The sequence below is a fragment of the Pectobacterium sp. S5 genome (assembly GCF_051707265.1).
Classification (GTDB): Bacteria; Pseudomonadota; Gammaproteobacteria; order Enterobacterales; family Enterobacteriaceae; genus Pectobacterium; species Pectobacterium polare.
On the sequence record NZ_JAULSZ010000001.1, the window covers coordinates 173,015 to 230,685 of the forward strand.

General features: G+C 49.4%; 54 protein-coding genes, 2 pseudogenes and 1 other annotated feature (2 of these 57 running past the window's edge). Of the genes and pseudogenes, 29 read left to right on the forward strand and 27 right to left on the reverse strand.

Going from position 1 to position 57,671, the window contains the following annotated elements; genetic code table 11:
* Both QWJ20_RS00830 and QWJ20_RS00835 read left to right on the forward strand, forming a co-directional pair.
* Positions 1-285: the 3' portion of a CoA pyrophosphatase gene (locus tag QWJ20_RS00830; RefSeq protein WP_433991643.1), read on the forward strand. 309 nt of this gene lie to the left of the window's left edge; 285 of the gene's 594 nt are visible here — the last part of the coding sequence; the start codon falls outside the window, past its left edge; the stop codon is at positions 283-285.
* Positions 286-680: 395 nt separating this feature from the next.
* Positions 681-2,045: an L-serine ammonia-lyase gene (locus QWJ20_RS00835; RefSeq protein ID WP_095699373.1), complete on the forward strand. Its 1,365-nt coding sequence runs from the start codon at positions 681-683 to the stop codon at positions 2,043-2,045.
* A 127-nt stretch (positions 2,046-2,172) separates the two neighbouring features.
* On the opposite strand, the gene QWJ20_RS00840 is transcribed toward QWJ20_RS00835, so the two are convergent.
* Complete coding sequence (locus tag QWJ20_RS00840) at positions 2,173-3,729, reverse strand: TerC family protein (RefSeq protein ID WP_039480599.1); 1,557 nt, start codon at positions 3,727-3,729, stop codon at positions 2,173-2,175.
* Between the two features lie 569 nt (positions 3,730-4,298).
* Here QWJ20_RS00840 and manX point away from each other — a divergent pair.
* The 5 genes from manX (at position 4,299) to mntP (ending at position 8,625) form a co-directional block, all read left to right on the forward strand.
* Positions 4,299-5,261, forward strand: a complete 963-nt coding sequence (gene manX, locus QWJ20_RS00845) for a PTS mannose transporter subunit IIAB (RefSeq protein WP_095699372.1) — start codon at positions 4,299-4,301, stop codon at positions 5,259-5,261.
* 176 nt (positions 5,262-5,437) lie between these two features.
* Positions 5,438-6,235, forward strand: coding sequence for a PTS mannose/fructose/sorbose transporter subunit IIC (locus QWJ20_RS00850; RefSeq protein WP_039300201.1), 798 nt, complete (start codon positions 5,438-5,440; stop codon positions 6,233-6,235).
* A 14-nt stretch (positions 6,236-6,249) separates the two neighbouring features.
* Complete coding sequence (locus QWJ20_RS00855) at positions 6,250-7,092, forward strand: PTS mannose transporter subunit IID (RefSeq protein WP_433991644.1); 843 nt, start codon at positions 6,250-6,252, stop codon at positions 7,090-7,092.
* 78 nt (positions 7,093-7,170) lie between these two features.
* The gene (locus QWJ20_RS00860) at positions 7,171-7,629 is read left to right on the forward strand and encodes a DUF986 family protein (protein ID WP_433991645.1); all 459 of its coding nucleotides are present in this window, start codon (positions 7,171-7,173) and stop codon (positions 7,627-7,629) included.
* 423 nt (positions 7,630-8,052) lie between these two features.
* Entirely contained in the window at positions 8,053-8,625 is a 573-nt protein-coding gene (mntP, locus tag QWJ20_RS00865) for a manganese efflux pump MntP (RefSeq protein ID WP_433991646.1), read from the forward strand.
* 63 nt (positions 8,626-8,688) lie between these two features.
* Here the strand turns inward: mntP and rlmA are convergent, their stop codons facing one another.
* From rlmA to QWJ20_RS00880, 3 genes are all read right to left on the reverse strand, one after another.
* Positions 8,689-9,522, reverse strand: coding sequence for a 23S rRNA (guanine(745)-N(1))-methyltransferase (rlmA, locus tag QWJ20_RS00870; protein ID WP_433991647.1), 834 nt, complete (start codon positions 9,520-9,522; stop codon positions 8,689-8,691).
* A 128-nt stretch (positions 9,523-9,650) separates the two neighbouring features.
* Entirely contained in the window at positions 9,651-9,860 is a 210-nt protein-coding gene (gene cspE, locus QWJ20_RS00875; protein WP_005968829.1) for a transcription antiterminator/RNA stability regulator CspE, read from the reverse strand.
* A gap of 41 nt (positions 9,861-9,901) precedes the next feature.
* Positions 9,902-10,018: a DUF2627 domain-containing protein gene (locus tag QWJ20_RS00880; RefSeq protein WP_085996916.1), complete on the reverse strand. Its 117-nt coding sequence runs from the start codon at positions 10,016-10,018 to the stop codon at positions 9,902-9,904.
* Between the two features lie 949 nt (positions 10,019-10,967).
* Between QWJ20_RS00880 and QWJ20_RS00885 the strand changes: the two genes are divergently transcribed.
* The 5 genes from QWJ20_RS00885 (at position 10,968) to QWJ20_RS00905 (ending at position 15,745) form a co-directional block, all read left to right on the forward strand.
* Complete coding sequence (locus QWJ20_RS00885) at positions 10,968-11,882, forward strand: metal ABC transporter substrate-binding protein (protein WP_109410959.1); 915 nt, start codon at positions 10,968-10,970, stop codon at positions 11,880-11,882.
* Positions 11,879-12,769 (forward strand): manganese/iron ABC transporter ATP-binding protein, encoded by an 891-nt coding sequence (locus QWJ20_RS00890; protein ID WP_095699366.1) that lies wholly within the window; start codon positions 11,879-11,881, stop codon positions 12,767-12,769. The genes QWJ20_RS00885 and QWJ20_RS00890 overlap by 4 nt, the downstream gene beginning before the upstream one ends.
* On the forward strand, positions 12,769-13,632 hold the full coding sequence (locus QWJ20_RS00895) for a metal ABC transporter permease (protein ID WP_433991648.1): 864 nt from the start codon (positions 12,769-12,771) through the stop codon (positions 13,630-13,632). Before QWJ20_RS00890 ends, QWJ20_RS00895 begins: the two co-directional genes overlap by 1 nt.
* On the forward strand, positions 13,629-14,486 hold the full coding sequence (locus tag QWJ20_RS00900; RefSeq protein ID WP_433991649.1) for a metal ABC transporter permease: 858 nt from the start codon (positions 13,629-13,631) through the stop codon (positions 14,484-14,486). Before QWJ20_RS00895 ends, QWJ20_RS00900 begins: the two co-directional genes overlap by 4 nt.
* A gap of 398 nt (positions 14,487-14,884) precedes the next feature.
* Positions 14,885-15,745, forward strand: a complete 861-nt coding sequence (locus QWJ20_RS00905) for a fructosamine kinase family protein (protein ID WP_174865672.1) — start codon at positions 14,885-14,887, stop codon at positions 15,743-15,745.
* A gap of 86 nt (positions 15,746-15,831) precedes the next feature.
* Here the strand turns inward: QWJ20_RS00905 and QWJ20_RS00910 are convergent, their stop codons facing one another.
* On the reverse strand, positions 15,832-16,380 hold the full coding sequence (locus QWJ20_RS00910; RefSeq protein WP_044207798.1) for a YniB family protein: 549 nt from the start codon (positions 16,378-16,380) through the stop codon (positions 15,832-15,834).
* A gap of 307 nt (positions 16,381-16,687) precedes the next feature.
* On the opposite strand from QWJ20_RS00910, the gene hxpB reads away from it, so the two are divergent.
* The gene (gene hxpB / locus QWJ20_RS00915; protein ID WP_095699362.1) at positions 16,688-17,353 is read left to right on the forward strand and encodes a hexitol phosphatase HxpB; all 666 of its coding nucleotides are present in this window, start codon (positions 16,688-16,690) and stop codon (positions 17,351-17,353) included.
* 108 nt (positions 17,354-17,461) lie between these two features.
* On the opposite strand, the gene QWJ20_RS00920 is transcribed toward hxpB, so the two are convergent.
* A complete protein-coding gene (locus QWJ20_RS00920) occupies positions 17,462-17,794 on the reverse strand; it encodes a cupin domain-containing protein (RefSeq protein WP_010275594.1) in 333 nt (110 codons plus the stop codon).
* Positions 17,795-18,106: 312 nt separating this feature from the next.
* On the opposite strand from QWJ20_RS00920, the pseudogene QWJ20_RS00925 reads away from it, so the two are divergent.
* The 11 genes and pseudogenes from QWJ20_RS00925 to QWJ20_RS00975 all read left to right on the forward strand — a co-directional run.
* Positions 18,107-18,315, forward strand: a pseudogene (locus tag QWJ20_RS00925) (5-dehydro-4-deoxy-D-glucuronate isomerase); the annotation flags it as partial.
* Positions 18,316-18,398: 83 nt separating this feature from the next.
* Positions 18,399-19,160: a 2-dehydro-3-deoxy-D-gluconate 5-dehydrogenase KduD gene (kduD, locus tag QWJ20_RS00930; protein WP_044207793.1), complete on the forward strand. Its 762-nt coding sequence runs from the start codon at positions 18,399-18,401 to the stop codon at positions 19,158-19,160.
* Positions 19,161-19,433: 273 nt separating this feature from the next.
* Positions 19,434-21,065, forward strand: a complete 1,632-nt coding sequence (gene pelW, locus QWJ20_RS00935; protein ID WP_433991650.1) for a pectate disaccharide-lyase PelW — start codon at positions 19,434-19,436, stop codon at positions 21,063-21,065.
* A 47-nt stretch (positions 21,066-21,112) separates the two neighbouring features.
* Positions 21,113-22,003, forward strand: coding sequence for a carbohydrate ABC transporter permease (locus QWJ20_RS00940; protein ID WP_039286676.1), 891 nt, complete (start codon positions 21,113-21,115; stop codon positions 22,001-22,003).
* On the forward strand, positions 21,996-22,901 hold the full coding sequence (locus QWJ20_RS00945) for a carbohydrate ABC transporter permease (protein ID WP_039480553.1): 906 nt from the start codon (positions 21,996-21,998) through the stop codon (positions 22,899-22,901). Before QWJ20_RS00940 ends, QWJ20_RS00945 begins: the two co-directional genes overlap by 8 nt.
* Positions 22,902-22,914: 13 nt before the next feature.
* Complete coding sequence (locus QWJ20_RS00950; RefSeq protein WP_039480550.1) at positions 22,915-24,042, forward strand: ABC transporter ATP-binding protein; 1,128 nt, start codon at positions 22,915-22,917, stop codon at positions 24,040-24,042.
* Positions 24,043-24,057: 15 nt separating this feature from the next.
* Entirely contained in the window at positions 24,058-25,347 is a 1,290-nt protein-coding gene (locus QWJ20_RS00955; RefSeq protein ID WP_095699360.1) for an ABC transporter substrate-binding protein, read from the forward strand.
* A 246-nt stretch (positions 25,348-25,593) separates the two neighbouring features.
* The gene (locus QWJ20_RS00960) at positions 25,594-26,316 is read left to right on the forward strand and encodes an oligogalacturonate-specific porin KdgM family protein (RefSeq protein ID WP_205557204.1); all 723 of its coding nucleotides are present in this window, start codon (positions 25,594-25,596) and stop codon (positions 26,314-26,316) included.
* Positions 26,317-26,664: 348 nt separating this feature from the next.
* The gene (gene paeX, locus QWJ20_RS00965) at positions 26,665-27,618 is read left to right on the forward strand and encodes a pectin acetylesterase PaeX (RefSeq protein ID WP_349719428.1); all 954 of its coding nucleotides are present in this window, start codon (positions 26,665-26,667) and stop codon (positions 27,616-27,618) included.
* Positions 27,619-27,698: 80 nt separating this feature from the next.
* Positions 27,699-28,205: pseudogene (locus QWJ20_RS00970) on the forward strand (metal-dependent hydrolase); the annotation flags it as partial.
* Positions 28,206-28,445: 240 nt separating this feature from the next.
* Entirely contained in the window at positions 28,446-29,840 is a 1,395-nt protein-coding gene (locus QWJ20_RS00975; protein ID WP_095699357.1) for an L-cystine transporter, read from the forward strand.
* A 144-nt stretch (positions 29,841-29,984) separates the two neighbouring features.
* On the opposite strand, the gene osmE is transcribed toward QWJ20_RS00975, so the two are convergent.
* Entirely contained in the window at positions 29,985-30,314 is a 330-nt protein-coding gene (gene osmE, locus QWJ20_RS00980; protein ID WP_095699356.1) for an osmotically-inducible lipoprotein OsmE, read from the reverse strand.
* A gap of 225 nt (positions 30,315-30,539) precedes the next feature.
* On the opposite strand from osmE, the gene nadE reads away from it, so the two are divergent.
* The 4 genes from nadE to QWJ20_RS01000 all read left to right on the forward strand — a co-directional run bounded on the left by nadE (position 30,540) and on the right by QWJ20_RS01000 (position 34,743).
* Positions 30,540-31,364 (forward strand): ammonia-dependent NAD(+) synthetase, encoded by an 825-nt coding sequence (gene nadE / locus QWJ20_RS00985; protein ID WP_433991651.1) that lies wholly within the window; start codon positions 30,540-30,542, stop codon positions 31,362-31,364.
* Between the two features lie 82 nt (positions 31,365-31,446).
* A complete protein-coding gene (yddG, locus tag QWJ20_RS00990; protein ID WP_349719429.1) occupies positions 31,447-32,334 on the forward strand; it encodes an aromatic amino acid DMT transporter YddG in 888 nt (295 codons plus the stop codon).
* Positions 32,335-32,463: 129 nt separating this feature from the next.
* A complete protein-coding gene (locus QWJ20_RS00995; protein WP_433991652.1) occupies positions 32,464-34,182 on the forward strand; it encodes an ABC transporter ATP-binding protein in 1,719 nt (572 codons plus the stop codon).
* A 135-nt stretch (positions 34,183-34,317) separates the two neighbouring features.
* A complete protein-coding gene (locus QWJ20_RS01000) occupies positions 34,318-34,743 on the forward strand; it encodes a nitrous oxide-stimulated promoter family protein (RefSeq protein ID WP_072012332.1) in 426 nt (141 codons plus the stop codon).
* Positions 34,744-34,804: 61 nt separating this feature from the next.
* Here the strand turns inward: QWJ20_RS01000 and ihfA are convergent, their stop codons facing one another.
* The 20 genes from ihfA to QWJ20_RS01100 form a co-directional block, all read right to left on the reverse strand.
* Complete coding sequence (ihfA, locus tag QWJ20_RS01005) at positions 34,805-35,101, reverse strand: integration host factor subunit alpha (protein ID WP_009112984.1); 297 nt, start codon at positions 35,099-35,101, stop codon at positions 34,805-34,807.
* A 4-nt stretch (positions 35,102-35,105) separates the two neighbouring features.
* Positions 35,106-37,493 (reverse strand): phenylalanine--tRNA ligase subunit beta, encoded by a 2,388-nt coding sequence (pheT, locus tag QWJ20_RS01010; protein WP_433991653.1) that lies wholly within the window; start codon positions 37,491-37,493, stop codon positions 35,106-35,108.
* Positions 37,494-37,507: 14 nt separating this feature from the next.
* Complete coding sequence (gene pheS, locus QWJ20_RS01015; RefSeq protein WP_014915263.1) at positions 37,508-38,491, reverse strand: phenylalanine--tRNA ligase subunit alpha; 984 nt, start codon at positions 38,489-38,491, stop codon at positions 37,508-37,510.
* 108 nt (positions 38,492-38,599) lie between these two features.
* Positions 38,600-38,723, reverse strand: a sequence feature (Phe leader region).
* Complete coding sequence (pheM, locus tag QWJ20_RS01020; protein ID WP_106120997.1) at positions 38,674-38,718, reverse strand: pheST operon leader peptide PheM; 45 nt, start codon at positions 38,716-38,718, stop codon at positions 38,674-38,676. Its footprint overlaps the feature before it by 45 nt.
* 84 nt (positions 38,724-38,807) lie before the next feature.
* On the reverse strand, positions 38,808-39,164 hold the full coding sequence (rplT, locus tag QWJ20_RS01025) for a 50S ribosomal protein L20 (protein ID WP_005968887.1): 357 nt from the start codon (positions 39,162-39,164) through the stop codon (positions 38,808-38,810).
* A gap of 43 nt (positions 39,165-39,207) precedes the next feature.
* A complete protein-coding gene (rpmI, locus tag QWJ20_RS01030; RefSeq protein WP_010275699.1) occupies positions 39,208-39,405 on the reverse strand; it encodes a 50S ribosomal protein L35 in 198 nt (65 codons plus the stop codon).
* Between the two features lie 95 nt (positions 39,406-39,500).
* A complete protein-coding gene (infC, locus tag QWJ20_RS01035; RefSeq protein WP_095699351.1) occupies positions 39,501-40,043 on the reverse strand; it encodes a translation initiation factor IF-3 in 543 nt (180 codons plus the stop codon).
* A 2-nt stretch (positions 40,044-40,045) separates the two neighbouring features.
* Positions 40,046-41,974, reverse strand: a complete 1,929-nt coding sequence (gene thrS / locus QWJ20_RS01040; protein ID WP_039480511.1) for a threonine--tRNA ligase — start codon at positions 41,972-41,974, stop codon at positions 40,046-40,048.
* A 258-nt stretch (positions 41,975-42,232) separates the two neighbouring features.
* Positions 42,233-43,633: an amino acid permease gene (locus tag QWJ20_RS01045; RefSeq protein WP_433991654.1), complete on the reverse strand. Its 1,401-nt coding sequence runs from the start codon at positions 43,631-43,633 to the stop codon at positions 42,233-42,235.
* A 126-nt stretch (positions 43,634-43,759) separates the two neighbouring features.
* On the reverse strand, positions 43,760-44,023 hold the full coding sequence (locus tag QWJ20_RS01050) for a YebO family protein (RefSeq protein ID WP_010275709.1): 264 nt from the start codon (positions 44,021-44,023) through the stop codon (positions 43,760-43,762).
* Positions 44,024-44,280: 257 nt separating this feature from the next.
* Positions 44,281-45,072, reverse strand: a complete 792-nt coding sequence (gene kdgR, locus QWJ20_RS01055; protein ID WP_095699348.1) for a DNA-binding transcriptional regulator KdgR — start codon at positions 45,070-45,072, stop codon at positions 44,281-44,283.
* Positions 45,073-45,285: 213 nt separating this feature from the next.
* Entirely contained in the window at positions 45,286-46,452 is a 1,167-nt protein-coding gene (gene ogl, locus QWJ20_RS01060; protein WP_010275714.1) for an oligogalacturonate lyase, read from the reverse strand.
* 354 nt (positions 46,453-46,806) lie between these two features.
* On the reverse strand, positions 46,807-47,688 hold the full coding sequence (gene htpX, locus QWJ20_RS01065; RefSeq protein ID WP_095699346.1) for a protease HtpX: 882 nt from the start codon (positions 47,686-47,688) through the stop codon (positions 46,807-46,809).
* Between the two features lie 163 nt (positions 47,689-47,851).
* Positions 47,852-48,700, reverse strand: a complete 849-nt coding sequence (locus QWJ20_RS01070; RefSeq protein ID WP_433991655.1) for a glycerophosphodiester phosphodiesterase family protein — start codon at positions 48,698-48,700, stop codon at positions 47,852-47,854.
* Between the two features lie 30 nt (positions 48,701-48,730).
* A complete protein-coding gene (ugpB, locus tag QWJ20_RS01075; RefSeq protein WP_052235270.1) occupies positions 48,731-50,068 on the reverse strand; it encodes a sn-glycerol-3-phosphate ABC transporter substrate-binding protein UgpB in 1,338 nt (445 codons plus the stop codon).
* A 259-nt stretch (positions 50,069-50,327) separates the two neighbouring features.
* A complete protein-coding gene (locus QWJ20_RS01080) occupies positions 50,328-51,551 on the reverse strand; it encodes an L-lactate MFS transporter (RefSeq protein ID WP_203470047.1) in 1,224 nt (407 codons plus the stop codon).
* A 183-nt stretch (positions 51,552-51,734) separates the two neighbouring features.
* Positions 51,735-52,484, reverse strand: coding sequence for a LytR/AlgR family response regulator transcription factor (locus QWJ20_RS01085; protein WP_433991656.1), 750 nt, complete (start codon positions 52,482-52,484; stop codon positions 51,735-51,737).
* Positions 52,481-54,226: a LytS/YhcK type 5TM receptor domain-containing protein gene (locus QWJ20_RS01090; RefSeq protein WP_433991657.1), complete on the reverse strand. Its 1,746-nt coding sequence runs from the start codon at positions 54,224-54,226 to the stop codon at positions 52,481-52,483. The genes QWJ20_RS01085 and QWJ20_RS01090 overlap by 4 nt, the downstream gene beginning before the upstream one ends.
* A gap of 162 nt (positions 54,227-54,388) precedes the next feature.
* Positions 54,389-56,557 carry a sensor domain-containing phosphodiesterase gene (locus tag QWJ20_RS01095; RefSeq protein ID WP_433991658.1) on the reverse strand — a complete coding sequence of 723 codons (2,169 nt, stop codon included), beginning with the start codon at positions 56,555-56,557 and terminating at the stop codon, positions 54,389-54,391.
* A gap of 393 nt (positions 56,558-56,950) precedes the next feature.
* On the reverse strand, positions 56,951-57,208 hold the full coding sequence (locus tag QWJ20_RS01100) for a hypothetical protein (protein ID WP_072013010.1): 258 nt from the start codon (positions 57,206-57,208) through the stop codon (positions 56,951-56,953).
* Positions 57,209-57,602: 394 nt separating this feature from the next.
* Between QWJ20_RS01100 and QWJ20_RS01105 the strand changes: the two genes are divergently transcribed.
* Positions 57,603-57,671, forward strand: partial view of an XRE family transcriptional regulator gene (locus QWJ20_RS01105; protein ID WP_039531333.1) — the start only. Its footprint extends 666 nt past the window's final position; the window shows 69 of its 735 coding nt (coding positions 1-69); its start codon is at positions 57,603-57,605; its stop codon lies beyond the right edge, outside the window.

The following is a 57,671-nucleotide window of genomic DNA, read 5'->3' on the forward strand; positions in this document are numbered from 1 at the left end:
GGCGTATTACCGCCGCTGGATAGCGTAAGCGGTTTTCAGGTCACACCGGTCGTCGGGCTGATCGCCCCACAGACTCGCTTTCATCCCAATGAAGACGAAGTCGCCGAACTGTTTGAAATGCCGCTGGACGAGGCCTTCGCATTGACGCGCTATTACCCACTGGATATCGAGCGCAAGCAGCAGCGACATCGGGTTTATCTTTCCTGGTATCAGCAGCAGTTTGTCTGGGGGCTAACCGCCGCCATCATCCACCAGCTCGCCTTACAGATTTCCGACAAGCCCTAAGCCCGAGGCCGCGTTCAGCGGCTTTTGGCTCACCACTTCTTTTCCCTCGCCAAATATCCTTATTTAAAAAGCGGCCTTTGCGATCAAAAAGCATCCACCCATAGCATTTACAATGACTTAGATCGTATTTAGGATAAGTTAAATTATGTGATGACATAAGTTTATTTCATGCGAAAAAGAAAGCCACACGACATATTCCACACTACAATAGCGCGATTTGACGAGTTTTATTCTAATCTTGGGGTATATATCCACTAAAATTCAGGTCATGTCTCGCTGGAACCGAAATCATCAGATAATTCGCAGCATAACTATCTGATTATGATGAAGGAACCGGATGCAGGCGATCAGATAACAAAGAGTGGATACGACCCTAAGTCTTTGAGGAGTTTCGCGTGATAAGCGTTTTCGACATGTTTAAGATCGGTATTGGCCCCTCTAGCTCTCATACGGTTGGACCGATGAAGGCCGGTAAGCAATTTGTCGATGAATTGATCAACCAGGATCGACTGACCGCAACCACGCGCATTGCCGTCGATGTGTATGGCTCGCTGTCGCTGACGGGTAAAGGCCACCATACGGATATCGCTATCATTATGGGTCTGGCGGGCAACATGCCAGATACCGTTGATATTGATGCCATTCCCGGTTTCATCCGCGATGTTGAGCAACGCGAACGCCTGCTGCTGGCTAACGGACAGCACGAGGTCGATTTCCCACGCGAAGGCGGTATGGTTTTCCGCAGTGAAAATCTGCCGCTGCACGAAAACGGCATGACGGTCACCGCCTTTGCCGGCAATAAAGAAATTTATAGCAAAACCTATTATTCCATCGGTGGTGGCTTCATCGTTGATGCAGAGAATTTTGGCAAAGACAGCGCCACTGATGTATCCGTTCCTTATACGTTCAATTCCGCCAAAGAGATGCTGGATCACTGCAAACAAAGTGGCCTGTCGCTTTCTGGGATGGTGATGCGTAACGAGCTGGCGCTGCACAGCCGTCAGGACATTGACGCCTACTTTGCCGATATCTGGCAGACAATGCGTGCCTGTATCGATCGCGGCATGAACACCGAAGGCGTATTGCCCGGCCCGCTGCGCGTACCACGTCGTGCCTCTGCGCTGCGCCGTATGCTGGTGTCTACCGATAAGCTGTCCAACGACCCGATGAACGTGGTGGACTGGGTCAATATGTTCGCGCTGGCGGTGAACGAAGAAAACGCCGCAGGTGGCCGAGTGGTTACCGCACCAACAAACGGTGCGTGCGGCATCGTCCCTGCCGTCCTCGCCTATTACGACCACTTCATCGAGCCCGTTAGTCCGACCATTTATATTCGTTATTTCCTCGCGGCGGGCGCGGTCGGCATTCTGTACAAAATGAACGCCTCCATCTCCGGTGCCGAAGTGGGCTGTCAGGGTGAAGTGGGCGTGGCCTGCTCCATGGCCGCCGCTGGACTGGCAGAGCTGATGGGCGCGAGCCCGGAACAGGTTTGTGTCGCCGCCGAGATCGGCATGGAACACAATCTGGGTTTAACCTGCGATCCGGTTGCCGGCCAAGTACAGGTCCCGTGCATCGAACGTAACGCGATTGCTTCCGTTAAGGCGATTAACGCCGCCCGCATGGCAACCCGCCGCACCAGCGAAGCACGCGTCTCGTTAGATAAGGTGATTGAAACCATGTACGAAACGGGTAAAGACATGAACGCTAAATACCGCGAAACCTCACGGGGCGGACTGGCGATTAAAGTGCAGTGTGATTAACGTACTCTGTAATTAAAAAGCAGTGTGAGCTATTCGTTTTAACTCCACACCTGCTTTTATTCACACCACGAAAAAGCCCCGCCACATTGGCGGGGCTTCATTTTGTCATCTACTTACGCAGAACGACTTACGCGTCTTCATCCTCTTCCCGATCGACGATACGTTCTACACGCACCAGTTCAATACGGTATTCGGACACTTCGATGATATGGAAGCGCAAGTTGTACAACTCAATGATGGCACCGACTTTCGGGAATTCATCACTATGCGCCAACAGCATTCCTGCCAGTGATGCATACTCTTCCTTCGGATCAACCAGCTCGCTGCTATCCACCACCTGTTGCAAAGCGTGTAGATCCGTTCCGCCTTTCACCAGCCAGCCTTCGCCGTCTGGGATGATATCCAGCGTTTCGTCTTCATCCGGGAACTCACCCGCGATCGCTTCCAGCACGTCCAGTGGCGTGACCAACCCTTGCACCACACCAAATTCGTTGGCAATGATGACCAGGCTACCTTTCGCACGACGCAGAACGGGCAGCAGGTTAATCACATCCAGCGTTTCCGGCACGACGATAGGTGGGTTAGCCGCAGCAAAATTTTCCACATCAGTTTGTGTTTCCAACGCCACCAGCAGATCCTTGGCACGGACCACGCCGATAATTTCATCCAGCGACCCGCGACAGATTGGGAACAGGCTGTGAGGCGTATCCAGCAATTGCATACGGATCTGCTCGACAGAACTTGCACTATCCACCCAGGAAATTTCAGTCCGCGGCGTCATCACGCTACGCAGTGAACGCGAGGCTAACGTCAGCACGCCGCTGATCATATTGCGCTCTTCTTCGGCGAATTCCTCTGTTGTGAGCTTCTTCTGCGGTTCATCAGAATCCACATCGTCCGTGTTTTTCCGTGAGCCCATCAGGCGCAGAATGGCCTCTGCGGTACGTTCACGCAAAGGACGGTGCGACTGATGCTTCATAAAGTTATGACGGGCAATCTGGTTAAACATTTCGATCAGGATAGAGAAGCCAATCGCCGCATACAGATAACCTTTAGGAATATGGAAGCCAAGACCTTCCGCCATCAGGCTCAAACCAATCATCAGCAAGAAGCTGAGACACAGGACAACCACCGTTGGATGTTCGTTAACAAAGTTGGTCAACGGTTTAGAAGCAATCAGCATGACACCCATTGCGATGATCACCGCCGTCATCATGACGCCCAAGTGATCGACCATGCCCACCGCAGTAATCACGGCATCCAGCGAGAACACGGCATCCAGCACGACGATCTGCGCCACCACAGCCCAGAAACTCGCGTGGGCACGATTGCCGTTGCCATCGTGCGTTTTATTCTCTAGCCGTTCATGCAGCTCCATCGTGGCTTTGAACAAGAGGAACACACCGCCGAACAGCAAAATCAGGTCACGACCCGAGAAACTGAAATCGCCAAGGCTAAACAATGGACGCGTCAGTGTGACCATCCAGGAAATCAAAGACAACAGCCCCAGACGCATTAACAGCGCCAGGCTTAAACCGATAATGCGGGCTTTATCTCGCTGTTTGGGGGGTAATTTATCCGCCAAAATGGCGATAAACACCAAATTGTCGATACCCAGAACAATTTCCAGTACCACCAGCGTCAATAAGCCTGCCCAGATTGAAGGATCTAGCAAAAATTCCATGTCAGACTCCAGAAAATGAACGAGCAGATGACATCAATGCATGAGCCGCATTGAATGGTAATAAAAAGAGTTGGTGTGAATCAGAGAGATTCTGAATGTGGTCTGAGTGACCAGCTGAGTACAGAAAACCGCCAGCATTAGCGGGAAAACAGAGAACGTTTTGTCGGTGACAGTCCATGGGAAGGGCTGATGCCCGGTGCTCCTAAGCAATTTAAGGGACGTTTACTCTAACAGGTTGTTACCAATATTCACAAAGAATTTCTTCCGGCCGACTTCGCATTGATAACACGTCCAAATTTTCCCATTCAGAGCCCTTTTAGCCCTTGGTTTAACTGGTCAGCATTAGAGCATCATCACACTATTTATTTTTTCGATAAGTAAAATAAATCTGTCAGTCACGATTTCTAGCCTGACAACCTGGAGGAACACAGTGAATGTCATGAATCCACGGTAAAATTTTTTCTTGCAGCCATACTAATACCGCGACGGTTAACGTTCAGCTTGTGAACGCTGACCCAGTTTCCTGACACATTGACTCTTTTTTGATCGTGAACGTGAGGAGGTAGCAAGTGAGTATTGCAATCATGTTGTGCACTCACGGCGCCACTGCGGGACCGCTGTTAAAGACAGCAGAAATGATTCTTGGCGAGCAAAGTAATGTCGCCTGGATTGATTTCGTTCCTGGAGAAAACGCCGAAACATTGATAGAAAAATATCAGGAAAAACTCACGCAGTTAGACACATCACAAGGCGTGCTGTTTCTCGTTGATACCTGGGGCGGCAGCCCGTTCAACGCCGCCAGCCGCCTCGTCACCGACAAAGAAAACCATGATGTTATCGCCGGCGTGAATATTCCCATGCTAGCGGAAACCTTTATGGCTCGGGATGATAACCCGTCCTTCTCCGATCTGGTTTCTATCGCGTTGGAAGCTGGTAGAGATGGCGTAAAAGCCCTAAAGCATCAGGAAAAAGCCAAAGTAGCCCCCCCTTCTCCTCCACCGCCCCCAAAAGCTGTCCCCACACCGGCAGGACCCGGCGAACATATGAAGATTGGGTTGGCGCGTATCGACGACCGTCTGATTCATGGTCAGGTCGCCACCCGCTGGACGAAAGAAACCAATGTTTCGCGCATTATTGTTGTCAGTGATGAAGTTGCTGCCGATCACGTGCGTAAAACGTTGCTGACTCAAGTTGCGCCACCGGGCGTTACCGCGCACGTGGTGGATGTGGCAAAGGCCGTTCGTGTTTATGACAATCCGAAATATGCCGCCGACCGCGTGATGCTGTTGTTCACCAATCCGACGGATGTATTAACGCTGATCGAAAATGGCGTAAACATCACCTCGGTCAATATTGGCGGTATGGCATTCAAACAAGGGAAAACGCAGGTGAATAATGCCGTCTCTATCGATGAGAAGGATATTGCGGCATTCCGTGAATTAGATAAACGCGGTATTGAATTGGAGGTTCGAAAAGTATCAACCGATTCCCGGATTAAAATGATGGACTTGATTAACAAAATGCCGCGTTGATACCTATCGTGCTGCGAAGGTTATTAACGCTACTGTCACCATCAATAATAGTTTTATAGACCTGACGATTTTCAAGATAGGTATTTATGTCGACATTGAAAATTTTACGTTGACATAGAAAATCAACGGGGATGGCGATTTATTTTTACTCAGACACATTTTATAGGAGAAGTACGATGGAGATTACCACACTTCAAATTGTGCTGATATTTCTCGTCGCATGTGTTTCGGGGATGGGTTCGATTCTTGATGAATTCCAGTTCCACCGTCCACTCGTCGCTTGTACGCTGATTGGCGCAGTATTAGGTGATTTAAAAACCGGGATCATTATTGGCGGTACGCTGGAAATGATCGCGTTAGGCTGGATGAACATCGGTGCAGCTGTCGCACCAGATGCGGCACTGGCGTCCATTATCTCAACCATTCTGGTTATTGCTGGCGGTCAAGGGATTGGTGCTGGGATTGCTCTGGCAATTCCGCTCGCTGCTGCTGGGCAAGTATTAACCATCATTGTTCGTACCATCACCGTTGCGTTCCAGCATGCGGCAGACAGCGCGGCAGAGCGAGGTAATCTAACGGCTATCAGTTGGATTCACGTCTCTGCCTTGCTGCTACAGGCCATGCGTATCGCGATTCCTGCGGTGATCGTTGCCGTTTCCGTTGGCACCGACGCTGTTCACGCACTGCTGAACTCCATTCCAGACGTTGTCACTAACGGCTTGAATATCGCAGGTGGGATGATCGTCGTTGTCGGTTACGCGATGGTCATCAATATGATGCGCGCGGGTTATCTGATGCCGTTCTTCTATCTTGGCTTTGTTACCGCTGCCTTCACTGAGTTCAATCTGGTGGCTCTGGGCGTAATCGGTATTGTGATGGCGGTGCTGTATATCCAACTCAGCCCGAAATATAACAAGGTTCAAGGCCAGTCTGTCGCATCAGGCAATAACGGTCTTGATAACGAACTGGATTAACAGGAGTGAGAGAAATGGTCGAAAATACGAAAGTCAAAAAACTCACTGAAGGCGATATCCGCGCGGTGTTTATCCGTTCCAACCTGTTTCAAGGCTCCTGGAACTTTGAACGTATGCAGGCACTCGGCTTCTGTTTTTCCATGGTGCCAGTGATTCGCCGTCTTTATCCTGAAAATTCGGAAGAGCGTAAACAAGCGATCAAACGCCATCTGGAGTTCTTCAATACGCAGCCTTTTGTTGCCGCTCCGATACTTGGCGTAACGATGGCGATGGAAGAGCAACGTGCGAACGGTGCTCCTATTGACGACGCGGCAATAAACGGTCTGAAAGTCGGGCTGATGGGGCCACTAGCGGGTGTCGGCGACCCGATATTCTGGGGTACCGCCCGTCCGGTATTCGCTGCGCTAGGCGCAGGGATTGCCATGAGCGGCAGCCTGTTGGGGCCAGTGCTCTTCTTCGTCCTGTTTAACCTGGTTCGCCTGCTGGTGCGTTACTATGGCGTTGCCTATGGCTACCGCAAAGGGATCGATATCGTCAGCGATATGGGCGGCGGTTTCCTGCAAAAAATGACTGAGGCAGCCTCTATTCTCGGCTTGTTCGTCATGGGAGCATTGGTCAATAAATGGACTCACGTCAACATCCCGATGGTGGTGTCGACAGTGACGAATCAGAACGGGGAAACCACGGTGACCACCGTTCAATCCATCCTTGACCAGCTCATGCCGGGGCTCGTTCCCCTGCTGCTGACGTTCGGCTGTATGTGGCTGTTACGGCGCAAGGTAAATGCGCTGTGGCTGATTATGGGCTTCTTCGCTATTGGTATCTTCGGGTACTGGATCGGTCTGCTCGGCGTGTAATGTTCAATGGCCGGGTGCCAATACGCCCGGCCATTTTTATTTACGGTCACAGATAGTTAACGGACAAGGGTAATACGGATGACAATGACAGATATCACGCTGGTGGTGTTGATTGCGTTAGCACTGGCTTATGCCATCTACGATGAGTTCATCATGGATAAACTCAAAGGAAAAACCCAACTCCTCGTCCCGCTGAAGCGGATGAATCGACTCGATACGCTGATTTTTATCGGCTTAGTCGGCATTCTTATTTATCAAAATGTGATAAGCAATGGTGCCATTATCACCACCTATCTTTTGATTTCGCTGGCTTTCATGGCGTGCTACCTGGCTTATATTCGTCGTCCTAAACTGGTGTTTAAAACAACCGGATTCTTTTATGCGAATATATTCATTCCTTATACCAGAATTAAAAATATGAATTTATCTGAGGATGGCGTATTAGTCATCGAACTGGAGAAGCGTCGTTTATTGATACAGGTTGCACAGCTCGACGATTTAGAGAGAATATATAAATTTATGATTGAGAATCAATAAGGTAAGTTTATCTTTAAATTATTTAAAATAACGTTGGCTATACACCTCATATTTAGATGGTATTTTAACCACAATGACTTTGTCGTTATTTTATACGATCCTCCATTATCAACGCCCAAATGAAAATAATTATCAATTGCATTATTAACACTTAAAACTTTTAGTGTTGTTTGCACCACAAATAATATGGTAAGGTTGCGCCGTCATTGGGGAGTAGCCGATTTCTGATTAATTAACATTCACAATAATTCATCAGAAATGCTCGTATCAACATACTCGTTTTATCTCCTATTACCGGAGCATAGACGTGGTGCGGGCGGCCAAGCGTGATTGGCAGGCGAGACCATAGACACGTAAGATCGTCATTCGGGTTGGGGATGATCTACGTGTATATGGTTAATCGTCCAGCCGAGGCTACTTAAAATGAACATGTCAGCAACACTCATCCTAGCATTTGGTATGTCAATGGATGCCTTCGCCGCGTCAATCGGTAAAGGTGCCGTACTGCATAACCCCCGCTTCCGCGATGCCATTCGTACCGGCCTCATCTTTGGCGTTATCGAAGCAATCACCCCGCTCATCGGCTGGGCACTTGGTTTTTTTGCCAGCCAATATATTCTCGAATGGGATCACTGGGTTGCCTTTACCCTGTTAGTCATTTTGGGTGGCCGCATGGTCGTTGAGGGGCTCAAAAACTCCTCAGACTGCCGCTGCGAAAAAGTCAAAAATCATAGTCTGGCACTGTTAATTTGTACTGCGGTTGCCACCAGCCTGGATGCCATGGCAATTGGCGTCGGGTTAGCGTTTCTCCAGGTCAATATTTTCCATACCGCGATGGTCATTGGTTGTGCCACCATGATTATGGTCACGCTAGGAATGATGATTGGCCGCTATATTGGCCCGATTCTCGGCAAAAAAGCAGAAATTATGGGTGGGCTGGTTCTGATTGGTATCGGCTGTAATATCCTGTATGAGCACCTCGGCTACGCCGCCTGATAAAATACATTTCACATTAACGGGCAGCCCGACTATCGCGCTGCCCGTTTTTATTATTCCTGATTACGCACCTACCGCATCGCTATCAACACGCTGATGCAAGCGGATAATAAAATCCGTTTCACAACTAAACGCGCTGGCCGCTTGCAGTCGCTCGCTAACGTCTGGCGTTGCTCGCCAGGCAAAAGGCGTCATTTGCAATAGCGCCGTGGCCTCATTCCCAGATAACTGCATTGGGTACGCGAGCGTTTGCTGATCAATAAGCTGAAAACCTGCGAGCACTTCATCTTTACTCGGGTGTAATAACACCTCATCGTAGACTTCTGCTTTCAGTTGATAAAGATGTCGTGGCCCCGGAGACACCGTCACCACCCAACCGCCAACCTTAACGGTGCGCTGCAATTCCGCGTCATTACACGGCGCATAGATCTTTACCACAGCATCAAGGGATTGGTCCTGGAAAGGCAGTCGCTGGCTGGATGCGACGCAAAACTCAACGTTGTCATACCGCTTTGCCGCCCGCTGAATCGCCGCCTTGGAAACATCCAGCCCGTATATCGTCATCGTTCTGCGCGATGTAAGACGATGGGCAAACTCTGCGGTGTAATACCCTTCACCACAGCCGATATCCAACAACGCCGCAGCGTCATCTGTCACAATACGATCAACGTGCTGCGCAACGGCGTCACGTAGCGGTTGATAATGACCGGCCTCCAGAAAGCTGCGACGCGCCTGCATCATTTCAGCGCTATCACCAGGCTGCTTTGAACGCTTAAACTGTACCGGCAACAGGTTAACGTACCCTTCTTTCGCACGGTCAAAACTATGTTTACCACACGTCCATTGCCGCGGGTGTCGCTCCAGAGGTAACTGGCATAGCGGACACTGATAACTCATCGGCACATTTTCCTCATTAAAAACGTCTTCATTGCATTATGCGTGTAGATAAAAGTATTACGGGTGTAGATAAAACGCAGACAACAAAAAACCCGCACCATGGCGGGTTTTGCAACAGAGCTGTAAAATTACAGCGCAGTGACGTTTACTGCAGAAGGACCTTTCTGGCCATCCTGAATTTCGAATTCTACGTTCTGGCCTTCAGCCAGAGTTTTGAAGCCGTTGCCTTGAATTGCAGAGAAGTGTACGAATACATCTTTGCTGCCGTCAGCAGGAGTGATGAAACCAAAGCCTTTAGACTCGTTGAACCACTTAACCTGACCTTTAATCTTTGCCATTTCAAATATTTCCTTTAATTGTTTAAACCGCCAAAAAGGCGTTATACAGACAAACCAAAGTCGTTACTGCTTGAGGCACTAAGATAAGGATCGGCAGAGAAGCAGCATGCAACACTAAAGGTTGTACTTAAGTCTTCTTTACTGAAAATGCCATTCATATACAGAACTGTACCTCGTTTTACCCAGAAGCGTTATTGCACACTATGTAAACGATGGCAAGGGCTTTTTTATCAGTCGTGGACATGCCGCACAAATTCACGTCATCCTTGATTCATTAATACACGATAATGCTTGCTGACACCTATATTCACAGGCGGCGTCTAACACGGCACAATAAGCGTACTTCAGATTCTATTATGCAAAAAAATACGCGACAACCGTCGCATTTCTGGCACAGAGGCGTCAGCAGTCATAACAAAAAGCTATAATTGACGCGCTTATATGAAGAGATATTGACCATTAACAAAAAAGCGCGCCCGACATCGGCCACGCTTATATCAATGTTTAAAATCGATTGTCATTTTTATGCTATCTGTATCTTTTGCATTAATACATTACATAATAGAAATTATTTATAGACTAATCTTTCGTTACGCAGGGAATTAACTGGTTTGAACCAATAGCACAATTAATGCCATCAAAAAAGTCAATAAGACCAAACTTGCCAACTTCCAACGTCGTTCTGATTTTGTGCTCATATCACTGACAATCCTTTTGTATAAAATAGAGACATCACTCACATTCTTTATGGTTTATCGGCAGAGATCAGAACTTTCTTAAGGCGACATAAGATTTATCTCGCTTTTTGGCGTAAATTTCACCATGTGTATAGCTATGTATAGTTGCGCGACAGTTCACTACCGTTACCGTTAGACTTTCGTTGTAACCTTAAGTACGATTCATTAAATTAAAGCAACATTTCTGTTATCAAAGGAGCATGATGCGTTCCTTACCCGCGCAAGCGCGTGCAACGTGCCTGCGAACAGTGACTTCTTGTGTCATGAGACACCCTCCAATATTCATTCCCCGCCCTTTTCTGCCCCTTGACTTAAATGATATTGATAATTATTCTCAAGTAACACTTTCACGGTTTGTAAGGATATCCGCATGATCGGTTTTCACGCTCATTTACCTGCCCTATTCCGTCGCATCGCGCTGCCGTGCGCTTTACTGCTTTTAGCCAGCACCTCTGCTCAGGCGGCTGAAAAGCTTAAAGTCATCACGACCTTTACCATCATTCAGGATATCGCACAGAATATTGCAGGCGATGCCGCGACGGTTGAGTCCATTACTAAACCCGGTGCGGAGATTCATGATTATCAACCGACACCGCGTGATATTGTTAAAACACAGTCTGCACAGTTGGTGCTGTGGAACGGCATGAATCTCGAACGTTGGTTTACGCGCTTTTTCGAGAACGTGAAAAATGTGCCGGCCGTTGTGGTGACGGAAGGCATCACGCCGCTTCCTATCCGCGAAGGTGCCTATAATGGCAACCCAAACCCGCATGCCTGGATGTCCCCTTCCAATGCATTAATCTATATTGAAAATATCCGCAAAGGTCTGGTGCAAGCCGATCCCGCCAATGCAGAGACGTATAACCGTAACGCCAAAGCCTATGCGGAAAAAATCAAGGCTCTCGACGCGCCGCTGCGTGAACGTCTCTCCCGTATCCCAGAGCAACAACGCTGGTTAGTCACCAGTGAAGGCGCATTCAGCTATCTGGCGAAGGATTATCAGTTCAATGAAGTCTATCTCTGGCCAATCAATGCTGACGAACAAGGTTCGCCGCAGCAGGTTCGTCGTGTTATTGATACCGTGCGAGAGAAGGCTATCCCTGTCGTATTCAGCGAAAGTACTATTTCCGATAAGCCAGCAAAGCAGGTCAGTAAAGAAACCGGGGCGAAATATGGCGGCGTGCTGTATGTTGATTCGCTGTCTACAGAGAAAGGCCCTGTGCCGACCTATATCGACCTGTTACAAGTGACGGTGGAGACCATCGCTAAAGGATTTAATCAATGAGTAGTGATCGAGCAGTACAGTCATTAGACGTCAATGATGTTTCGGTTACTTACAGCAACGGGCATCAGGCTATTCGCCATGCTTCTTTTTCCCTGACCGGTGGAACGATTTGCGCCTTGGTTGGCGTCAACGGCAGCGGAAAGTCGACGTTGTTCAAAAGCATCATGGGGTTGGTCAAACCAACCTCAGGGCAGGTACTGCTCAACCAGCAACCGATCTACCAAGCGCTGAAACAGAATCTGGTTGCCTATGTTCCACAAACAGAAGACGTAGACTGGAATTTCCCCGTTTTGGTTTCCGACGTGGTCATGATGGGCCGCTACGGAAGGATGAACTTCCTGCGCATCCCCAGCAAACAGGATCGCGCTATTGTAGCGGAATCACTGGAGCGCGTCGGGCTATCGACGCTGCAACATCGCCAGATCGGTGAACTGTCCGGTGGACAGAAAAAGCGCGTCTTTCTGGCGCGGGCGCTGGCTCAACAAGGCAGCGTGTTGCTGCTGGATGAGCCTTTTACTGGCGTAGACGTCAAGACAGAGAACGCCATTATCGACCTGCTTCGCACCTTGCGTGATGAAGGGCATTTGATTCTGGTGGCAACCCATAACCTCGGTAGCGTTCCTGAATTTTGTGACAACGTTATTTTGGTTAATCGCACCGTTTTAGCCGCAGGACCGACGCACAGTACCTTTACCCAAAGCAATTTGGAGAAAACATTCGGCGGTGTTCTGCGACACATCAACCTCGGGGGATCTCATCTTCACGATGATGATGATGTCCGCTCGGTGACCGTGTTGACAGACGATGAGCGTCCGGCCGTGTTCTATGGGTCGACCAAGAGCGATCCTCCTGCGTCACGCGTGATACCGGAGGAGAAAAAGCCCTGATGATCGATATCCTGTTGCAGCCATTCAGCTATAACTACATGGTCAAGGCGATCTGGGTCAGCGCGATTGTCGGCGGCGTGTGTGCTTTTCTTTCGGCGTACCTGATGCTGAAAGGCTGGTCGTTGATGGGCGATGCGCTCTCCCACTCTGTCGTCCCCGGTGTTGCAGGAGCCTATGCTCTGGGCCTGCCCTATGCGGCGGGTGCATTTTTCACCGGTATGCTCGCCGCACTGGCAATGTCCCTCATCCGTCACATTACCCGATTGCGCGAAGATGCGATTATCGGCTTTATTTTCTCGACGTTTTTCGCTGTCGGCCTGCTGATTATTTCGCTCAACCCAACATCGGTTAACGTGCAGTCCATCATTTTCGGCAATATTTTGGGCATCGCCGACGAAGATGTCCTGCAAGTTGAAATCATCATCGGCGTGACGTTCGTGATTCTCTGCCTGCTGTGGAAGGATCTGCTGGCTGTGTTTTTTGATGAGAACCATGCCCGCTCGATCGGCCTTTCCCCACTGAAGCTGAAAATTCTGTTCTTTACGCTGCTGAGTGCCTGTACTGTCGCGGCGCTGCAAACCGTCGGTGCAATTTTGGTCATTGCGATGGTGATTACACCAGGTGCCACAGCTTACTTGCTCACCGACCGATTTGGTCGTCTGGTTGTGATTGCTATTGCACTGGGCGCGATCACCAGCGCGGTCGGGGCGTATCTGAGCTTCTTCCTTGATGGTGCAACCGGCGGCGTGATTGTCACGTTGCAAACCGTCGTCTTCCTGTTGGCATTTGTCTTCGCACCTAAGCATGGGTTGCTGGCCTCGCGCCGTCTGCGGTTACGCGATCAATCAGGAGATGCACTATGACGCTCATTAGCTGGCTCATCGATCCCCTGACCTACCCGTTCATGCAGCGTGCGCTACTCGCCGCTGTGGTCACCGGTACGGTCTGCGCCGTGCTGTCGTGCTATCTGGTGCTGAAAGGCTGGTCGCTAATGGGTGATGCCATTTCCCATGCCGTGCTGCCCGGTATCGTTGTTGCGTTCTTACTGGGGATCCCGCTGGTCATCGGAGCTTTCGTTTCCGGTATTTTTTGTGCGGTAGCAACGGGATACGTGAAAGAACACAGCCGGGTCAAAGAAGACACGGTAATGGGGATCATTTTTTCCGGTATGTTTGCACTGGGGCTCGTGATGTTTGCGCGCATCGATACCGATCAGCACCTGAACCATATTCTGTTTGGTAACGTGCTGGGCATCACTCAACAAGAGCTGACGCAAATCTTACTGATTGCCGGGGTGACGCTGGCCGTCATCTTGCTAAAGCGCCGAGATTTCATGCTGTACTGCTTCGATCCCAATCATGCCCGCGTTATCGGCCTGCCCGTTAAGCTGCTGCACTACGGATTACTGAGTCTGCTGGCGATGACCATCGTTGCATCATTACAGGCCGTCGGCGTTATTCTGGTGATCGCGATGCTGATTGCGCCTGGCATTATTGCCTTCATGGTCTGTAAGCGCTTCGAGCGGATGGTTCTCGTCGCCACGCTGGTTTCCGTCATTTCCTGTATTGCTGGCACACTGATCAGCTTCTACATCGATGGTGCCACAGGCCCTTGCATCGTCATCGTTCAGGCACTGTTCTTTACGCTAGCGCTGACCTACCACCAGCTTAAACTGCGTCGTCAGGCAACCTCTCAGGTTGCCACCGACACGCTGTAATCCTTTCTCTCTACAAGTCCCTTAGCATGACGTAACCGGAAAACAACCGCTGGTTACGTCATTAATCTGCGATTTCATTTCTTCATCCAGCAGATTGAGCGTCATCCTAACCCCGCTATTTTTAATTCCGGCTATACTTGTTTCTCGCTATCACCGCCTATCGGTTATCACTGTGCTATATACCTGTAATACTTCAAGCTGCATGTGCGTTGGCTGCGTTCACTCACCCGAATCACTTACATGAGTAAGCTCATCGGGATTCATTCTATTGCCGCCTTCCTGCAACTCGAATTATTTGAGGTATAGATTCCATTTTTATTGCGCTCAATGGGTTACCGTAAACAAATCGCCTCAGTGAATAGCAGGGTATCTGGCAACATCAACGGGAGGATGACCTTATGTGGCAAGCTATCAGCCGACTTTTGGAAGAACATCACGGTGCTGCGGATATTCAGGAGCGTCGAGAATTATCCGGCGGTGAAATACATCCCGCCTGGTACGTCCGCTACGGCGAGCACGACGTCTTCGTAAAATGCGATAGTCGTGAAATGCTGACCAAATTCACGGCTGAAGCCGATCAACTTCATTTGCTGAGCCGCAGCAATGCAGTGCGTGTACCCACCGTCTATGGTGTCGGTAGCTCACGCGATAACAGTTTCCTGCTTCTGCAATATCTTCCCGTCAAACCGTTGGATGCGCACAGCGCCTGGTGCCTGGGTGAACAGTTAGCACGCCTGCATCAATGGAGCGACCAGCCGCAATTTGGGCTGGATTTCGATAACGACCTCTCAACAACGCCGCAGCCAAACAGCTGGCAGCGGCGCTGGGCGACCTTTTTTGCCGAACAGCGTATTGGCTGGCAATTACAGCTGGCGGCAGAAAAAGGGATGCATTTTGGTCACATTGAAACGCTGATCGCACGCGTTGAGGAACGTCTGGCAGGACATCAGCCTCAGCCGTCGCTCTTGCACGGTGACCTATGGCCAGATAATTGTGCGAATAGTCAGGATGGCGCTTATCTGTTCGATCCGGCCTGCTATTGGGGAGACAGAGAATGTGATTTAGCGATGCTGCCGCGCTATCCGGCCCTGCCCCCACAGATTTATGATGGTTACCAAAGCGTGTGGCCGCTGGATAAAGGCTTTATCGATCGCCAGCCCATTTACCAGATTTATTATCTGCTTAACCGGGCCAATCTTTTCGGTGGTAAACATATTGTTGAGGCACAACAGCTCATTGAGCAGCAGTTGTTGATCTAAGGCGAGACGGTGGCACTTAGATGAGGGCTTGATCTAAAAATGAGAAGAATACGGCGTCTGGCGCAATCGTTGCGCCAGACCGTCAATCAGACTGGCAACCCAAGTAAACGTAACACCAGGTAGCCAATACCCGCGATAATCACTGGCAGGATATAAAGCGGAAAGAATTGCACAAAAATCGAGTGTCCAGGAACAATAACACGTGATTCCAGCGTCTCACGCGTATTCCCGCCATCACCTTTCATTTTTTCCAGAATCAGTTGATCTTCAATGCCTTCCTTAATGGTCTTCGCCTGACGCGACATCCGGGCACCCGAAACTTGCAAAGCCAGGCCAATAAAAATCAGGATGTAGATCAGCCAAAACATCAGCGTCGCCCCACTGAAAAAACGCGTGAAATCCGGTACTGGCGAGTTGTACCAAAAAATGTTCAGGAAAGGCGTATTAAAGCGCACCATGTCGACCATCAGGTGCACAAAATCCAGAAGAACAGCGTCAATGCCCTGTTTTTTCTGGGTATAAGCGTAGAGATAATTAGCTAGCGAGACGAAGGTTGAAAGCAGCGCGGGAATAAAAAGGATCCATCCGGCAATGCGTTTAACGACGGCAATACGGCCAGCCTGTTGATACGTCATGAGAACCCCTTCTTAGCGACGCAACATCGGTAATGTATCGTTTTAGTACGACGGGTAGCCTACTGTAACTTTACGCGCAGTCAACACTTTATCTCCCGCACCGCCTGATCGGCCACAATAGCGGTTTACTCCGTCATACATCACGCTGCGTGTACGTTGGCTGTCACTCAGCCCTTCCAAGTGCCTCTCCCCACTGGTCCAGCGCTTCACGTTGTTCAAAATGCTCGCGTAGCGCCCTGCAACTCGACTTATTTAGGGTATAGTTTACCAGTAAATTTTCTTTTCCTTTGCTGACGGAGCCAGTGGTATGTCCTTTGATTCTTCTATACGAGCGGCGATTTTCGATATGGATGGGCTGCTGATTGATTCAGAACCGTTGTGGGACAAAGCCGAACTGGAGGTTATCGCCTCGCTTGGCGTCGATATTTCACGACGAGAATCCATGAAAGATACTCTGGGTTTACGCATCGATATGGTGGTCGAACTCTGGTATCAACATTCCCCCTGGGCGACACCAAGCCGGGACGAGGTTGTCCGCCGCATTATCGATCGCGCCATTGAACTCGTTGCCGAACAGCGTCCCCTCCTGCCCGGTGTCGAACACGCGTTGCAACTGTGTCGTGAACAGAATCTCAAAATCGGGCTGGCTTCCGCTTCGCCGCTTCACATGCAGCAGCAGGTGCTGCGAATGTTTAATCTGGAACACTACTTTGATGTCTTAATGTCAGCCGAGACGCTGCCGTATAGCAAGCCTCATCCAGAAGTGTATTTGAATGCAGCAAACGGACTCGGTGTTCCTCCGACACAATGTGTGACGCTGGAAGATTCAGTGAACGGCATGATCGCAACCAAGGCGGCACGCATGCGTTCAATCGTTATTCCACAGGCTGAGTTTCGCGATGACGCACGCTGGGCGCTGGCCGATTATAAGCTGGATTCTCTGAATCAGCTTGCCGCTAAACACGTAGTCTAGAAATTTGGGTGTAGGAATTAGGAATAAAGAAGTAAAAGAATAGAAAACAAACATCGCGGGATATGACGAAAGCGTGGCCAGTCTATTAGCTGACCACGCTTTGAGGCATTACAGGAAATCTGCTCGCTTAGGCGAGAAAGCATCGATCAGAACGCTGCCGTCTTCCAGCGAGACCACGCCATGCATCTCGTTTTTCACCGCCAGATAGGCGTCGCCGGTTTTCAGGATACGTTTCTCGCCTTCGATCACCACTTCAAAGCTGCCAGCGGCAACATAAGCAATCTGATCGTGAATCTCATGGAAGTGTGGCGTACCAATCGCACCTTTATCAAAGTGCACGTAAACCATCATCAGCTCATCGCTCCAGGTCATGATTTTACGTTTAATGCCACCGCCCAACTCTTCCCATGGCGTTTCATCATCAATAAAGTATCTTCTCATCATCATCTCTCCTCTAACGCTTTTATTGCCCATACCTTTTATTGCGTCAACAAACCGTGCACGACCGACAACAAGGGTATGACTATGGATTGCGACATTTTAGCCACATCAGTACCAGAAGAAACATAAAATAAGCAAAACCATGACGGCCCTCAAGAAATAAATAAAACATTATTTCATTTTTATTGAATTCGCATCCCATCCAAACTATCATCCCGCATAACAAGAAAGAACCGGGCAGGTTGAGGAACAGGTGACGTTGTCACTGCCACGCAACATTATCTGTTTCGCCCGGCGCTTTCACCAAGAACGGTTAGTAATGAAACGGCAGTTTTCCACATGATGGGCAGCAGTAGGAAACCCGTCATAGCGTAATAAAAAACGAGCGGGCGGTGATTTCACCGATCTGGTCGATTCATTCCGGTGTTAGCACCAGACGCTACACCTTTATCTGGGGCATGGTTGGCGAGAATCACGTTTTCGGTGACATGGATCACGTCAAGGTTAGCGAGTTACGTTAATCGCTTTCAACCGGAATTACCGGTGTTCCCTACAGTAACAGCTAACGACTAAGTATTTTGTCGCTTATAGAGAGATTACAGATATGATTTTAAATTCTTTTGATTTGCAAGGTAAAGTTGCTCTGATCACGGGTTGTGATACGGGTTTGGGTCAAGGCATGGCTATCGGTCTGGCACAAGCAGGCTGTGATATCGTCGGCGTCAACATCGTTGAACCGAAAGACACTATCGAAAAAGTCACCGCACTGGGACGCCGTTTCCTCAGCCTGACCGCCGACATGAGCAATGTCTCTGGTCATGCAGAGCTGGTAGAGAAAGCTGTTGCTGAATTTGGTCACGTTGACATTCTGGTCAACAACGCCGGTATCATCCGTCGTGAAGATGCGATCGAGTTCAGCGAGAAAAACTGGGACGACGTAATGAACCTGAACATTAAGAGCGTTTTCTTTATGTCTCAGACCGTTGCTCGCCAGTTCATCAAGCAAGGTAAAGGCGGTAAGATCATCAATATCGCTTCTATGCTGTCCTTCCAGGGTGGTATCCGCGTTCCTTCTTACACCGCATCAAAAAGCGCCGTTATGGGCGTAACCCGTCTGATGGCGAACGAGTGGGCAAAACACGGTATCAACGTCAACGCAATTGCACCGGGATATATGGCTACCAACAATACCCAGCAACTGCGCGCCGATGAAGAACGCAGCAAAGAAATTCTGGATCGTATCCCAGCTGGCCGTTGGGGCTTGCCACAGGATCTGATGGGCCCGTCCGTCTTCCTGGCATCCAGCGCATCTGACTACATCAATGGTTACACGATTGCCGTTGATGGTGGCTGGCTGGCTCGCTAAGGGAAATTTTTCTTAGCGGCATTTCGCCAACCTACGATAAAAAGCACAATTTCGGTTGTGCTTTTTATTTGTTTTTCAAGTTGTTATTTCGTTTTTCATGATTCTTTCTCCTGCCAAAATCCTTTCTTAAAAAAAATCAAAACAACGTTCCGACTTTGATCACACTTTCGATATTGCGTGCATGACGACAAGGTTAATAGCGCAATATAATCAATCAAAACAGTGTTTCTATTTATAAGGAACTGTTCACACGGTTCCATAAGAAGGTACTCCATGAGTATTTTTGAAAGCTTATACACCAGCAGGAAATCGCAGCTCGACGAATGGGTTGCAGCACTCGATAGCCACATTGCCTGCGTTCAGGATAAAGGCCGCAGCCAAAGTCAGCCGACATTATTATTGGCTGACGGTTTTGATGTGGAAAATTATGCACCTGCGATGTGGAAATTCCCAGATGGACATAGCGCACCTATTTCTAATTTTGCCAGCCAGCAAAATTGGCTAAGAACGCTGTGTGCCATGAGCGTCGTTACGGGTAATGAGAGTTACCAGCAGCACGCTATCGCACAAAGCGAATATTTCCTGGATCATTTCGTTGATGATAATAGCGGCCTGTTCTTCTGGGGCGGTCACCGCTTTATTAACCTGGATACGCTGGCAGGCGAAGGGCCAGAATCCAAAGCTCAGGTGCATGAATTAAAACACCACCTGCCCTATTACGCGTTGTTGCATCGTGTTAATGCGGAAAAAACGCTGAATTTCTTTCAGGGTTTCTGGAACGCACACGTTGAAGACTGGGATTCTCTGGATCTGGGTCGTCATGGTGATTACAGCAAAAAACGCGATCCAAATGTGTTCCTGCATGCCCGCCATGATGTTGTCAATCCGGCACAGTGGCCTGTTCTGCCATTAACGAAAGGGCTGACTTTTGTTAATGCTGGCACAGACCTGATTTACGCCGCGTTCAAATACGCAGAATACACGGGCGATAGCCACGCAGCGGCCTGGGGTAAGCATCTTTATCGCCAATATGTTTTGGCCCGCAACCCAGAAACCGGTATGCCCGTGTATCAGTTCAGTTCACCACAGCAGCGCCAACCGGTGCCGGAAGACGATAACCAGACGCAGTCCTGGTTTGGCGATCGCGCCCAACGCCAGTTTGGCCCAGAGTTCGGTGAAATCGCGCGTGAAGCCAATGTGCTGTTCCGTGATATGCGCCCACTGCTGATTGATAACCCACTGGCAATGCTGGATATTCTCCGCACGCAGCCTGATGCAGAAATGCTGGACTGGGTTATTTCAGGGTTAAAAAATTATTATCAGTACGCCTACGATGTCACCAGCAACACGTTGCGCCCAATGTGGAACAACGGCCAGGACATGACAGGCTACCGTTTTAAACGCGATGGCTATTACGGCAAAGCGGGAACGGAATTAAAACCGTTTGCATTAGAAGGTGATTATTTATTACCGCTGGTTCGTGCTTATCGTCTGAGTGGCGATGAGGACCTGTACGCTCTGGTTAACACCATGCTGACGCGGCTGAACAAAGAAGACATTCAGCACATCGCCAGCCCGTTACTCTTGTTGACCGTCATTGAACTGGCCGATCACAAACAATCAGAATCCTGGGCACATTACGCCGCGCAGTTGGCTGGCGTTTTGTTTGAACAACACTTCCATCGTGGTTTGTTCGTTCGCTCCGCACAGCATCGTTATGTTCGTCTGGATGATAGCTATCCGCTGGCTTTACTGACTTTCGTTGCCGCTTGTCGCAACAAATTAAACGATATCCCGCCGTATCTGACACAAGGTGGATATGTTCACGGTGATTTTCACGTTAACGGGGAAAATAGAATTGTTTATGACGTGGAATTAATTTATCCAGAGTTATTAACAGCTTAATTTTATGTTTTTTTTAATGGTTCACAATTAATCAATAGGTAAGCATTATGAATGAAAACAGAATGCTGGGGTTAGCCTATATCTCCCCCTATATTATAGGGCTGATAGTTTTTACCGCTTTCCCCTTTGTTTCGTCATTTATCCTCAGTTTTACTGAGTATGATTTGATAAATCCGCCTGAATTTACGGGTCTTGAGAACTATCACCGTATGTTCATGGAGGATGATCTCTTTTGGAAATCAATGGGCGTCACCTTTGCCTATGTATTTCTGACCATTCCATTGAAATTAATCTTCGCACTGTTAATTGCGTTTGTACTTAATTTCAAATTACGTGGTATCGGTTTCTTCCGTACTGCTTACTATGTGCCTTCTATTCTGGGTAGCAGCGTGGCAATCGCCGTTCTGTGGCGTGCTCTGTTCGCCATCGATGGCTTGCTGAACAGCTTCCTCGGCGTATTTGGCTTTGACGCCATCAACTGGCTGGGCGAACCGTCGCTGGCACTGATGTCGGTAACCCTGCTGCGCGTATGGCAGTTTGGTTCCGCCATGGTTATCTTCCTGGCTGCATTGCAGAACGTTCCGCAATCACAGTATGAAGCCGCCATGATCGACGGTGCATCCAAATGGCAAATGTTCCTGAAAGTAACGGTACCGCTGATTACACCGGTTATTTTCTTTAACTTTATCATGCAGACCACTCAGGCATTCCAGGAGTTTACGGCCCCTTACGTCATTACTGGCGGCGGTCCAACGCACTATACCTACCTGTTCTCACTCTATATCTATGATACGGCGTTCAAGTATTTCGATATGGGCTACGGTGCTGCCTTGGCATGGGTTCTGTTCCTGGTTGTTGCGGTATTTGCGTCTATCTCCTTTAAGTCGTCGAAATACTGGGTGTTCTACTCCGCTGATAAAGGAGGAAAAAATGGCTGACATGCATTCAAACCTGACTACAGCACAAGAAATTGCCGCTGCAGAAGTACGCCGTACGCTGCGTAAAGAGAAACTCAGTGCCACCATCCGTTACGTGGTTCTGCTGTTCGTTGGCTTGCTGATGCTTTACCCACTGGCGTGGATGTTCTCAGCGTCGTTCAAACCGAACCACGAGATCTTCACGACACTGGGCCTGTGGCCAGAACATGCCACCTGGGACGGTTTCGTTAACGGTTGGAAAACCGGTACGGAATATAACTTCGGTCACTACATGATTAACACTTTCCAGTATGTGATTCCGAAAGTGGTTCTGACCGTCATCTCCTCGGTGATTGTGGCTTATGGCTTCGCTCGCTTTGACATTCCGTGGAAGAACTTCTGGTTTGCCACGCTGATTACCACCATGCTGTTGCCAAGCACCGTACTGTTGATTCCGCAGTACCTCATGTTCCGTGAAATGGGCATGCTGAACAGCTATCTACCACTGTATTTGCCGCTGGCGTTTGCAACACAAGGGTTCTTTGTGTTCATGCTGATCCAGTTCCTGCGTGGTGTACCACGTGATATGGAAGAAGCTGCCCAGATCGATGGCTGTAACTCCTTCCAGGTGCTGTGGTATGTGGTCGTGCCGATTCTGAAACCAGCCATCATCTCTGTTGCGCTGTTCCAGTTCATGTGGTCAATGAACGACTTCATCGGTCCGCTGATTTATGTCTATAGCGTGGATAAATATCCGATTGCGCTGGCGCTGAAAATGTCTATCGACGTTACTGAAGGCGCTCCGTGGAATGAAATCCTGGCCATGTCCAGCATCTCCATTCTGCCATCCATTATTGTTTTCTTCCTGGCACAGCGTTACTTCGTACAAGGCGTGACCAGCAGCGGAATTAAAGGTTAATAGAGGATTTATCATGGCTGAAGTTATTTTCAAAAAGTTGGAAAAAGTATACACCAACGGTTTCAAAGCGGTTCACGGCATCGACCTGACCATTAAAGATGGTGAATTCATGGTTATCGTCGGCCCGTCTGGCTGTGCGAAATCCACTACGCTGCGTATGCTGGCGGGTCTGGAAACCATCAGCGGCGGTGAAGTCCGTATCGGCGAGCGCGTTGTTAACAATCTGGCGCCAAAAGAGCGTGGGATTGCCATGGTGTTCCAGAACTACGCCCTCTACCCTCACATGACGGTAAAAGAGAATCTGGCGTTTGGTCTGAAGCTGAGCAAACTGCCTAAAGAGCAAATTGAAGCGCAGGTCGCTGAAGCGTCCAAAATTCTGGAGCTGGAAGACCTGATGGACCGCCTGCCGCGCCAGCTGTCTGGTGGTCAGGCACAGCGTGTGGCCGTAGGCCGCGCCATCGTTAAAAAACCAGATGTGTTCCTGTTTGACGAACCATTGTCTAACCTGGATGCGAAACTGCGTGCTTCGATGCGTATCCGTATTTCTGACCTGCATAAGCAGTTGAAGAAAAGCGGTAAAGCAGCAACAACGGTCTATGTTACCCACGATCAGACTGAAGCAATGACCATGGGCGACCGTATCTGCGTCATGAAACTCGGTCACATCATGCAGGTCGATACGCCGGATAACCTGTACCACTTCCCTGTCAACATGTTCGTTGCTGGCTTCATTGGCTCACCAGAAATGAACATTAAGCCGTGTAAACTGGTCGAGAAAGACGGTCAGATTGGCGTTGTAGTGGGTAATAACGCGCTGGTGTTAAACAGCGCGAAGCAAGACAAAGTCCGCAGCTATGTAGGACAAGACGTATTCTTCGGCGTTCGCCCAGACTATGTTTCCGTGTCAGATACGCCATTTGAAGGCAGCCACTCACAGGGTGAGCTGGTTCGCGTAGAAAACATGGGTCACGAATTCTTTATGTACATTAAAGTCGATGGCTTTGAATTAACCAGCCGCATTCCTTATGACGAAGGTCGGCTGATTATTGAGAAGGGCCTGCATCGTCCGGTGTATTTCCAGTTCGACATGGAAAAATGCCATATTTTTGATGCAAAAACAGAAAAAAATATCTCTCTTTAACAGGAGTAGTAACCGATGAAAAAAGCGATCCTACACACGTTAATAGTTTCATCTCTGGCATTAGTGGCAATGCCTTCTTTAGCCGCTGATAATGTTGAATTGAGAATGTCCTGGTGGGGCGGCAACAGCCGTCACCAGCAGACGCTCAAAGCGATTGAAGAGTTCCATAAGCAGCATCCAAACATCACCGTGAAAGCGGAATACACTGGCTGGGATGGTCACCTGTCTCGTCTGACAACACAGATTGCCGGTAACACCGAGCCAGATGTGATGCAGACCAACTGGAACTGGCTGCCGATTTTCTCTAAAAACGGCGATGGTTTTTACGATCTGAACAAGGTTAAAGATTCTCTGGATCTGACCCAGTTCGAGTCAAAAGAACTGCAAAACACCACCGTCAACGGCAAACTGAACGGTATTCCAATTTCTGTTACTGCTCGCGTGTTCTACTTCAACACCGAAAGCTGGCAAAAAGCGGGACTGGAATATCCGAAAACCTGGGATGAGCTGCTGAACGCCGGTAAAGTGTTCAAAGAAAAACTGGGTGACCAATACTACCCTATCGTGTTGGAACACCAGGATTCTCTGGCTCTGCTGAACTCTTACATGGTTCAGAAGTACAACATCCCTGCTATTGATGTAAAAAGTCAGAAATTCGCCTACACCGATGCGCAATGGGTTGAATTCTTTGGCATGTATAAGAAACTGATCGACAGCCATGTCATGCCTGATGCGAAATACTATGCCTCTTTCGGCAAGAGCAACATGTATGAGATGAAGCCATGGATCAACGGCGAGTGGTCTGGTACTTACATGTGGAACTCCACCATTACTAAGTACTCTGACAACCTGCAACCACCAGCAAAACTGGCATTGGGTAACTATCCGATGCTGCCTGGTGCGAAAGATGCCGGCTTGTTCTTCAAACCTGCACAGATGCTGTCTATCGGTAAGTCAACCAAGCATCCTAAAGAGTCTGCTCAGTTGATCAACTTCCTGCTGAACAGCAAAGAAGGTGCTCAAGCGCTGGGTCTGGAACGTGGCGTACCGTTGAGTAAAGCCGCTGTGGCTCAGCTGACGGCTGATGGCATCATCAAAGACGATGCACCAGCGGTTTCTGGGTTGAAACTGGCGCTGTCTCTGCCGCATGACGTTGCTGTTTCCCCTTATTTCGATGACCCACAAATCGTTTCTCTGTTTGGTGATACCATCCAGTCTATCGATTACGGTCAGAAATCAGTGGAAGACGCAGCGAAATACTTCCAGCGTCAATCAGAGCGTATTCTGAAACGTGCAATGAAATAATGTCGTACATGTTTTAGGCTGTAATTCATCCCTGCCGCACTGACGGCAGGGATTTTTCATTTAAATTAAAACAACCGCCATATCCAATTCGATCTCCCTCACAATTTGAAACCCCATTTTACTTTTTGTTACCCAAACCGATCTCGATCACAGAACGTAATTTAATAATAAATAGAATAGAACTTGTCCCAAAAAGCATAATGCGTGTTTTTATTAGAGATGTCCTAACCAGTAGGGAATATAACAATGAAATTTAAATTATTAGCTCTGGCAGTTACGTCATTAATTAGTGTGAATGCAATGGCCGTGACAATCGATTATCGTCATGAAATGCAAGACACTGTCAAAAACGACCATAAAGATCGTCTTTCAATGTCCCACCGTTTCGCTAATGGTTTTGGTTTATCTGCAGAAGCTAAATGGCGTCAGTCCACTTCTGATAACACACCGAACAAGCCTTTTAATGAAACCGTCAGCAACGGTACTGAAGTAGTTGCAAGCTATGTTTACAGCTTCAACAAAACCTTTTCTTTAGAACCAGGTTTCTCTTTAGATTCAAGCTCTGATTCCAACAACTACCGCCCTTATCTGCGCGGAAAAGTGAATATTACTGACGATCTGTCCACCTCTCTTCGCTATCGTCCTTACTATCTGAGAAAAAGCGGGAATACAAATAAAACGGGTCCTACCAACAGCACGCAAGAAAATGGCTTCAACCTAACTGCTGTTGTTAGCTATAAATTCCTGAAAGATTACCAGATTGATTACGAGCTGGACTACAAAAAAGCTAACAAAGCTGGCGCTTACCAAGCAGACAAAGAAAATTGGAAAATCGAACATGATGTCAAGCTGGCTTATAAGCTAGACAAAAACTGGAAGCCTTATATGGCGGTAGGTAATGTTGTCGGTGATAAGAATACTGACGAGCGTCAAACTCGTTACCGTGTTGGTGTGCAATACAGCTTCTAATAACGGCTTTGTTATTTAAATAAGCGTTATTAGTTGGCAAAAGGGATGTTATTGTTAATTGATTCACTCAATTTTATCATTAACGTCCCTTTATTATGATGTCCGTCGTAGGTTAAGCAAGTTAGTTACGTTTCGTTGTTACATGTGGTGTCGTTAAATGCGATTTAGCCACATGCGTTTTATCTGTTGAAATGGCTGTGTCTGATTTACCCTCTTCGTGTATGAATGTTATTTCTTTATTAAAGTTTGCGGTTCAGGGTAGTCATTTTTTCTCCGATGTGATGGCTACCCTATTTTTTACCATCGCCCAACGATTTCCCCCTCCTTCCCTTTGTCAGGTGATCTATCATGATTGTTCGTTCTCTGCTTGTCGGGGCCATTATGATGTCTGTAAATGGATTAAGTTACGCTCAACCTGTTTTTCCTGTCTGGCCACACGGTGAAGCGCCGGGTGCTTCTTCTTCAACGGTACAGCCGCAAGTGGTCGAGCGCAGCAAAGATCCTTCTCTTCCCGATCGGGCAGCAACCGGGATTCGCAGCCCCGAAATTACCGTTTATCCGGCAGAGAAGCCCAATGGTATGGCTTTGCTCATTACGCCCGGCGGTTCTTATCAACGCGTCGTGTTGGATAAGGAAGGCAGCGATCTCGCACCGTTCTTTAATCAACAAGGCTATACCCTTTTCGTGATGACCTATCGCATGCCCGGTGAAGGCCATAAAGAAGGCGCTGACGCCCCGTTAGCCGATGCCCAGCGTGCAATCAGGACCTTGAGAGCCAACGCCGAGAAGTGGCGCATTAACCCACAGCGTATCGGTATTATGGGATTCTCCGCTGGTGGTCATGTTGCAGCCAGCCTTGGAACCCGATTCGCCCAGTCCGTTTACCCCGCGACGGATGCCATTGACAGCGTAAGCGCACGTCCTGACTTCATGGTGCTGATGTATCCCGTTATTTCGATGCAGGCGGATATTGCGCACGCAGGCTCGCGCAAACAGCTAATCGGCGAACAGCCGACGGAAGCGCAGGTGCTGCGCTATTCTCCAGAGAAGCAGGTTACCGCTCAGACGCCTCCCACGTTTCTGGTGCATGCCGTTGACGATCCGTCAGTGTCGGTTGATAACAGTCTGGTGATGTTCAGCGCGCTGCGGGAAAAACAGATTCCAGTCGAAATGCATCTGTTTGAGAAGGGCAAACACGGTTTCGGCCTGCGCGGCACCAAAGGACTTCCTGCGGCTGCCTGGCCTCAGTTGCTGGATAACTGGCTGCGTGTTCTACCTGTAAACAACGAACAACCGAAATAAATCATTACGCCGTCACCGCTTCCGCAGGCAGAGATAATCTCTTATACTGTATAAAATAACAGTTTTATTTGAGAAGTTTCATGACTGCGGAAGGACACCTGCTGTTTTCTGTTGCCTGCGCGATTCTGGCTAAGAAAGTTGAGCTATCGCCAGCGCTGGCTACCGGAGACTGGTGGCACATTATTCCCGGTGCACTCCTTACCGCGCTGCTGCCCGATATCGATCACCCTAAATCCGTCCTCGGGCAGCGCCTGAAGTGGCTTTCTTCGCCCATTGCTCGCCTCTTTGGCCATCGCGGGTTTACGCACAGCCTCCTTGCCATCGCCGCCGGTATTTTCTTTATTCAGACGCGCCTGCCGCCAGACTGGCCGATTCCGACCGATGCCTACCATGCCATGATCGTCGGTTATTTGAGCCACATTCTTGCGGATATGCTGACGCCCTCTGGCGTTCCCCTGCTCTGGCCCTGTCGCTGGCGTTTCCGCTTGCCGATTTTAAACAGCCAAAAAGGCAATCAGCTGGAACGCTTTCTGTGTCTTGCCTGTATCGTTTTTTCGCTATATCAGCCACAAAAGAATCTGGATTGTTGCACCTATGAGCAGTCATTTCGCTTTTTACAGTCCGCGCAAACCTATCTCTTTCAATACGTGAAGTAACAGCGTTACCTAGCGTCAGACATATCACTGTAACATGATGGCAAAAGACCTGCTATCCTGTGCGCGTTTGTTATTTTTCATCGCAAAAAATCACGCTACCTCCGCCGATCTCCATTACCGCGCGAGATCGTGGGCAGCGTGACGCGATTCACTGATAGGGAGCAAAGCCGGATGAATTTTCCGCTACTCATAAATATTCTGCTATTTGTCGTATTACTGCTCGGATTAGGTTACGCCAGCCGTAACCCATCCTGGAGTCTGGCAAAGAAAGTGTTGCTGGGTTTGGTTGTCGGGGTGCTATTTGGTCTGGCACTGCATCTGATTTATGGCGGCGACAACCCGGTTGTTAAGCAGTCCATCTCATGGTTTAACATCGTAGGTAATGGCTATGTGCAGCTGTTGCAGATGATCGTCATGCCGCTGGTCTTTATCTCCATCCTCAATTCCGTTGCCAAGCTGCATAATGCCTCATCATTAGGGAAAATCAGCGTGTTGACGCTTTCTACCCTGTTGATCACCACGCTGATTTCCGCGTTGGTCGGCGTTTTTGTGACTAACCTGTTTGGCCTGACGGCTACCGGGCTGGTGCAAGGTGCGCAAGAAACCGCGCGATTAACGACGATTGAAAGCAACTATGCTGGTAAAGTCGCTGACCTTAACGTGCCTCAGCTTATCCTGTCATTCATTCCTAAAAACCCGTTTGCTGAACTGACTGGTGCTAACCCGACGTCTATTATCAGCGTCGTCGTCTTCGCCGCGTTCCTTGGCGTTGCGGCGTTACAGTTGCTGAAAGATGACGCGGTCAAAGGCGAACGCGTTTTAACCGCCATTGATACGCTGCAATCTTGGGTGATGAAGCTCGTTCGTCTGGTGATGAAGTTGACCCCTTATGGCGTCATGGCGCTGATGACCAAGATGGTCGCCAGTTCTAACCTGCAAGACATCCTCAAGCTGGGCAGCTTCGTTGTCGCGTCCTATCTGGGTCTGGCGATTATGTTCGGTGTCCATGCACTGATTCTGTCGTTCACAGGCATCAATCCGGCCCGTTTTTATCGCAAAGTCTGGCCGGTACTGACGTTCGCGTTTACCAGCCGCTCCAGCGCGGCGACAATTCCACTCAGCATTGAGGCGCAAACGCGCCGCATTGGCGTACCGCAATCTATCGCCAGCTTTGCGGCGTCTTTCGGTACGACTATCGGTCAGAACGGCTGTGCGGGGCTTTACCCAGCGATGCTGGCCGTGATGGTCGCGCCAACGGTCGGCATCAACCCGCTGGATCCTGTCTGGATCGCGACGCTGGTCGGTATTGTCACCATCAGCTCTGCTGGCGTAGCCGGTGTGGGCGGCGGTGCCACCTTCGCTGCGTTAATCGTCCTGCCTGCGATGGGGCTGCCAGTGACGCTTGTCGCGCTGCTCATCTCCATTGAACCGCTTATCGATATGGGCCGTACCGCGCTTAACGTCAGCGGCTCAATGACGGCCGGTACCGTCACCAGCCAGTTGATGAAGCAGACGGATAAAACGGTTTTCAACGCGCAGGATGACGCTGAGTTGACGAACCGCTAAGCCACGTTTGCTGGACAAAAGAAAACGCCGACGGCTAATGCTGTCGGCGTTTTTTTATGACGGACCGTTGCTGCACAACGTTGAAAACGGTCCCTATGTTTTTTATGACGCTTTTCTAATAACGATATCGTGCCATCGGGCTAATTAGCGCTGCGGGTTAGTATCGTAAGCCTGGCAGCTCTGGAAGCCTTTATTGAGAACCTGACCCGTTTCGCCGTAGCTAACGAAATAGTTCTGCGCAGTACCATCGCGGTTTTTCAGCAGATAATCGCTACAGGTGCCTTTGGCATTTACCAGACGTTTTTCCACTCCGCTACCGGCGAGTTGATGAACCTGCTGTTTCGTCATTCCGACTTTCACATCTTTCACCACGGGCTCATTGACATAGCTTTCTGCCTTGTTATAAGCCGAACATCCCGCCAACATGACAGCACCTGCTGCCGCAATACATACCAGTAATCTGTTATTCTTCATCTCATCACCTCATTATTAATGGGTCACCCTAAGGCTAGTCGGCGGCGACCACTTTTTCAAATCATAACACAGAGATGTAACATATTGGCCGATAGTCGAAAACAGGTTATCTATAGGGAAAATGACTACCTGACAGCTTGTTCTTTTTCTTCACGCCAATTCGTTTTACACTCAGGCAATCGTAATAATTCTTTTGCAGTATCAATAAGTTCAGGAGGGGATGGCATGTCATTACAAAACGACATTATCACTGCGTTGGGAGTGAAAAGCAGTATCGATCCAGCACAGGAAATCCGTGTTAGCGTTGATTTTTTAAAGAATTATCTGAATGCTCACCCGTTCGTTACGTCGTTAGTTTTGGGTATCAGCGGCGGTCAGGATTCTACGCTGACCGGCAAACTGTGCCAGACGGCTATCACGGAATTACGCAATGAGACCGGAAATTCTCGCTATCAGTTCATCGCCGTTCGACTGCCTTACGGCGTGCAGGCGGATGAAGTTGACTGTCAGGATGCCATCGCTTTTATCCAACCAGACCGCGTACTAACCGTCAACATCAAGCCTGCGATTGAAGCCAGTGAAGCTACCTTACGTGCCATTGGCGTGGAGCTTTCCGATTTTGTAAAAGGCAACGAGAAAGCCAGAGAGCGCATGAAAGCGCAGTACAGCATCGCGGGCATGAATGCCGGGCTTGTCGTCGGCACCGATCATGCAGCAGAAGCGGTAACGGGCTTTTTCACCAAATACGGTGATGGCGGTACCGATATCAACCCGATTTTCCGACTGAATAAGCGTCAGGGTAAAGCGCTACTGCACGAACTCGGCTGCCCTTCTCATCTTTATACCAAAGCCCCGACCGCCGATCTGGAAGAAGACCGTCCGTCCCTCCCCGATGAAGTCGCGCTGGGTGTCACCTATGAAAAGATCGACGACTATCTGGAAGGCAAGCAGATCGAGGCTAACGATGCAGCCATTATCGAAAACTGGTATCGCAAGACCGAACACAAGCGTCGTCCGCCCATTACCGTTTTTGATGACTTCTGGCGGTAAACTATCGCAATGAGCACTACCGGATGCAGGTAACAGCATCCGGTTTGATTTTTTTGCACCGTCCTCATAATCAGGTATGAATATGACGCCACAGCGCGCCACGCTCACGGGCTTACTGGCGATCGTTTTATGGAGCACCTCCGTCGGGCTTATCCGTAGCCTGACAGAAGCACTCGGCCCCATCGGCGGCGCGGCGATGATTTACTCCACCAGCACGCTATGTCTACTGGCTTTTTATGGCCTTCCTCGCATTAAAACGCTGCCCAGAATTTATTTATTCGCAGGCGGCGCGATGTTTGTCTGCTATGAGATATTTCTGTCGCTGTCCATCGGGCTAGCGGATAGCCGCATGCAGGCGATAGAAATAGGAATGATTAACTATTTGTGGCCCAGTTTGACCGTGTTCTTTTCTCTTTTTATCAATCAGCAGAAAAGCCGTTTCCTGCTCTGGCCCGGCCTTACGCTCTCGCTAGGCGGCATCGTGTGGATTATGAAAGGAGAAAGCGACTGGACACCAGAGCTACTGTGGAACAATATTCTTGCTAACCCGCTGGCCTACAGTCTGGCGTTTTCTGCGGCCCTGACCTGGGCGCTCTACTGCAATATCACCAAGCGTTACGGACAGGGAAAAAGCGGCGTCTCGCTATTCTTTTTCATCGCCTCCCTCATGCTATGGATTCAATATTCCTTCAGTGCCGAAGGGGCGATTTCATTAACCTTACCGAGTTCGCTGCAACTGCTCTTTATGGGCACATCGACCGCATTAGCCTATTCCGTCTGGAATATCGGTATTCAGCATGGCAACCTGACGTTGCTAGCAACCGCCTCTTATTTCACGCCCGTGCTTTCCACACTTCTGGCCGCGCTCTGGCTCAATATCACGCCCGCTATTTCATTCTGGCAAGGCGTCGCAATGGTCACGGCAGGCTCACTGCTCTGCTGGTATGCAACACGCTCGCCCACGAGCTGATCTTCCGCCGCCCCTGCTGTTTTCGTCTGAATTTACCGCTAACAAAACCCTAATCTGCTCGCGGTCACATTCTTCACGCTAACCTGCTATAGTCGTCCCCACATTTCGTTACCTAAAAAATAGTCACACATGTTAAGGCGTTTCTTTTCCTACTATTCCCCTTACAAAGGGTTATTCGTCCTCGATTTCGGCTGTGCCATTATCGCTGGTCTGCTTGAATTAGGGTTTCCGATGGCGATTAAAGCGTTCATCGACAAACTATTGCCGGCTCAGGACTGGTCGCTGATCCTGTTAGCATCGGTGGCGCTATTGGCGGTGTATCTGCTAAATACCGCGCTAATGGCCATCGTCAACTATTGGGGACATGCGCTGGGCGTGGGTATTGAAACCGATATGCGGCGGCAGGCCTTTGAGCATCTGCAAAATTTGCCGTTCCGTTACTACGACAATATGAAGACCGGCCATATCATCACCCACGTCACCAAAGATCTGGAAGAAGTCGGGGAAATTGCCCACCACGGCCCAGAAGACCTCTTCCTCGCGATCATGACGTTTATTGGTGCGTTCATCCTGATGGCGACGGTTCACCTGAATCTGGCGCTGCTGACGATCATTATCGTGCCTTTCATGACATTTCTCGTCAGCCGCTATGGCGCCCGCATGACGGAAACCTGGCGCCAGCTATTCGGTCAGGTTGGCAACTTCAACGCCCGAATTGAGGAAAGCGTTGGGGGCATCCGCGTCGTGAAAGCTTTTGCCAATGAAGCGCATGAGAAAAAACTGTTCTCCAACGATAACGAAAACTACCGCCGTACCAAGTTGCAGGCCTATCGCATCATGACCGCCAGTATGACGCTCAGTTACCTCAGCACGCGCCTGATACAGCTTATCGTGATGCTGGCCGGTATTTGGTACGTGATTCAGGGGGAACTCACCTACGGTGGTTTTATCGGTTTCCTGCTGCTGATTGAAGTTTTCTTCCGTCCGGTCGCCAAAATTACTTCGGTGCTGGAGAGCTATCCCAAAGGGATTGCGGGATTCAAACGCTTTACCCAGTTGATCGACACCGTTCCCGAGATTGCCGACGCTCCCGATGCGCATGATGTTGGGCCGCTGAAAGGCGATATCCGCTTTAACCAGGTGAGCTTTGGTTATTCCGCCGATCGCCCGATTCTGCGTAATATCGATCTGTCGATTCGCGCAGGAGAAACCGTGGCGTTTGTCGGCCCCTCCGGCGCGGGCAAAACTACCCTCTGTTCCCTGCTGCCCCGTTTCTACGATTTAACCAGCGGCGCCATCACCATTGACGGCATGGATATCCGCCAGATGACGCAAGCATCGCTGCGTAACCAAATCGGCATCGTACAGCAGGATGTCTTCCTGTTCGGCGGCACCATTCGGGAAAACATCGCCTACGGCAAACTTGATGCCAGCGATGACGAAATCATGGAGGCCGCACGACGTGCGCGGTTAGATGAGCTGATCGAAAACCTGCCTGACGGACTAGATACCGTGGTCGGCGAGCGCGGCGTTAAGCTATCGGGTGGGCAAAAACAGCGTTTATCTATCGCGCGAATCTTCCTGAAAAACCCGCCGATCCTGATTCTGGACGAAGCGACATCTGCGCTGGATACCGCAACGGAGCAAGCAATACAGCAATCGCTTAGCGAGCTTTCTACTGGACGTACTACGTTGGTCATCGCACACAGGCTGGCCACCATACAGAATGCAGGACGCATTGTGGTGGTGGATAACGGCAGCATCATTGAGCAAGGCAGCCATCAGGTGCTGCTGGAACAAAGTGGTATCTATGCCCGATTACATCAGGCGCAGTTCGGTCAGGTCTGATTACTATCTTCCTCGGCGAGGGTTCTCCTCGCCTTTTCTCTCTGCTTTCCCACATAGATGTGACTTCAGAGGTTTCCCTTGCGATAAATTGCATTTAAAATGCATCTATTATGATTTTATCAGGACATGACGCACATGGCGAGAAAACCCCTGGGAAAATACCGACAGCGGGAGATCCGTACCGTCGGATTGATGATCGAGCTGTATGAAAAGCATCATCCTGAAACCGACGATAACGCGCAGCATAAAGACTTATTCAACTACGCCATAAAGCGTCTGGAACGCTGCCAATTCGGCGAAGATAAACCCGCGTGTAAGCATTGCCCCATTCACTGCTATCAACCCGCCCGACGTGAGGCGATCAAAGCGATTATGCGCTGGTCGGGGCCACGGATGTTGTTGCGCCACCCGATTCTGGCAATACGCCATTTAATTGACGACCATCGGCCCGTGCCGGACTATCCGAAAAAGGAGACCGCGCCAAAAACACCAAATGGACGGGCAACGCGTTTAGCCTCGCAGCATACTGCACCAGCAGATACCGAATCGACGTTGAAATAGATAATGTGAAGACGAATAAGATAGGAAAAGGCCGCTTGCGCGGCCTTTTTGGGTGACTCTGTTACTCTTTGGGAGAGGCGTTCTCTACCCTGCTTTTTAGCTTTTGCCCCGGACGGAACGTGACCACACGGCGCGCCGTAATCGGAATATCTTCGCCAGTTTTTGGGTTACGTCCCGGACGTTGGTTCTTGTCTCGCAAATCAAAATTGCCAAAACCTGACAACTTGACCTGCTCGCCATTTTCCAAAGCGCGACGAACTTCTTCAAAAAACAGCTCGACTAGCTCTTTGGCATCCCGTTTGCTCAGCCCGAGCTTCTCAAACAGGTATTCTGACATTTCAGCTTTAGTAAGCGCCATAGGTTCAATCCCTCAAGGATGCTTGGAATCGCTGTTTTAATGCTGCTACGCATTCTGCAACGGTAGCGGCAATTTCCTCTTCTGCCAGTGTACGCGTGGTATCTTGCAGGGTCAGACTGATAGCCAGACTCTTATAACCTTCCGCTACGCCCTTCCCTCGGTACACGTCGAATAAGTTTACGCCAACTAACTGATTTGCGCCAACTTTCTTACACTCAGCCAAAACATCACCCGCAGGGACATTTTCAGCGACCACAACGGCGATATCGCGACGGTTCGCCGGGAAGCGGGAAATCTCGTTCGCCTCAGGCAATACGCGGTCTGCGACCTTATCCCACAACAATTCGAACACCACGGTGCGCCCGTTAAGATCCAACTTGCGCTCCAGTTCTGGGTGAATAACGCCAATGAATCCAATGCGTTCTTCGCACAGATAAATAGCAGCACTTTGTCCTGGATGCAATGCCGGATTATTTTCGGCTTTGAACTCAATCTCAGACAACTTGCCCGTCAATGCCAGTACCGCTTCCAAATCGCCTTTTAAATCATAGAAGTCAACGGCCTGACGCGCCAGATCCCAATGCTCTTCATAACGGGTGCCAGTAATCACACCCGCCAGCATCAGATCCTGACGAATACCCAGGTCAGCACTGGTGTCAGGTACAAAACGGAGACCGCTTTCAAACAGGCGCAGGCGGCTTTGTTGACGGTTTTGGTTATACACCGCAGCACTCAGCAAGCCACTCCACAGCGATAAACGCATCACCGACATCTCTGCGGAAATCGGGCTCGGCAGGCTCAGCGACGCTTCATTAGGGTGGATTAACCCCTGAATTTTCGGGTCAACAAAACTGTAAGTAATTGCTTCCTGATACCCGTGATCGACTAATAATGTCTTCACGCGCTTCAATGACATTGACGCTTCGCGATGCGAGGTCATAATCAACGGCGCTTGAGTCGGAATATTCGGAATGTTGTTGTAGCCGTAAATACGCGCGACTTCTTCAACCAGATCCTCTTCAATTTCCATGTCGAAGCGCCAGCTCGGTGCCGTCGCCTGCCAACCTGCATCGGTTTTCGCGACGTTACAGCCCAGACGTTGCAGAATATCGTTCACCTGCTCATCGGCAATCACATGGCCAATCAGGCGATCCAGCTTTTCACGGCGCAGCGTAATCGTTGCGCGCGTCGGTAAGTCTGCCTCGCTGGTCACATCAACCACCGGACCCGCTTCACCGCCACAGATATCAATCAGCAGGCGAGTCGCGCGCTCAATGGCTTTGTGCTGTAACGCTGGATCAACACCACGCTCGTAGCGGTGAGACGCATCAGTGTGCAAACCGTGACGACGTGCACGTCCGGTAATCGACAGCGGGTTGAAGTAAGCGCATTCCAGCAGAACGTTTTGCGTTTCTTCATTGACGCCAGAATGTTCGCCGCCAAAGATACCGCCCATCGCCAGCGCATTCTGCTGGTCAGCGATAACCAGCGTATCCGCATTCAGCTTCGCTTCGTTACCATCCAGCAGCGTCAACGTTTCGCCTTCTGTCGCCATACGCACGATAATGCCGCCGTTGAGACGGTCAAGATCGAACGCATGCATTGGTTGACCGAGCTCCAGCAGAACGTAGTTAGTCACGTCAACCACTGGATCGATAGAACGAATACCGCAACGACGCAGTTTTTCACGCATCCACAGCGGCGTTGCCGCCTTAACGTTGATGCCTTTCACCACACGGCCTAAGTAACGCGGACATGCCTGCGGCGCATCGACCTGAATCGGGAAAGTATCCTGAATCGTTGCGGCAACGGGCTCAATAGCCGGTTCATTCAACGCCAGTTGATTCAACACGGCGACATCACGCGCCACGCCAATGATACCGAGGCAATCTGCACGGTTCGGCGTCACGCTGATTTCAATCGCGTTGTCATCCAACTTCAGGTACTCACGGATATCCGTGCCAATCGGCGCGTCTAACGGCAGTTCGATGATGCCATCATGATCGTCGGAAATACCTAACTCGGAAAATGAGCACAGCATGCCTTCAGACGGCTCGCCACGCAGTTTAGCGGCTTTAATTTTGAAATCGCCCGGCAACACAGCACCGACCGTCGCCACCGCCACTTTCAGGCCCTGACGGCAGTTCGGCGCACCACAGACGATGTCCAGCAGGCGCTCGCCGCCGACATTGACTTTCGTCACACGCAGTTTGTCTGCGTTCGGGTGCTGCCCACATTCAACCACTTCACCAACAACCACGCCGTGGAATGCGCCAGCAACTGGCTCAACGCCATCCACTTCCAGCCCTGCCATCGTGATCTGTTCAGATAGCGTTTCACTGTCAACTGCCGGGTTTACCCACTCGCGTAACCAGAGTTCACTGAATTTCATGATGTATACCCGCCTTACTTAAACTGTTTGAGGAAACGCAGATCGTTTTCGAAGAATGCACGCAGATCGGTCACGCCATAGCGCAACATCGTCAGACGCTCCATGCCCATACCGAACGCGAAACCGGAATACACTTCTGGATCGATACCGACATTACGCAGGACATTCGGGTGCACCATGCCGCAACCCAGAACTTCCAGCCATTTACCGTTTTTACCCATCACATCCACTTCAGCAGACGGTTCGGTAAACGGGAAATAAGACGGACGGAAGCGAACCTGCAAATCTTCCTCAAAGAAATTACGCAGGAAATCATGCAGCGTGCCTTTCAGGTTGGTAAAGCTGATGTCTTTATCGACGATCAACCCTTCCATCTGATGGAACATCGGCGTGTGGGTCTGATCGTAATCGTTACGATAAACACGGCCCGGCGCGATGATACGGATAGGCGGTTGCTGCTTTTCCATGGTACGAATCTGAACGCCAGAGGTCTGTGTACGTAGCAGGCGTGTCGCATCAAACCAGAACGTGTCGTGGTCAGCACGCGCAGGGTGGTGCCCTGGAATATTCAGCGCATCAAAGTTGTGATAGTCATCTTCGATCTCTGGCCCGGTAACAACCGAAAAACCCAGCTCGCCGAAAAAGGTTTCGATGCGATCGATGGTACGCGTCACTGGATGCAAGCCACCATTTTCAATGGTTCGGCCCGGCAGGGAAACGTCGATGGTTTCTTGCGCCAGACGCGCATTTAACTCAGCGGATTCCAGCATGTGCTTACGGGCATTCAGCGCGTCCTGAACGTCTTGCTTAGCCTGATTAATGACAGCACCAGCCGCAGGACGTTCTTCAGCCGGCAACTCGCGCAGCGAGGTCATCTGAAGGGTTAAGTGACCTTTTTTGCCCAGATATTCGACGCGCACATTTTCCAGTGCGGCAACATCCTGAGCCTCTTCTATAGCTGTTCTGGCTTTAGCAACCAGCTCTGCGAGATGTGGCATTGTGTTCCTCTTTTTCTGCCTATGTGGCCAACGGTCATGATTGAAGAATGTCGTTTTACTCAAAACGATAAATGTTACTAAAAACAAGAGTAAAAACCGATTATTGTAAACAAAAAAGCCTCCCTATGGGAGGCTTAAGCGCTACTTTTCGTTTCTTTTCTTACGCGCAAAGCCCCCTGAATTCAGGCGCTAAAGTAAAAAAAGAAACGGAAAATAGCAGCGTTCATACTTGCGTTACCTTGTCTTGTAAATAATAAAAAATAAACGTGTAGCGCTCGACGAAAAGAGGGAGCCAAAGCTCCCTCTCTCAACTGACTTACGCCAGTGCTGCTTTCGCTTTTTCGACCAGCGCGCTGAACGCTAACTTATCGAATACTGCGATATCAGCCAGAATCTTACGGTCAATTTCAACAGAGGCTTTTTTCAAGCCGTTGATGAATTTGCTGTAAGACAAGCCGTTTTGACGAGCTGCCGCATTGATACGTGCAATCCACAGCTGGCGGAATTGACGTTTACGTTGACGACGGTCGCGGTAAGCGTATTGACCAGCTTTGATTACTGCCTGGAAGGCAACACGATAAACACGCGAACGGGCACCGTAGTAACCTTTCGCTTGTTTCAATATCTTCTTGTGACGTGCACGGGCAACTACACCACGTTTTACGCGAGCCATATGCTCTCTCCTAAAGTCTTATTCTGAATTAAAAAAAGGTTACTTATGCGTACGGCAGACATGCGATAACAAGACCCAGATCCCCTTTGGAGACCAGACCTTTTGGACGCAGGTGACGTTTACGCTTAGTTGACTTTTTGGTCAGAATATGACGCAGGTTAGCATGCTTACGCTTAAAACCACCGCTTGCGGTTTTTTTAAAGCGTTTAGCGGCGCCACGTACTGTTTTGATCTTTGGCATTGTTATTTCCACTTCGCATTGTTAATAAAACGAATCAGATAAGGCGAACAAAGCCGTACAACACAGAGGTTGTACGGTCTTGCTACTTGAATGCCTTACTGTTTCTTCTTCGGTGCTAGCACCATGATCATCTGGCGGCCTTCGATCTTCGATGGGAAGGATTCGACAACTGCCAGTTCACTCAGATCGTCACGAACGCGGTTAAGCACTTCCATACCAATCTGTTGGTGCGCCATTTCACGACCGCGGAAACGCAGTGTGATTTTAGCTTTGTCACCGTCTTCAAGAAAGCGAATCAGGTTGCGTAGTTTGACCTGATAGTCGCCATCATCGGTACCAGGTCGGAATTTGATTTCCTTGACCTGAATAACTTTTTGTTTTTTCTTCTGTTCCTTTGTGGACTTACTCTTCTCATAAAGGAACTTGCCGTAATCCATAATTCGGCAAACCGGCGGCTCGGCGTTCGGACTGATTTCAACTAAATCAACACCTGCTTCTTCGGCTTTTTCTAATGCTTCATTTAGACTTACGATGCCCAGCTGTTCGCCTTCGACGCCTGATAGGCGTACCTCGTGTGCGCGAATCTCTCTGTTGATGCGATTAGGACGCGCCGGTTGAACTCGTTTTCCGCCTTTAATACCTATACCTCCAATTGATGAAGACTACGGCTGCGAATCTCTTGCTGCAGCTTACTGATGACTTCACTGACGTCCAGGCTCCCCAGGTCTTTACCACGACGAGTACGGACAGCAACTTTTCCTGCCTCGACTTCTTTGTCGCCACAAACCAGCATATAGGGAACACGTCGTAAAGTGTGTTCGCGGATTTTAAAGCCTATCTTCTCATTTCTCAAGTCTGCTTTTACACGAATGCCCGCTTCTTGCAGTTTTCGGGTCAATTCGTTGACATAATCAGACTGGCTATCGGTGATATTTATAATCACCGCTTGAACCGGGGCTAACCAGGTCGGAAAGAAACCAGCGAATTCTTCGGTCAGAATACCGATAAAACGCTCCATTGATCCCAAAATAGCCCGGTGGATCATAACCGGAACCTGACGCTCGTTGCTTTCGCCAACGTAAGACGCGTTCAGACGACCCGGTAATGAAAAGTCGAGCTGCACCGTACCACACTGCCACGCACGATCCAAACAGTCATGCAAGGTAAATTCAATTTTTGGGCCGTAGAACGCCCCTTCACCCGGCTGATAGGCGAATTCGATGTTATTTTCAGTCAACGCGGCAGCCAAGTCGGCCTCAGCGCGATCCCACATCTCATCGCTACCAATACGTTTTTCAGGACGCGTAGACAGTTTCACCACGATTTTTTCAAAACCGAAGGTGCTGTACATGTCATACACCATCTTGATGCAGCTGTTCACTTCATCACGAACCTGCTCTTCCGTACAGAAGATGTGCGCATCGTCCTGAGTGAAGCCACGCACGCGCATTAAGCCATGCAGAGAGCCTGACGGTTCATTACGGTGACAGCTACCGAACTCAGCCATACGCAGCGGCAGATCGCGGTATGATTTCAATCCCTGATTGAAAATCTGTACGTGGCCTGGGCAGTTCATTGGCTTGATGCAGTATTCACGGTTTTCTGATGACGTCGTAAACATCGCTTCTTTGTAGTTTTCCCAGTGACCGGTTTTTTCCCACATCACGCGATCCATCATGAATGGACCTTTTACTTCCTGATACTGGTACGACTTCAGCTTCATGCGTACAAACGCTTCCAGCTCGCGGAAGATCGTCCAGCCGTCGTTGTGCCAGAACACCATACCTGGTGCTTCTTCCTGCATATGGTACAGGTCAAGCTGTTTGCCGATCTTGCGGTGGTCGCGCTTAGACGCTTCTTCAAGACGTTGCAGGTAAGAGGCCAGTTGCTTTTTATCTGCCCATGCGGTGCCGTAAACGCGTTGCAGCATTTTGTTTTTGCTGTCACCACGCCAGTAAGCGCCGGACGTTTTCTGCAATTTGAAATGGTGGCAGAAACGCATATTCGGTACGTGCGGACCACGGCACATATCGATGTATTCTTCATGGTGATACAGACCTGGACGATCGTCACGACTGATGTTCTCATCCAGAATCGCAATTTTGTAGGTCTCGCCGCGTGCAGCGAACGCATCGCGCGCTTCCTGCCAGCTGACTTTTTTCTTAATGACGTCATAGTCAGTGTCGGCAAGCTCGTGCATACGCTTTTCGAGCAGCTCAATATCTTCCTGAGTCAGGGTACGGTCGATATCAACGTCATAGTAAAAACCGTTATCGATAACGGGACCAATCGCCATTTTGGTATCTGGCCACAGTTGCTTAATCGCATGGCCCAATAGGTGCGCACAGGAGTGGCGAATAATTTCCAGACCGGCTTCATCTTTAGCGGTGATGATAGCTAACTGCGCATCGGTATCGATCTTATCGCTGGCATCAACCAGTTCGCCATTGACACGTCCTGCGATACAGGCTTTTGCCAGACCGGGACCAATATCAAGTGCAACATCGAGGGGAGAAACGGCGTGGTCGTAATGACGCTGACTTCCATCAGGAAGAGTGATAACTGGCATTATAATTCCCTTATTTACAGTGGTGAGCCACACGAAAGCTCACATGCAAAAAATCGCATATCAATTGAAAATCAAAAGTGTTACCCCTGCTATTTCTCTTTACTCTGTGAAATATATACACATGATGCGAACACTAAAGGTGCGCATTAGCGTGACACGGATAACGTCGGGGCAATAATACACCTTATAACTTACGTGTTAAAGCCGGATGGGTAGCCTGTTCATCTTTGCATCGTGATGAACAGGCTACGGAGGTGTTTACTGTGTCTGTACCGACTTCAGCGATGCATTATTTTTGCGGCAGAATCGGAAGCCAAGCCAAATAACGGCAATCCAGAACGGAATTAAGATGACCGAAATGCGAATCCCCGGAGACAGCAGCATAATCACCAGAATCCCTGCCAGAAACGCCAGACACAGGTAGTTGCCCCACGGATACCAGAAGGCTTTAAACGCAGGAACAATGCCCTTCTCTATCATCGCCTGACGAAAACGCAGGTGAGCAAAGCAAATCATGATCCAGTTAATCACCAGCGTTGAAACCACCAGCGCCATCAACAACTCAAAGGCTTTTCCTGGCATCAGGTAGTTGATCGCTACACCGAACGATGTCGCTAACGCTGACAGTGCGATAGAACGAACGGGGACACCGCGTGCGTTGACCTTCGCGAGAGATTTCGGCGCATTTCCCTGTTTTGCCAAACCGTACAGCATCCGGCTATTGCAGTACACGCCGCTGTTGTAAACCGATAACGCTGCCGTGAGTACTACGATGTTAAGTACGTTTGCGACTATATTGCTATTTAGCGCCTGGAAGATCAGGACAAACGGACTCCCGCCATCGACGACATTTCCCCACGGATAAAGCGATAACAAAATAGACAGCGCGCCGATATAGAAAATCAGGATGCGATAGACCACCTGATTGGTCGCCTGAGGAATAGAGCGCTTCGGATCGGCCGCTTCGGCAGCAGTAATACCCACCAATTCAAGACCACCGAATGAAAACATGATCACGGCCATCGCCATGATCAATCCACTTGCGCCATTCGGCATGAATCCGCCATGGATCCATAAGTTACGCACCGTTGCCGTTTCGCCGCCATTGCCACTCAGCAGCAACCAACTGCCGAAGACAATCATCCCAACGATGGCAAGCACTTTGATAAGGGCAAACCAGAATTCCGTTTCCCCAAACATCCGCACATTAACCAGATTGATAAGGTTGATCAGCACGAAGAATATCGCGGCGGACAGCCAGGTTGGCGTTTCAGGCCACCAGTATTGGATATAAATCCCCACGGCCGTCAGTTCAGCCATCCCTACCAGAATAAACATCGCCCAGTAGTTCCAGCCAGCCAGAAAGCCCGCAAAATCGCCCCAGTACTTATAAGCAAAATGGCTAAACGAACCCGCTACTGGTTCTTCCACCACCATCTCACCCAGCTGTCGCATAATCAGAAACGCAATCATTCCAGCAACCGCATAGCCCAATAAAACGGACGGCCCTGCCATTTGGATAGTCTGCGATATCCCTAAAAACAATCCGGTACCAATCGCGCCACCCAGCGCAATCAGTTGAATATGTCGGTTCTTTAACCCTCGTTTTAGAACCAATTCCTGTTGATCGCTTGCTATGTTGTTTTGAGCATTTGCCATGTTGTTTTTGTGCTTCCTGTAAAGCCTTCTTCATTTTATAACAATGCCTGCTCATGCCATCAGCATGAAGGATGGCGTGAGCAGGCAAAGGGATAGATGTTTACGCGTTACACAGTGATTGAGCCATTAACGTTCTGGGATGACACTTTTAAACGTTAACTCCACATCATCACGATCGCGCTCAGCGGCAAGCGCTTCAGGCTCACTTTTCTCTGCATTCTGAGGCAGCAATTTTTTCAATAACGCTAACTGCTGGCGTTGCTGTTCTACGATTTCCTGCAACAATTTCACTTGCTCATTCGCTCTGACACTCGCCCGATTAACAAAAAACCAGACCAGCGCGGCCAGCAGCACAATTAGCAAGACAAAAACCACTTCTAATATGTTCACAACGACTCCACTTATAACCACTTATGACAGGTACCTGTGGGCTATCTTAACACCGTGGCATAGCCAAGTTCGATACCTAACCCTATCCGTTATCCACATCGTGTTGATGCGCATCGCTATCGTATTGGTGCAAAAATAAAAAAAACGTGGGGAGCGTTTTTCAACATCGCTTACGACGGCCCGCAGGGTAGCGGCCTGGAATGGCACGCAATAAAAAGCCTGTCGACAAGGACAGGCTCAGGCATTGATAGGGAATATCAGAAAGGGTAATCGTGGTAGCCCATTTGCTCAGAGATATTTCTGGCCGCAGTGTGCAGCATCGCCACATATTCGTGTTTATTGTCTTCTGAAAAACGAATCGTTGGGAAAGAAATACTAAGACCAGCAATCACCACGCCAAAACGATCGAATACTGGCACAGCGATACAACGCAGCCCTTCTTCCTGCTCTTCTTTATCTTCCCCGTAGCCTTGCTCACGCACGACATCCAATTGGTTGAGAAGCGCTTCAGCAGAACACAGCGTGTGCGGCGTACTGCGCGTGAATTCGACAGTCGACAGAACCTCTTCCACTTCGCCACGATCGCGCCATGCCAACAGCACTTTACCAATTGCGGTACTGTGCAGCGGATTACGGCGACCAATGCGCGAATACATACGCAGGTTATACATCGAGTCAATTTTGTGGATATAAACGATGCCGTCTTCATCCAACGCGCCAAGGTGGATTGTTTCCCGCGTTAGTGCAGACAACTCACGCATCTGTATATCCGCACTGCGGATTAAATCTACGTTCTGCAATGCCTTTGCCCCAAGTTCAAACAACTTGAGCGTCAGCGAATATTTCTCTGATTCACCTTCCTGCGCAACATAGCCCAGGGATTTCATCGTCTGCAAGAAGCGGTAAACGGTACTCTTAGACATCATGACTCGCTGAGAAAGCTCGGTAATACCAATTTCTCTCTCTTCACCTAATGCCTGTAAAATACCAAAAACCTTTAAAACGGACGACACGGAATCGGGTTGTTTATCTAAATCTGCACTAGCCATTTTTGTGGTTACCCTACTCAGTTTTTTTTGTTTTAAAAAAAATAGAACAATGGTTTTAGTATAAAGGGAACGCTTTGATTATGGCAATGGAGCAATAACGATAATCAAGTTAAGTTTGAGAAATAACCGCGTCAGAGACTTAATAAATAATATGTAAGAAAATATTTTAAAATAATCCGCGCCATAAAATGTGACGCGGATTTATTAGTATTATTAGTGCCAGACTGAATCAGGAACCTTCGCCAGATACAGCGCAGGCTTTCCATCTACGTCAGAAGTAAACAGGACTTGTTTATTATCCGGCGTAAAGGAAGGATGTGGGTGAGTAACCTGACGGTCCCCTTCCAACACGTCCCATGATGTATTGTGTTGCGCGATACGATGTTCTTTACCGGTTTTCAGATTGAAAACATACAGGAACGGGTCGTTCTCGATCTTGTAGCCACCATCGTCCTGCACGTCGACTGGCGCATCGGAACCGTCGCCGACCAACAGCGTGCCATCATAGTTACTCATCAGGTGAGAACACGGCGGCATTACGCGCAGTTGGCGATCTTCCAACGTAACCGGGTCGATGCTGCGGATGTAGCGATTGGTATCGTCTTTAAGGTAAGAGACGTAAATCATCGCTGAACCATCTGGAACCCAGAATTCGTGGGTGCAGCTTTCGCCTTCCGCATGCTCTTTCACTTTACGCATGTTGGTGCCATCTTCATTGATGAACCACATACGCGCATCAACCAGGTCATGCGGACCTTCGTGGCAGAACGCAACCGTGTTGTCATCACCCGGACGGTAGATTGGGTGACCCAGCCACTGGTTTTCCTGAAGGATAGTCTCTGCTTCGCCCGTTATCAAATCGACGCGAATCAGACGACAGCAAGGATTGGTGAAATAGAATTCCTGGAACTTTTTCCAATCGGTCAGGGGTTTCCAGTCTTCTTTTTTGATCTCAATACCGACCATTTTGGTGCAATCGGAATTGGCAACCCAGGTACCGTAACCGACCCAATCGTCAGGCACCTGATAAATCGTTTTCTCTTCCAGCGTAGCCAGATCGACACGCATCAGATTACGGGTATTTTTAACGTAATACAGCGCATCGTCATTCGGAGACAGGAAGCCACCGAAGGTGTTGTCGCCTTTGCCTTCCGTCAGCTGCGTGGCGCTCTGCTCTTTTAAATCCAGCAGATAGTAATTCCACGGGCCATCAAAAGCAGCACCAAACAGCAGCTTGCTGCCGTCATTGAAGAAACACTTCTGATAGAAATAGTTGCGGTGGCAGATAACATCGGGCGGGGTTAAGCGCACAACTTCGGTGCCGGTTGCTGAATCCTGGTAGGTATGAAACGTTAGGGGGATCTTGTTACCTTTGGCCATCCGTAAATCCTTAGAACTTATCATGAAGAATCTGACGCCACACGCGCATACTCTTCGATAACCTGACATTCCGTTCGCCCGATGAATCGGTCATCCCGACACCGGTTGTTCAAAAATCAGGCCACCAATCTCACGCGAGACGCCTGTTATATCGGCATTATAGAAACAATGTTTCATTTTTCCGTGATCGTGGTTTTATTTTATAAAACATTCTTCATATTTTCACCACCTGTTTCAGATCGAATGAAAACATTCGGGCAGAGAAAACGCAGGAACGATGAACCAATAAACGCAGAAATAACAAAGGCCCGAATGGGCCTTTGGGAAGATAGCTTCAGAAGATAATATCGTAAATTACTTCAGGTATTCGCCGGAGCGCAGCGCTTCGATACGCTTATCCAACGGCGGGTGTGACATGAACAGTTCGCTGAAGGATTTCGATTTTCCGTTAATGCAGAAAGCCATCATGCTGCTCTCTTCCTGCGGCTCATAGCTGGTCTTCAAGCGTTGCAGTGCAGCGATCATTTTCTCGCGCCCCACCAGCTTGGCTGAACCGGCATCCGCATGGAATTCACGGTAGCGTGAGAACCACATGGTGATGATGCTGGCAAGAATACCAAACACCAGTTCCAGCACGGTGGCGACAGCAAAGTAAACCAGCGGATTGCCATTGCTGCTTTCACCTTCGTCACGGTTGCCGGACAGGAAACCGGAAACAACCTGCGCGATAAGACGAGAGATAAAGATAACGAAGGTATTTACGACCCCCTGAACCAACGTCATCGTCACCATATCGCCATTCGCGATGTGGCTGATCTCATGCGCGATAACCGCTTCCGCCTCATCACGGCTCATGTTTTGCAGTAAACCGGTACTCACGGCCACCAGCGACGCATCACGGCGGGCTCCCGTTGCGAACGCATTGATGTCCGGTGCATGGTAGATTGCTACCTGCGGCATCGCGATCCCAGCCTGCTGTGACTGTGAACGAACCGTTTCCATCAGCCAGCGTTCAGTTTCGTTACGTGGTTGTTCAATGACTTCACCGCCAACGGACCGTAACGCCATCCATTTAGACATCAGCAATGAAACAAACGCACCGCCAAAGCCAAACAGTCCAGCCATAATCATTAAGCCCGGGACACTGCTGGACTGAATTCCCGTCAGGCTGAGTACCAGCCCGAAAACCAACATCACCGCCAGGTTGGTGATCAGGAAAAGCGCAATACGCATCATAAAGGTCTGATTTCCTCTTGCAGAAAGATAAAGTTTGCACCCATACATCGTATGGGTTGCCGTGGCATTTTCAAGCATTCTTAACTTTTCAGTGACTAAATCCACATAACTTTACACGTTTCAAAAGGAAAGCGGCATCCTGCCTGCTGTCAATCCTGATATGTCAGCGTGATAACGTTGAGCGAAATTCGATAAATTCGGCCGCGTGATCCACCTGAATCGCCCCCACCCCAGCGCGAATTAATGCGCCCCATACGGCGTCAGGTTCGTCTAAGGCTCGCGTGTCGCTATAGTCGAGCGAATGCGAGCAATCCAGCGTGTTCACCCAAATCCGTACCCCAAGCCGTTGAAACTCGGCATACGCTTCGGTCACCGCATCAATATGATCAAAATTGGCTTCAACAATGCCGACGCCAATATCATCAATCTGTCGCAAAATATCGACAGTTTCCCCCCGTTTGAGGTGGATCATTGGCATATAGGGCACCTGGGTATCCAGCGACGGTGATGCAAGGGGAAAACGGGCAGAGGCAAGATCAACCGGGCTTTTCATGATCACGCCAGTACTCAGGCCTTTATCGCGAATATCGCGGGCAATCACACCAAATTCCTGCTCATGTTTGACATCCACATTGATGACAATACGCCCCCGCGCCTCTTCGAGAACTTCATACAACAGCGGGACTTTTTCGTTACTCAATGGCCATGCAGAACCGCCATCGCTCCCGCGTAGACGAGCCTGACGAATCTCCGCCAGCGTCATCTTGCCAATGCAGCCGCGCATATCGCTCGTGCGATCGAGCGTATCATCATGAATCACGACAACGTGGCTATCTGCCGTTAATTGCGCATCAATTTCCACGATATCAACGCCCAGACGAATCGCCTCACGCAGCGCCGCCAGCGAATTTTCCGGTGCCGAATCCCACACGCCGCGATGTGCCACTGCCAGAACCGTCGCGTTTTGCGCCGCAATCACGTCCTGAGTTATGCCTCTATTTTGCCTTGTCATCTGTCGAAAACTCCAAATCAACGGGAAATATCACGAGTGACGAGAAACCGACTGCGCGAAATGCTGCAACAGGAGATCGCCCCGCGAAACCACATTGTCCAGCGCCTGCTGCGGCGTTTCTTGTTCTGCCCAGACCTTCTCCAGTTCTTCATCCATAATGGTACGAATTTGCGGCATGTTGCCCAAGCGGAACCCACGCGTATAAGGCAGTGGCGGTTTATTAGTGAGCTGTTTCATGGCAACATCGCTGCCGGGATATCGGGCATAAAACCCCTGCTCGCGCGTGAGATCGTAGGCAGGCTGTGTCACGGGCAGATAGCCCGTCATCTGATGCCATTCTGCGGCATTTTCCGGCAGCGTGAGGAAATGCAGGAACTCAGCGATCCCTTGATAATGCGATGCCGCTTTCCCTTTCATGACCCAGAGGCTTGCCCCTCCGATGAACGTATTCTGCGGCGCACCTTTCGCTTCTTCGCTGTAGGGCAACATACCGACACCGTAGTGAAATTTGGCATAGTTCTGAATCTTGCGTAGCCCGCCCGATGACGTGGTCAATATTCCGCAGTCACCGTTATAAAAGCGCGTGGTGCCTTCATCATTGCGGCCGAAATAGCTGAATTCCTTCTTCTTCATCATCTCCGCAAGCTGGGTGATGTGCGCAACCTGCAACGGACCATTCACCAACAGGTGCGCGTCGACACCATCGAAGCCATTGTTTTTCGTCGCAATCGGCAATCCGTTCCAGACGCTAAAGGCTTCCAGTAATATCCAGCCCTGCTGACCTGCATTCGTATAGCCGCATGTCATTCCACTCTCACGCAGCCGCATCGCGTCGTACGCCAGCTCATTCCAGGTGCGTGGCGGCTTATCAGGATCGAGCCCCGCTTTAATAAACGCATCTTTGTTGTAGTAGAGGACGGGGGTTGAACTGTTAAACGGCTGGGAAATCAGGTGCCCAGTCTGGCTATCGCTGTAAAACAACTCCACTGCAGGCAAAAAGGCTTTTTCGTCATTATCGATACCAACCAGCTTGAACAAATCGAACACCGGGATAATCGCCCCGCTGTGCATCATATTCGGTGTACCGACATCATAAACCTGCAAAATATCTGGCGCGTTACCCGTGCGGTAAGCCGCAATACCAGTAGCCAGCGTCTGTTCATAGCTGCCCTTATAGATAGGCTCAACGTGATACATCGTCTGAGACTCGTTAAACCGGTTGACCAGCCGAATCAATTCCGTGTTCAGGTTGCTGTCCATACCATGCCAAAACGTCAGTTCAACAGCCGCCTTGGCAGACAGCGGAATGAACAAGGCCGCACTTAACAGCATTAAAAAAACAGACGTGAACCCAAACCGAATCATCATGATGTTTTCTCCGGTACGATTTGTTTTTAGGAAAATCGCGTTGCTTTTAGGAAAATTTCATTTTGGAAAACGTGTTTTAGGAAAAAGGCGTGCTGATAACGACGCTAGGGTTCGCCTGTGACACGTAGATGATCGGGGAGTGATGAACTGTATCGCGATATTTCAGCAGGTAAGTGAGGGGAAATCGTGTGGCAGAAAAACCTTATGTCAGAAAAATGTGGTGGCGGGCAGCCTTTCGACTGCCCGCCACGGTATTCGATTAGCTCTGTGCGTGTGCCATATCCGTACGCATTGAGGCCTCAACGGGTTGATGTTTCGGTGGTTTCACCCACAGGGTAATCAGTAGCGAGATAACCGACATAATGATGATGGCCATAAAGGTGGCCTGGAAGCCCCCTAACTGCGCGGCAATAAACGAGCCAGACAGCGCACCGATACCGAACCCCTGATAAATCACGCCGTAGTTTTTGCTGTGATTTTTCAGGCCGAAGAAGTCACCAACAATCGCTGGGAACACGGTGATATTGCCACCAAAGCAGAAGGCAATGGCGCTGACACAGGCAAAGAACAGAAGCGGATTAAGCGGCAGGAATGTCATCACGGATACTGCCAGAATCGTCACGAACAGGGTAAAACTGATCACCCGCATACGTCCGACATTATCGGAAAGCGCGCCAAGCACAATACGTCCGACGGTATTAAAAATCGCAATCGCAGACACGGCGTTGGCCGCCATTGCCATATCCATTCCGGCCATTTGCACACCGATATCCTTCACAATGCCGATCAAATACAGGCCGCTCATACACGCGGTGAAGAAGATAATAAACAGCAAATACGATTCTTTGGTTGCCAACATTTCAGCCAGCGAGAAATCACGCGTCTGCCCCTGAACCGCAGCCTGTTGAACGGGTATCGCAGCAGGTTCTTTCAGCAGTGAGCTACCGACCAGAATCATCGCCATGACGATAATGCCCCAGTAGAAAAAGGCTTCTGACACACCGACTTCCGCAATCAAGAAGCTGTTCACGTATTTGAACAGCAGGCTTCCGGTACCAAATGCGCCAACAGAAATGCCCGCAATCAGCCCTTTGCGGTTAGGGAACCATTTGATCAAATTGGACAGTGTCGTAATGTAAGCCGTGCCGTCTGCAAAACCGACAACAACCCCCATCAGCAGATAAATCAGCGTCAGAGACGGGCTTGCTGCACTCGCCATCAGCCCTGCACCCAGCGCGATACCAGCGATCATCGTTAAGCGGCGCAGACCAATACGTTCCTGAAATTTACCGGCAAACAGCGTGGCAAAGGCCAGACAGAAACTGGTGATGGAAAACGTCGTCGCCACTGAACTCAGCGTCCAGCCGAATTTGTCCACCAGCGGTTGGTTGAATAAACTCCAGGTGTAAATCGTGCCGAGTCCCATTTGGGTGATGATAGTACCGAGGACAATCAATCCCCGGTTTACAGGTTTGGTATTCATGGGCTTTCCCCTACATCAAAATTGGTCCGATTCACTCGGCACGCTAAAAAATATAAGCTGATGTGGAGAAGAGAAAATCCATCAAAACACTGTCAGCTTATGGGCTGAGGCCAGTATACAAGCGGGCTGACAGTGGTTGATCGAATGGGGAATGAGATGCCTGAAACGCGGAATGAAATGCCGTTAAAGACGCATCAATGACCTGAACGCCTTTATCTTGCTTCGGCTTACCGGGACTTCAAAATCCAGATCGTTCAATCGCAGGATATAGGTATTGTTAAACCACGGCACAATTTCACGGATTTTCGTCAGGTTGACGCAGTAAGAACGATGGCAGCGGAAGAAATAGTCTTCCGGCAAGCGGCTGCAAAACTCCGTAATATTCATCGGCATGATGAATTCCTCACGCCGGGTATAAACCAGCGTGACCTTTTCCTGCGCGGCCGCATAGTAGATATTGTTAATATCCGTGACGATAATCCGTTCGTCCTTCATCAAATTAATGGTTTGCTGTGCGCCTCTCGGAGTCCCCGCCAGCGTGCCTGTTTCAACGGCAGGTGCCATTTGCCGCTGTTGCCAGGTCGTTTCCAGTTTACGCAGCATCGTGATGATGCGTGATTCATGATACGGCTTAAGAATGTAATCGAAGGCTTCGACTTCAAATGCTTCAACTGCGTGTTCTTTGTACGCCGTAATAAAAATGATGTAAGGCTTATGCGCGAATTTGCTGATATTTTGCGCCAGCCAGACGCCATCTAACGAAGGAATATTGATATCCAAAAAGATCGCATCGACGTCGTTATGTTGCAGGTATTTCAGTACATCCAGCCCGTCATCGAATGTCGCCGCAATCGTAATACCACTGTGCTGTTTGATAAGGTAACTCAGCTCTTGCTGCGCGAGGAACTCATCTTCAACAATAATGGCTTTCATGGGTTGCCTCCTGTTTGTTCAGCAGCAGAATATCCCGGCTGCGGCACCTGAACGGCATCCGGCAACGCCGACGGGGTTTTATCTTCTCGTGGGATGTAGAAATAAATCTCAGTCCCAGGTTCCAGACGGCGAATATGCAAACCGTCGCCATAGAGCAAGCGAACCCGGTGATGGACATTCAGCAGACCAATTCTATTCCCAGGCAATTCGTTACGCGCGACGCGATCCATCGTTTCCTGACTAATGCCATTACCCGTGTCTTTTACCGCCACCAGCAGCTTATCGCCCTGCTCCTTCACGGATAACACAACGGTTCCTTTGCCTCTGCAAGGCTGAATACCGTGCACAATCGCGTTTTCTACCAACGGCTGAATTAATAAGCTGGGGATTTTGTACGCTAAATCGTCGTCGATATCGTAAATCACCGTTAGCTTGGCGCCGAACCGCGCCTGCTCAATCGCGATATAATCCTGAATCTGGTACAGCTCTTTCTTTATATCGATCAGCGCATCGTCGTTGAGTTCGAGGTTATAGCGCAAATAGCGAGACAGGTTGATCACCAGTTGGCGCGCGGTATCGGGATTAATACGAATAGATGAGGAGATCGCATTCAGCGCATTAAAAAGAAAATGCGGATTGATCTTACTTTGCAGCGCTCTCAGCTCCGCTTTATTTGCCATATCACGCAGTTGCTCGGTGCGGGACACTTCAATTTGCGTTGACATGATTTGCGATAAACCGACGGCCATCACGCGTAATGAATAGGTAATTTTATGCGCATGGCGATAATAGATTTTCAGCGTGCCGGTTACCTGCCCATGTTCCCACAGCGGGATGACGATCATCGAATGGATTTCCGGCGTCAGGTGCTGTTCATCATTATTTTTAATGATGATTTTCCCGTCATGAATCGCCTGTTGCGTCATTGGGCTGATAATGTCGTGGCCGATATTATACTTTTCTTCCCCAATCCCCACATACGCCTGAATGTGCTGCGTGTTCGTTATTGCCACCGCATCTGCATTAATTTCAGTCCGAATGATCCTACAGATAGCCGTCAGTGAATCGCTGTTGATATTGCGGAAATATGGCAGTGTCTTATGCGCGATATCCAGCGCGAGTTTAGCCTGTCTGGCAGCAATGACCTCTTTTTCATTCGCCACGCTTTGCACCAGCAGGACGATCAGGCCAATACAAATGGAGCCAAGAATCATCGGCACCGCAATTTTTGAAACAATATCCAGCCCTAACTCGATTGGCGTCGCCCATGCTACAACCAGCAGCATGGTTAACGACTCACACAGCATGCCGCCCAGAATCCCGATGCTCCACTGCTGTTCTTTTTTGACTTTTTTATTGATGTAGCCGGAAGTGATACCGGCGATGATGCTGGTAATCAGGCAAGGTACGGAGGTGATGCCATCGATATCAATGAGATAACGATGTGCCCCCGCAATGATACCCGTCGCAATGCCGACCCAAGGACCGAAGAGAATACCGCCGGACATCACGGCAATCACCCGCACGTTGACGAGCGACCCTTCAACATTAATGCCGGAATACGTACCAAACAGCGCAAACAGCGAAAAGATGGCCGTCACCGTCACCCGCTCTCCTGGCGAATGCTGCTCTTTTTGCAGTAATTGCCGGAACTGACGCGTTCTTGTCAGGAAAAATAGACAAATCAGCATCAGCGCGGCGCGGTCAAAGACCGCAAGGAGCATCTCAAATATTTCGTGCACGGGACATCCGGTACTGGGTTACGAGCCAGCACTATAGAAAAAATGTGATCCAGATTCCACTTTTTAGTCTGTGAACCGCGCGGGGAGCGCAAAGTATAGAAGCCAGCGGACGCTGGCTTTCTGGTGAGGCGGGATGGTAAAACCGCTGTTCGTCTATCTTGCTTAAACGTCTATTGGCTTATTCAGTTTCAGTAACTGGGTGAATTCCTCGGCAGGCATTGGATGTCCAAACAGATATCCCTGCGCTTCCTCACACCCTTTACCCCGCAGACGCTCGCTCTGCTCTAATGTTTCCACACCCTCTGCAATCACACCCAGACCGAAACTTTTCCCGAGATACAGGATCGCTCGAACAATCGCCGCATCCGGCGGCGACTCGCACATGGTTCTGACAAAAGTTTGATCGATCTTCAGCCGAGTCACCGGGTAGTTTTTAAGCATACTGAGCGACGCATAGCCCGTTCCATAGTCATCAAAGGCAATACCGATTCCCGCTTCACGCAACGTATTTAACGGCTGCAACATACTTTCGTCGTAACGCAGGATGATATTTTCCGTGATTTCCAGCTCCAGCGAACTTGGCTGTAACCCAGTACGCGCAAGAATATCCATAATCTTTTGTGCCAACATACCAGTACGAAACTGTGCGCTGAAAAGATTAATGCTGATACGAAAATAGCTGTCGCGCGCCTGTCTCCATTCCGCCGCCTGCCTGCATGCCGTTTCGACGATCCAATCACCGACTCGTTCTGCCCATGGGCCGTTTTCCAATGCGGTAAGAAATGCCGCGGGGCTAAGCAGCCCTCTTTCCGGATGACGCCAGCGCAGCAGCGCCTCGGCACCCACAATCTCATTCGTCGCCAGTTTGACCTGTGGCTGGTAGAACATCTCAAACTCATGCTGCTCGTAAGCGCGCACAAATTCTAACTGGAAGGCATGCTTAGCCTGAAAGACCTCAAGCAGCTCGCGCGTAAAAAAGCGGTAGCAGTTTCGACCTTCAGACTTCGCCTGATACAGTGCTAAATCCGCACTGGTTAACAGGTCCTGCACGGTCAGCCCGTATTCTGGGTACAGCACCGCGCCAATACTGGCACTAATATTGATTTGATGATCGTCAATAACCATCGCCTGCGAAATTTCATGGATGATTTGCTCGGCAATTTTGCCCGCGACCTTTTTGTCACTCAGACCGGGAAACAGCAGCGCAAACTCATCCCCACCCATTCTCGCCACAACATCACCGGAGCGAACCGTGGCTTTTATTTTTTTGGCGACATGCACCAGAATATTATCGCCGCTGGAATGCCCCAGACTGTCATTCACATCCTTAAACCCATCCAGATCGACCATCATGATACAAACCGCAGGTTCATTCTTTAGTGCAGTTTCCAGATTGGATGTCAGCAACGTGCGGTTTGCCAATCCAGTTAGTGGATCCAAATGCGCCAGCAAAAACAGCCGCTCTTCATTGCGCCGCCGTTCTGTAATGTCACGTAGTATCGCGCCATAGCTAACATTGTCGTTGTCTTCCCACATCGAAACCGACAATTCGACTGGAACCAGGCTACCGCTTTTGGCTTGTACGTTCAGTTCCAGCGTCACGCCTTTCATCAGCGAATCCCGATCGGTGACCAGATGATTGAGCTGCACAACAAAGGCATCGGGCACGATGGTATTAATACTGCGGCCAATAATCTCCTCGTCAGTATATTCCAGCATGTGTTCCGCGGCGGTATTCCAGAAGGTGATCATCCCCTTCTCATTAACGCACAAAATGGTATCGGGCGAGGTATTGGCAATATTTTCAAAACGCACCTGACTGGCTTTCCGCGCCAGTTCCAGACGTCGCATCTCCAGCTTATCCATGACTAATGAAGCCAGATCCTGCAAATTATGTTCATCACGTTTGGTGAATGTCGTTCTGGGTTTCAAATCGATAATGCACAAGGTGCCGATGGCATGCCCGGACGGTGTAATTAATGGAATACCGGCATAAAAACGAATGTAGGGAACGCCCACAACCAGCGGGTTGTTTTTAAAACGCGCATCCTTAAGGGCATCGGGCACTACCATGATCTTTTTCTTTAGGATCGTATGCGCGCAAAAAGAGATATCGCGAGGCGTTTCGCAAAAAGGAACGCCCACGCTCGCGGCAAACAGTTGGCGTTCAGCCTCTACCAACGACACCAAAACGATAGGCACGCTGAAGATGTTAGCGGCCAGACTAATCAGGTTACTCAAACCCGGGTCGAATAATACGTTCTTAATTCCATACTCACGAAGAGCAGCAAGACGTTTGTCTTCATCTTTGCTTATTGGGGCACGACTCATGGGTTCCCCCCTCCCACCGTATTAATGTTCAGATTAGACAAAAATTTAGCGATAAATCCAAAATGTTGCAGTAATGAGCACGATAAGAACAGCAAACCAACGTTAGCAAACCAAAGCCCCCTATCTTGCCAAGAGTCAAAATGCATGGTGGCTGGGTATGAGTATGGCAAAAGATCCAGACTCTATCCTCCCTGAAAATCATTAATAATAACAAGTGAAAGAATCAATTAAGATAATAGATGAAAAGCGAAATAGAAAGATACCGACGTACTCACAACGTTGAGCGATGGGGGAAGAAAAGGAAGGAGAAGGTTGGTATATTCAAGTGCTCATGACCAGATAACGACAACGTATTATCAAGTTATTAACAGAATATAACCAACCAGAACGTCATCAGGCGGGGAAATAGGTTATTGAATGCTCAGGTGTATCATTTTTTGCTCGGATCACGACATCCCAGATCCCGGTATAAGGAACAGTTAAATACACTTCGCCTTCTGCATGACGGCAAATAGAATCCTGCGTTGCACTATTCTCTTCGGTCATGGTTGCCTGTTCACTACTGCTCATTTGCACTTCAAATGTATTTGTACACCGAACAATTACCGTATCACCACCAAACAGACTTAAACACGTGCGAATTACAGACATACATCCTCCGCGACACGCAGTCATGCGTATGCTTAATGAAACGAATTTATTGGTTATATTTCCCACAGCGGGATTTCCATAAAAGCAAAATGCATACGTTCAGATTGTGATTTAGATCAAGTGACGCTCACGTTTAAAGCAAATCAGGGGTGGAATAAGACGATACTATGGCTGCCTGATACTTATTAGGATTTTTGATAATTGAGCGATAGTGCTTACTTTGATGTTATCCCATGTATCCATGAGAGTCTTTGCCTTAAAAACAACTTAAATCGTTTTTAAAGTTGTATCCATGTGTGTCTTTTGCACATATCGGCGTGACATGACGTTGGTTTTTTTTAAACAAGATTAATACCTGCTTGATAAATGACAACCTAGGTTGTACATTGAACGGATGAAAACGACACTTGCAGAACGATTAAAGACCGCCAGAACTGCACAAGGGCTTAGCCAAAAAGCACTT

Coding starts and splice junctions, on each gene's coding strand:
- QWJ20_RS00840 (WP_039480599.1), bottom strand. CDS start 3,729: ATGGAATTTTTGCTAGATCCTTCAATCTGGGCAGGCTTATTGACGCTG.
- QWJ20_RS00850 (WP_039300201.1), top strand. CDS start 5,438: ATGGAGATTACCACACTTCAAATTGTGCTGATATTTCTCGTCGCATGT.
- QWJ20_RS00855 (WP_433991644.1), top strand. CDS start 6,250: ATGGTCGAAAATACGAAAGTCAAAAAACTCACTGAAGGCGATATCCGC.
- QWJ20_RS00860 (WP_433991645.1), top strand. CDS start 7,171: ATGACAATGACAGATATCACGCTGGTGGTGTTGATTGCGTTAGCACTG.
- mntP (WP_433991646.1), top strand. CDS start 8,053: ATGAACATGTCAGCAACACTCATCCTAGCATTTGGTATGTCAATGGAT.
- rlmA (WP_433991647.1), bottom strand. CDS start 9,522: ATGAGTTATCAGTGTCCGCTATGCCAGTTACCTCTGGAGCGACACCCG.
- cspE (WP_005968829.1), bottom strand. CDS start 9,860: ATGGCAAAGATTAAAGGTCAGGTTAAGTGGTTCAACGAGTCTAAAGGC.
- QWJ20_RS00880 (WP_085996916.1), bottom strand. CDS start 10,018: ATGAATGGCATTTTCAGTAAAGAAGACTTAAGTACAACCTTTAGTGTT.
- QWJ20_RS00885 (WP_109410959.1), top strand. CDS start 10,968: ATGATCGGTTTTCACGCTCATTTACCTGCCCTATTCCGTCGCATCGCG.
- QWJ20_RS00890 (WP_095699366.1), top strand. CDS start 11,879: ATGAGTAGTGATCGAGCAGTACAGTCATTAGACGTCAATGATGTTTCG.
- QWJ20_RS00895 (WP_433991648.1), top strand. CDS start 12,769: ATGATCGATATCCTGTTGCAGCCATTCAGCTATAACTACATGGTCAAG.
- QWJ20_RS00900 (WP_433991649.1), top strand. CDS start 13,629: ATGACGCTCATTAGCTGGCTCATCGATCCCCTGACCTACCCGTTCATG.
- QWJ20_RS00905 (WP_174865672.1), top strand. CDS start 14,885: ATGTGGCAAGCTATCAGCCGACTTTTGGAAGAACATCACGGTGCTGCG.
- QWJ20_RS00910 (WP_044207798.1), bottom strand. CDS start 16,380: ATGACGTATCAACAGGCTGGCCGTATTGCCGTCGTTAAACGCATTGCC.
- hxpB (WP_095699362.1), top strand. CDS start 16,688: ATGTCCTTTGATTCTTCTATACGAGCGGCGATTTTCGATATGGATGGG.
- QWJ20_RS00920 (WP_010275594.1), bottom strand. CDS start 17,794: ATGAGAAGATACTTTATTGATGATGAAACGCCATGGGAAGAGTTGGGC.
- kduD (WP_044207793.1), top strand. CDS start 18,399: ATGATTTTAAATTCTTTTGATTTGCAAGGTAAAGTTGCTCTGATCACG.
- pelW (WP_433991650.1), top strand. CDS start 19,434: ATGAGTATTTTTGAAAGCTTATACACCAGCAGGAAATCGCAGCTCGAC.
- QWJ20_RS00940 (WP_039286676.1), top strand. CDS start 21,113: ATGAATGAAAACAGAATGCTGGGGTTAGCCTATATCTCCCCCTATATT.
- QWJ20_RS00945 (WP_039480553.1), top strand. CDS start 21,996: ATGGCTGACATGCATTCAAACCTGACTACAGCACAAGAAATTGCCGCT.
- QWJ20_RS00950 (WP_039480550.1), top strand. CDS start 22,915: ATGGCTGAAGTTATTTTCAAAAAGTTGGAAAAAGTATACACCAACGGT.
- QWJ20_RS00955 (WP_095699360.1), top strand. CDS start 24,058: ATGAAAAAAGCGATCCTACACACGTTAATAGTTTCATCTCTGGCATTA.
- QWJ20_RS00960 (WP_205557204.1), top strand. CDS start 25,594: ATGAAATTTAAATTATTAGCTCTGGCAGTTACGTCATTAATTAGTGTG.
- paeX (WP_349719428.1), top strand. CDS start 26,665: ATGATTGTTCGTTCTCTGCTTGTCGGGGCCATTATGATGTCTGTAAAT.
- QWJ20_RS00975 (WP_095699357.1), top strand. CDS start 28,446: ATGAATTTTCCGCTACTCATAAATATTCTGCTATTTGTCGTATTACTG.
- osmE (WP_095699356.1), bottom strand. CDS start 30,314: ATGAAGAATAACAGATTACTGGTATGTATTGCGGCAGCAGGTGCTGTC.
- nadE (WP_433991651.1), top strand. CDS start 30,540: ATGTCATTACAAAACGACATTATCACTGCGTTGGGAGTGAAAAGCAGT.
- yddG (WP_349719429.1), top strand. CDS start 31,447: ATGACGCCACAGCGCGCCACGCTCACGGGCTTACTGGCGATCGTTTTA.
- QWJ20_RS00995 (WP_433991652.1), top strand. CDS start 32,464: ATGTTAAGGCGTTTCTTTTCCTACTATTCCCCTTACAAAGGGTTATTC.
- QWJ20_RS01000 (WP_072012332.1), top strand. CDS start 34,318: ATGGCGAGAAAACCCCTGGGAAAATACCGACAGCGGGAGATCCGTACC.
- ihfA (WP_009112984.1), bottom strand. CDS start 35,101: ATGGCGCTTACTAAAGCTGAAATGTCAGAATACCTGTTTGAGAAGCTC.
- pheT (WP_433991653.1), bottom strand. CDS start 37,493: ATGAAATTCAGTGAACTCTGGTTACGCGAGTGGGTAAACCCGGCAGTT.
- pheS (WP_014915263.1), bottom strand. CDS start 38,491: ATGCCACATCTCGCAGAGCTGGTTGCTAAAGCCAGAACAGCTATAGAA.
- rplT (WP_005968887.1), bottom strand. CDS start 39,164: ATGGCTCGCGTAAAACGTGGTGTAGTTGCCCGTGCACGTCACAAGAAG.
- rpmI (WP_010275699.1), bottom strand. CDS start 39,405: ATGCCAAAGATCAAAACAGTACGTGGCGCCGCTAAACGCTTTAAAAAA.
- thrS (WP_039480511.1), bottom strand. CDS start 41,974: ATGCCAGTTATCACTCTTCCTGATGGAAGTCAGCGTCATTACGACCAC.
- QWJ20_RS01045 (WP_433991654.1), bottom strand. CDS start 43,633: ATGGCAAATGCTCAAAACAACATAGCAAGCGATCAACAGGAATTGGTT.
- kdgR (WP_095699348.1), bottom strand. CDS start 45,072: ATGGCTAGTGCAGATTTAGATAAACAACCCGATTCCGTGTCGTCCGTT.
- ogl (WP_010275714.1), bottom strand. CDS start 46,452: ATGGCCAAAGGTAACAAGATCCCCCTAACGTTTCATACCTACCAGGAT.
- htpX (WP_095699346.1), bottom strand. CDS start 47,688: ATGATGCGTATTGCGCTTTTCCTGATCACCAACCTGGCGGTGATGTTG.
- QWJ20_RS01070 (WP_433991655.1), bottom strand. CDS start 48,700: ATGACAAGGCAAAATAGAGGCATAACTCAGGACGTGATTGCGGCGCAA.
- ugpB (WP_052235270.1), bottom strand. CDS start 50,068: ATGATGATTCGGTTTGGGTTCACGTCTGTTTTTTTAATGCTGTTAAGT.
- QWJ20_RS01080 (WP_203470047.1), bottom strand. CDS start 51,551: ATGAATACCAAACCTGTAAACCGGGGATTGATTGTCCTCGGTACTATC.
- QWJ20_RS01085 (WP_433991656.1), bottom strand. CDS start 52,484: ATGAAAGCCATTATTGTTGAAGATGAGTTCCTCGCGCAGCAAGAGCTG.
- QWJ20_RS01095 (WP_433991658.1), bottom strand. CDS start 56,557: ATGAGTCGTGCCCCAATAAGCAAAGATGAAGACAAACGTCTTGCTGCT.
- QWJ20_RS01100 (WP_072013010.1), bottom strand. CDS start 57,208: ATGTCTGTAATTCGCACGTGTTTAAGTCTGTTTGGTGGTGATACGGTA.